Annotated in this window: 53 protein-coding genes, 1 pseudogene and 1 other annotated feature (1 of these 55 cut by a window edge); of the genes and pseudogenes, 3 read left to right on the forward strand and 51 right to left on the reverse strand. The window is 39.1% G+C overall.

Features of this window, described 5'->3' with window-relative positions; translation table 11 throughout:
* Nucleotides 1-226: 226 nt before the first annotated feature.
* Nucleotides 227-742, forward strand: a pseudogene (locus LI951_RS06810) (tyrosine-type recombinase/integrase); the annotation flags it as partial.
* A 159-nt stretch (nt 743-901) separates the two neighbouring features.
* Here the strand turns inward: LI951_RS06810 and LI951_RS06815 are convergent.
* From LI951_RS06815 to LI951_RS06835, 5 genes are all read right to left on the reverse strand, one after another.
* Nucleotides 902-1,906 carry an NADP-dependent oxidoreductase gene (locus tag LI951_RS06815; protein WP_229441665.1) on the reverse strand — a complete coding sequence of 335 codons (1,005 nt, stop codon included), beginning with the start codon at nt 1,904-1,906 and terminating at the stop codon, nt 902-904.
* Between the two features lie 66 nt (nt 1,907-1,972).
* A complete protein-coding gene (locus tag LI951_RS06820; protein ID WP_229441666.1) occupies nt 1,973-2,713 on the reverse strand; it encodes an SDR family NAD(P)-dependent oxidoreductase in 741 nt (246 codons plus the stop codon).
* Between the two features lie 19 nt (nt 2,714-2,732).
* Nucleotides 2,733-3,305, reverse strand: a complete 573-nt coding sequence (locus LI951_RS06825; protein ID WP_229441667.1) for a TetR/AcrR family transcriptional regulator — start codon at nt 3,303-3,305, stop codon at nt 2,733-2,735.
* 581 nt (nt 3,306-3,886) lie between these two features.
* Nucleotides 3,887-4,927 carry an LLM class flavin-dependent oxidoreductase gene (locus LI951_RS06830; protein ID WP_229441668.1) on the reverse strand — a complete coding sequence of 347 codons (1,041 nt, stop codon included), beginning with the start codon at nt 4,925-4,927 and terminating at the stop codon, nt 3,887-3,889.
* Complete coding sequence (locus LI951_RS06835; RefSeq protein ID WP_229441669.1) at nt 4,924-5,496, reverse strand: NAD(P)H-dependent oxidoreductase; 573 nt, start codon at nt 5,494-5,496, stop codon at nt 4,924-4,926. The genes LI951_RS06830 and LI951_RS06835 overlap by 4 nt, the downstream gene beginning before the upstream one ends.
* 115 nt (nt 5,497-5,611) lie before the next feature.
* Here LI951_RS06835 and LI951_RS06840 point away from each other — a divergent pair, with 115 nt between their 5' ends.
* Nucleotides 5,612-6,157 carry a TetR/AcrR family transcriptional regulator gene (locus LI951_RS06840; RefSeq protein ID WP_229441670.1) on the forward strand — a complete coding sequence of 182 codons (546 nt, stop codon included), beginning with the start codon at nt 5,612-5,614 and terminating at the stop codon, nt 6,155-6,157.
* 259 nt (nt 6,158-6,416) lie between these two features.
* Here the strand turns inward: LI951_RS06840 and sufB are convergent, their stop codons facing one another.
* From sufB to LI951_RS06910, 14 genes are all read right to left on the reverse strand, one after another.
* Nucleotides 6,417-7,811 carry a Fe-S cluster assembly protein SufB gene (gene sufB / locus LI951_RS06845; RefSeq protein WP_202064483.1) on the reverse strand — a complete coding sequence of 465 codons (1,395 nt, stop codon included), beginning with the start codon at nt 7,809-7,811 and terminating at the stop codon, nt 6,417-6,419.
* A 169-nt stretch (nt 7,812-7,980) separates the two neighbouring features.
* Complete coding sequence (gene sufU / locus LI951_RS06850) at nt 7,981-8,442, reverse strand: Fe-S cluster assembly sulfur transfer protein SufU (protein ID WP_229441671.1); 462 nt, start codon at nt 8,440-8,442, stop codon at nt 7,981-7,983.
* A complete protein-coding gene (locus LI951_RS06855) occupies nt 8,429-9,664 on the reverse strand; it encodes a cysteine desulfurase (protein WP_229441672.1) in 1,236 nt (411 codons plus the stop codon). Before LI951_RS06855 ends, sufU begins: the two co-directional genes overlap by 14 nt.
* Nucleotides 9,661-10,947 carry a Fe-S cluster assembly protein SufD gene (gene sufD, locus LI951_RS06860; RefSeq protein WP_229441673.1) on the reverse strand — a complete coding sequence of 429 codons (1,287 nt, stop codon included), beginning with the start codon at nt 10,945-10,947 and terminating at the stop codon, nt 9,661-9,663. Before sufD ends, LI951_RS06855 begins: the two co-directional genes overlap by 4 nt.
* 17 nt (nt 10,948-10,964) lie before the next feature.
* Nucleotides 10,965-11,738 (reverse strand): Fe-S cluster assembly ATPase SufC, encoded by a 774-nt coding sequence (gene sufC / locus LI951_RS06865; RefSeq protein WP_229441674.1) that lies wholly within the window; start codon nt 11,736-11,738, stop codon nt 10,965-10,967.
* A 346-nt stretch (nt 11,739-12,084) separates the two neighbouring features.
* Complete coding sequence (locus tag LI951_RS06870) at nt 12,085-13,110, reverse strand: amidase family protein (RefSeq protein ID WP_229441675.1); 1,026 nt, start codon at nt 13,108-13,110, stop codon at nt 12,085-12,087.
* A gap of 837 nt (nt 13,111-13,947) precedes the next feature.
* Complete coding sequence (locus tag LI951_RS06875; protein ID WP_229441676.1) at nt 13,948-15,159, reverse strand: phosphopentomutase; 1,212 nt, start codon at nt 15,157-15,159, stop codon at nt 13,948-13,950.
* Nucleotides 15,160-15,163: 4 nt separating this feature from the next.
* Complete coding sequence (locus LI951_RS06880) at nt 15,164-16,315, reverse strand: YhfX family PLP-dependent enzyme (protein WP_229441677.1); 1,152 nt, start codon at nt 16,313-16,315, stop codon at nt 15,164-15,166.
* 8 nt (nt 16,316-16,323) lie between these two features.
* Nucleotides 16,324-16,674, reverse strand: a complete 351-nt coding sequence (locus LI951_RS06885) for a hypothetical protein (protein WP_229441678.1) — start codon at nt 16,672-16,674, stop codon at nt 16,324-16,326.
* Between the two features lie 11 nt (nt 16,675-16,685).
* Nucleotides 16,686-17,609 (reverse strand): GntR family transcriptional regulator YhfZ, encoded by a 924-nt coding sequence (yhfZ, locus tag LI951_RS06890; protein ID WP_229441679.1) that lies wholly within the window; start codon nt 17,607-17,609, stop codon nt 16,686-16,688.
* A gap of 21 nt (nt 17,610-17,630) precedes the next feature.
* Nucleotides 17,631-18,722 carry an aminotransferase class I/II-fold pyridoxal phosphate-dependent enzyme gene (locus tag LI951_RS06895; RefSeq protein WP_229441719.1) on the reverse strand — a complete coding sequence of 364 codons (1,092 nt, stop codon included), beginning with the start codon at nt 18,720-18,722 and terminating at the stop codon, nt 17,631-17,633.
* 51 nt (nt 18,723-18,773) lie between these two features.
* On the reverse strand, nt 18,774-19,649 hold the full coding sequence (locus tag LI951_RS06900; protein ID WP_229441680.1) for a phosphotriesterase family protein: 876 nt from the start codon (nt 19,647-19,649) through the stop codon (nt 18,774-18,776).
* Between the two features lie 21 nt (nt 19,650-19,670).
* Nucleotides 19,671-20,981: a YhfT family protein gene (locus tag LI951_RS06905; protein WP_229441681.1), complete on the reverse strand. Its 1,311-nt coding sequence runs from the start codon at nt 20,979-20,981 to the stop codon at nt 19,671-19,673.
* A gap of 15 nt (nt 20,982-20,996) precedes the next feature.
* The gene (locus LI951_RS06910; protein WP_202064502.1) at nt 20,997-21,365 is read right to left on the reverse strand and encodes a DUF2620 domain-containing protein; all 369 of its coding nucleotides are present in this window, start codon (nt 21,363-21,365) and stop codon (nt 20,997-20,999) included.
* 287 nt (nt 21,366-21,652) lie between these two features.
* On the opposite strand from LI951_RS06910, the gene LI951_RS06915 reads away from it, so the two are divergent.
* Nucleotides 21,653-21,802: a hypothetical protein gene (locus LI951_RS06915; protein ID WP_229441682.1), complete on the forward strand. Its 150-nt coding sequence runs from the start codon at nt 21,653-21,655 to the stop codon at nt 21,800-21,802.
* 176 nt (nt 21,803-21,978) lie between these two features.
* Here LI951_RS06915 and LI951_RS06920 read toward each other — a convergent pair whose 3' ends face one another.
* The 32 genes from LI951_RS06920 to LI951_RS07070 all read right to left on the reverse strand — a co-directional run.
* A complete protein-coding gene (locus LI951_RS06920) occupies nt 21,979-23,772 on the reverse strand; it encodes an Ig-like domain-containing protein (protein WP_229441683.1) in 1,794 nt (597 codons plus the stop codon).
* An 855-nt stretch (nt 23,773-24,627) separates the two neighbouring features.
* A complete protein-coding gene (locus LI951_RS06925) occupies nt 24,628-25,482 on the reverse strand; it encodes a MetQ/NlpA family ABC transporter substrate-binding protein (protein WP_202064505.1) in 855 nt (284 codons plus the stop codon).
* Between the two features lie 17 nt (nt 25,483-25,499).
* Entirely contained in the window at nt 25,500-26,186 is a 687-nt protein-coding gene (locus LI951_RS06930) for a methionine ABC transporter permease (protein WP_202064506.1), read from the reverse strand.
* Nucleotides 26,179-27,213, reverse strand: coding sequence for a methionine ABC transporter ATP-binding protein (locus LI951_RS06935; protein WP_202065018.1), 1,035 nt, complete (start codon nt 27,211-27,213; stop codon nt 26,179-26,181). The genes LI951_RS06930 and LI951_RS06935 overlap by 8 nt, the downstream gene beginning before the upstream one ends.
* Before the next feature lie 97 nt (nt 27,214-27,310).
* Nucleotides 27,311-27,574 (reverse strand) — a binding site (T-box leader).
* 58 nt (nt 27,575-27,632) lie between these two features.
* Entirely contained in the window at nt 27,633-27,959 is a 327-nt protein-coding gene (locus tag LI951_RS06940) for a glycine cleavage system protein H (protein WP_229441684.1), read from the reverse strand.
* Nucleotides 27,956-28,315, reverse strand: a complete 360-nt coding sequence (locus LI951_RS06945; protein WP_229441685.1) for an arsenate reductase family protein — start codon at nt 28,313-28,315, stop codon at nt 27,956-27,958. Before LI951_RS06945 ends, LI951_RS06940 begins: the two co-directional genes overlap by 4 nt.
* 20 nt (nt 28,316-28,335) lie before the next feature.
* Nucleotides 28,336-29,520: an FtsW/RodA/SpoVE family cell cycle protein gene (locus LI951_RS06950; protein ID WP_202064511.1), complete on the reverse strand. Its 1,185-nt coding sequence runs from the start codon at nt 29,518-29,520 to the stop codon at nt 28,336-28,338.
* 1,121 nt (nt 29,521-30,641) lie between these two features.
* Entirely contained in the window at nt 30,642-31,061 is a 420-nt protein-coding gene (locus tag LI951_RS06955; RefSeq protein WP_229441686.1) for a pyridoxamine 5'-phosphate oxidase family protein, read from the reverse strand.
* A 394-nt stretch (nt 31,062-31,455) separates the two neighbouring features.
* Nucleotides 31,456-31,650 carry an IS3 family transposase gene (locus tag LI951_RS15390; protein WP_420705921.1) on the reverse strand — a complete coding sequence of 65 codons (195 nt, stop codon included), beginning with the start codon at nt 31,648-31,650 and terminating at the stop codon, nt 31,456-31,458.
* A gap of 908 nt (nt 31,651-32,558) precedes the next feature.
* Entirely contained in the window at nt 32,559-33,386 is an 828-nt protein-coding gene (locus LI951_RS06960; protein WP_229441687.1) for a peptidoglycan amidohydrolase family protein, read from the reverse strand.
* Nucleotides 33,373-33,621, reverse strand: a complete 249-nt coding sequence (locus tag LI951_RS06965) for a phage holin (protein ID WP_202064515.1) — start codon at nt 33,619-33,621, stop codon at nt 33,373-33,375. Before LI951_RS06965 ends, LI951_RS06960 begins: the two co-directional genes overlap by 14 nt.
* The gene (locus LI951_RS06970) at nt 33,618-33,956 is read right to left on the reverse strand and encodes a hypothetical protein (RefSeq protein ID WP_202064516.1); all 339 of its coding nucleotides are present in this window, start codon (nt 33,954-33,956) and stop codon (nt 33,618-33,620) included. The genes LI951_RS06965 and LI951_RS06970 overlap by 4 nt, the downstream gene beginning before the upstream one ends.
* A gap of 15 nt (nt 33,957-33,971) precedes the next feature.
* Nucleotides 33,972-35,273: a hypothetical protein gene (locus tag LI951_RS06975; protein ID WP_229441688.1), complete on the reverse strand. Its 1,302-nt coding sequence runs from the start codon at nt 35,271-35,273 to the stop codon at nt 33,972-33,974.
* A 43-nt stretch (nt 35,274-35,316) separates the two neighbouring features.
* Nucleotides 35,317-36,207: a hypothetical protein gene (locus tag LI951_RS06980; RefSeq protein WP_229441689.1), complete on the reverse strand. Its 891-nt coding sequence runs from the start codon at nt 36,205-36,207 to the stop codon at nt 35,317-35,319.
* Nucleotides 36,208-36,399, reverse strand: coding sequence for a hypothetical protein (locus tag LI951_RS06985; RefSeq protein ID WP_202064521.1), 192 nt, complete (start codon nt 36,397-36,399; stop codon nt 36,208-36,210). It lies immediately after the preceding gene.
* A 49-nt stretch (nt 36,400-36,448) separates the two neighbouring features.
* The gene (locus LI951_RS06990) at nt 36,449-36,934 is read right to left on the reverse strand and encodes a hypothetical protein (RefSeq protein ID WP_229441690.1); all 486 of its coding nucleotides are present in this window, start codon (nt 36,932-36,934) and stop codon (nt 36,449-36,451) included.
* Nucleotides 36,924-37,115: a hypothetical protein gene (locus LI951_RS06995; RefSeq protein ID WP_229441691.1), complete on the reverse strand. Its 192-nt coding sequence runs from the start codon at nt 37,113-37,115 to the stop codon at nt 36,924-36,926. Before LI951_RS06995 ends, LI951_RS06990 begins: the two co-directional genes overlap by 11 nt.
* Before the next feature lie 4 nt (nt 37,116-37,119).
* On the reverse strand, nt 37,120-37,782 hold the full coding sequence (locus LI951_RS07000; protein ID WP_229441692.1) for a hypothetical protein: 663 nt from the start codon (nt 37,780-37,782) through the stop codon (nt 37,120-37,122).
* Nucleotides 37,779-40,343, reverse strand: a complete 2,565-nt coding sequence (locus LI951_RS07005) for a phage tail tip lysozyme (protein WP_229441693.1) — start codon at nt 40,341-40,343, stop codon at nt 37,779-37,781. The genes LI951_RS07000 and LI951_RS07005 overlap by 4 nt, the downstream gene beginning before the upstream one ends.
* Nucleotides 40,344-40,365: 22 nt before the next feature.
* The gene (locus LI951_RS07010; protein ID WP_229441694.1) at nt 40,366-41,286 is read right to left on the reverse strand and encodes a hypothetical protein; all 921 of its coding nucleotides are present in this window, start codon (nt 41,284-41,286) and stop codon (nt 40,366-40,368) included.
* A 100-nt stretch (nt 41,287-41,386) separates the two neighbouring features.
* Nucleotides 41,387-42,469, reverse strand: a complete 1,083-nt coding sequence (locus LI951_RS07015) for a hypothetical protein (protein ID WP_229441695.1) — start codon at nt 42,467-42,469, stop codon at nt 41,387-41,389.
* Between the two features lie 519 nt (nt 42,470-42,988).
* A complete protein-coding gene (locus LI951_RS07020) occupies nt 42,989-43,339 on the reverse strand; it encodes a hypothetical protein (RefSeq protein WP_229441696.1) in 351 nt (116 codons plus the stop codon).
* 146 nt (nt 43,340-43,485) lie between these two features.
* Nucleotides 43,486-43,977 (reverse strand): hypothetical protein, encoded by a 492-nt coding sequence (locus tag LI951_RS07025; protein ID WP_229441697.1) that lies wholly within the window; start codon nt 43,975-43,977, stop codon nt 43,486-43,488.
* Nucleotides 43,978-44,227: 250 nt separating this feature from the next.
* Entirely contained in the window at nt 44,228-44,734 is a 507-nt protein-coding gene (locus LI951_RS07030; protein ID WP_202064559.1) for a hypothetical protein, read from the reverse strand.
* Nucleotides 44,735-44,880: 146 nt separating this feature from the next.
* A complete protein-coding gene (locus LI951_RS07035) occupies nt 44,881-47,745 on the reverse strand; it encodes a hypothetical protein (protein ID WP_229441698.1) in 2,865 nt (954 codons plus the stop codon).
* An 82-nt stretch (nt 47,746-47,827) separates the two neighbouring features.
* Nucleotides 47,828-48,328: a hypothetical protein gene (locus LI951_RS07040; RefSeq protein WP_229441699.1), complete on the reverse strand. Its 501-nt coding sequence runs from the start codon at nt 48,326-48,328 to the stop codon at nt 47,828-47,830.
* Nucleotides 48,329-48,602: 274 nt separating this feature from the next.
* Nucleotides 48,603-48,812 (reverse strand): hypothetical protein, encoded by a 210-nt coding sequence (locus LI951_RS07045; protein ID WP_229441700.1) that lies wholly within the window; start codon nt 48,810-48,812, stop codon nt 48,603-48,605.
* A gap of 39 nt (nt 48,813-48,851) precedes the next feature.
* The gene (locus LI951_RS07050; RefSeq protein ID WP_229441701.1) at nt 48,852-49,364 is read right to left on the reverse strand and encodes a hypothetical protein; all 513 of its coding nucleotides are present in this window, start codon (nt 49,362-49,364) and stop codon (nt 48,852-48,854) included.
* Between the two features lie 116 nt (nt 49,365-49,480).
* On the reverse strand, nt 49,481-54,997 hold the full coding sequence (locus LI951_RS07055) for a hypothetical protein (protein WP_229441702.1): 5,517 nt from the start codon (nt 54,995-54,997) through the stop codon (nt 49,481-49,483).
* A gap of 196 nt (nt 54,998-55,193) precedes the next feature.
* A complete protein-coding gene (locus LI951_RS07060) occupies nt 55,194-55,415 on the reverse strand; it encodes a hypothetical protein (protein ID WP_202064578.1) in 222 nt (73 codons plus the stop codon).
* A gap of 83 nt (nt 55,416-55,498) precedes the next feature.
* On the reverse strand, nt 55,499-56,056 hold the full coding sequence (locus LI951_RS07065) for a hypothetical protein (protein WP_202064580.1): 558 nt from the start codon (nt 56,054-56,056) through the stop codon (nt 55,499-55,501).
* A 422-nt stretch (nt 56,057-56,478) separates the two neighbouring features.
* On the reverse strand, nt 56,479-57,671 hold the 3' portion of the coding sequence (locus tag LI951_RS07070; protein WP_229441703.1) for a hypothetical protein. The gene runs 130 nt beyond the window's last position; only the last 1,193 of its 1,323 coding nucleotides appear in the window; its start codon lies off the right edge, out of view; its stop codon occupies nt 56,479-56,481.

Genomic DNA, 57,671 nt, shown 5'->3' on the forward strand with positions numbered 1-57,671 from the left:
CTTATAAGCTTCCACTAATGGGTGTAGCTTCTTAGCATCCTTATACCGATCCCCTATACTTAAAATAACCACCTCACAAACGGCTTACTAGTTTCAAACTGGGTACATCGCCGAAATAAACCGCTTCTATACCATACCTCAGAATATACTGGATTCTTTTCAGTTCCTCGGCCATTGCCTTCATGATGTTCAGTATAGCCAATCTCAGCCACTTCAATTATTTCAATTTGAAAGCAATAAGCTAACAATTAGTAAAATCCTTGCAGAAGTAGAGCTTAACCCACAAACTAAGAAAACAAAGGTTGCTAGCCAAAGTGCTAAAACCAATGCAGGAAAAAGAACCATCTCTATTGATACAGAAACCATGAGCCTTCTGAAAAAATATAAGGAACAACAAACCATCCACCATTTCATTCAATGGTTCGACCCTTCACTTCCACACCAATTAGTTTTCCCAAACAAATCAAATGAATTTTGCCGACCAGGTCAACCAAACGATTGGTATGACATGATTGTTAATAAATACAATTTAAAGAAACGTATTACACTTCATGAGTTTCGTAAAACTCATGTCTCTTTATGTGCAATGGCTGACATGAAGCTTGAAGATATTATGTATAGAGTTGATCATAAGGACTCAAAAATGACGAAGCAGGTTTACAACTATTTCTACCCTGAGCGAGAAGAACGCAGCGCGGATAAATTCGCACAATTCATCGAAACAGAAAAAGATTTGTTCTAAAAATGCCCATTGGTGCTAGAATTGGTTCTACTTTTATTTTTTAGCATTAGAAAAAGCTAGGAATACCTATATAACAGCGTTCTTAGCTTTTAGTTTATTTGGTTCCAATCATCTTTCAGTCGTATTTTATATTTGGATAAATCACTTTTTCACAGATATTCAATCAAACTTAATCAGCACTTTCCCTTTGGGATGTCCTGATGCAACCAGAGCTAAAGCCTTATTAATATCTTCTAGCTTAAATTCAGTTGGATCAATCGCAGGTACAATATTATTTTTTTCAACAAGATCCGTAATCTGATTTAACTGTTTTCCATCTGCACGTACAAATATAAACCGATATTCAATTCCTTTTTCTTTCGCTTGCTTATCATATTTTGAGCCCGCTAAGCCAAATAAAATTTGTTTCCACTTTGCCAGCTTTTTATCTACTGCAAATTGCTTATTTGGACTTGTCCGCAAGCTCAATAAGCGTCCACCTGACTTAATGACTGACAATTCATGCTCAAATTCATCCGGACCTAACGTATCAATGACAAAGTCTACCGGCTCAAGTGCTTCCCAATAGTTCTCTTCTTTATAATTAATATAACGATCCGCACCTGCTGCCAAGGTCCTCTCTTTCGCTTCTGGGCTCCCCGAAACAATCACCTTCAACCCTATCGATTTTGCAATCGGAATCGCCATTTGCCCAAAGCTACCTGAGCCTCCGGGGATAAAAACTGTTTGACATGCTTTTGCCTCTAACTCTTCATGTAAGGCTTGATAAGCGGTTAAGCCCGTTAACGGAACAGCCGCTCCCGTTGTAAAATCCAAATTCTTAGGTAAATACCCTATAGCATCAGCATCAACAGCAGCATATTCTGCAAAAGCACCGATACTATTCACTGGCAATCTACAATATACTGCTTCTCCTACTTTAAAGCCTTGAACATTTTCCCCAACTTTTTCGATGATTCCAGTTAGTTCATTTCCCAAAGTTAATGGCATTTTATAATCTTGGATCAGCTTTACAGCTCCTGTAATATTCAAAATCTCAAGAGGATTCACCGCAGCAACTTTCACTTTGATTAATACCTGATCAGCCGATATCTCTAGGATAGGAATATCTACTATTTTTGCCATCAATTCTTTGGAATACTTTTCTATTTGTGCAGCCTTCATGTTTATAGTCTCCTTAATTTATTAATTCCTTTTTAGAACGTTCATTCTAGTTTTGTTCAAAAAAATTTATAGTGAAAACGTTGGAAAAATTGAGTCCTTTAGTAAAAATTCGTTGTGTTCATTTACAAGTCCAACTGTCTTCTCACTTTCATACAATCTTATCAGGAAATTAGCCACTTCTGTTGGCGTACGCAACTGTAGCTTTTGATTGTTCATGCCAGCGTTACTAGCTTGTTTAATAAAATCTGTGGCTGTGAGTGCAGGAGCTAATACTTTTGCGTTTAATTCAGCGTCTTTTAACTCCCCCGCAAGACCTTCAGTTAAAACACTAACAAAAAATTTTGAAGCTGAATAAGCCACATTTCCTAAAGCAATAACATACCCCATTGCAGAAGATACATTGATGAGCTGTGTTCCTTTTACATTCGCATAATCTTTTATATAGAGGGTCGATAGGATTGTTGTTGCTTCTACATTTACATGGATAAGTTGTTCAATTTTTTCTAAATCTGCATTCATCAACACTCCCGATGTCCCTAAACCAGCATTGTTAATCCATGTTTCAATGTTGTAATTGGTCAAGGAGTGATACAATTCATAAACTGCTTTTCGATCTGACAAATCACTTTTTCTTAATACAATATCTAAATCAGGATACTCCTTTTGAATCCTTTTTTTCAAGGAATTCAACCGATCTTCTCTTCTTGCAACTAAAATAAGATTTTTTTCTTTCTTAGCAAAAGCAAGCGCTGTTTCATAGCCGATACCAGAACTGGCTCCTGTAATTACTGTATATTTTTTCTTCATTTCTATTCCTACTCTCTTTTTATAAAATGGACAACGTTACTTTAACAATTGAACGCAGCTTTTTCTGATCATTGGTCGTTTTCGCTAAAACTCTGATCCCTACCCACGCATTATGTAGGTAACTAGCTAATTCGTGTAAATTTTGCTCTTTTAAAGCTATATCGTTCTTTTGTGCTTCAGATAGTAACTGAAAAATATAATTCTCACTCTTAGAAAATGCCCCCTGAACCTTTTCTGTCACTTCCAAATCCAGTAAGGCTAGCTCAGTAGCTGTATTAACAATCAAACAACCTTTTGGATGATCAGAATTTTCTTGTATAACAATTGAAAATAATTCCTCAAGCTTTTCTTTTGTTGACATTGTCGGCTTTAAACGTTGGGAAATTTCTTGCTCTAACTCAATTTCGTATTGGTCAAGAGCTTTCATGAAAAGTACATGTTTATCCCCAAATGTATCATAAATACTACGGCGATGAATCCCCATGTTATCGACTAAATCCTGCATAGACGTCTTTTCGTACCCTTGTTCCCAGAAGGTCAGCATTGCTTTATCCAACACAACTGATTCATTGAATTCTTTTGTTCTTGCCATTGACCCAGTCCCCCCTTTTTCATTCTAGAATGATCATTCTTATATTAACAAAAAATGGAACTAAAGTAAATACGTCCCTCTCCCTTTTTAAAGGATACTTAGCCATATGCAAAACTCAAATCTGAGCATGCATACGTATAACATATAGATGTAATTTAAACCTTGATATCAATATATCGTATGTCAGGTACTTTAAAAAATAGTTTTGCACATTCCTAAACGGATACTAGAAAATATATCTCGCTTCAATAAATTATGATCGCAACACTAGATTAAACTAACTATTTAGTGTTAATGCTAATCTAACTTTTGAAACAAGTTCTTGTAAAGAAATACACACCTCAATTATGAATTTATTGAGATATAATATTTCTAACTTTAGTGAGATACGAAACGATTCGGTGCAAGCATTATCCAAGGGTTCTTTTACAGGATCGATAATATGTATAGGACAACCTTTAGTCACCATGCAAAAAGCACCTCCTGTTAAATTCATTTTATACCCGGATTCAACAAAAGATGCTTTTATTTTAACTCATTTTTCTAAGTCAGTTCCATTTTCCACATCGTATTCCAATCTTTTAAAATTTCTCATTAATGACTTCTGATAATAATTGATATGATTTTATTTGATCTCCTTGATCATAGATAAAACTATTAACAATAATCTCATCAAACTGCACCTTGTCTTGTAGCTCTTTTAATTGTTTTGTGACAGTATCTTTATTTCCAATTAACGATAAGCCTGTCATCCGTTCAACAACCTCACGCTCACGATTTACAATCCCTTCAATTTCAAAGGCAACTGGACCATAATGAGGAACTTTCGTTGCAGCAATATAATCATTCCATAACTTCTCTTCATCTTTTGGTGGCAAAATACCTATGGGATTACCTGTTACTAATGACAACACACCTTGTATTTGAGAAGTTGCTAGTCGCTTTGCTTCTTCATCCGTATCTGATACAAAAGCATTCACACCAACAATCACATATGGTTCTTTTAAATAATCACTTGGTTTAAATTCTCTATAATAAATAGCCACGGCCTCTTCTAAATGGGTTGGTGCAAAATGGGAAGCAAATGCATATGGTAAACCTAATTTTGCCGCAATATGTGCGCTGTCTGGACTAGAACCTAAAATATATTTAGGAATCTCTAAGTCTTGTGCTGGATAGGCATGTACTGATGCTGTCCCTTTAAAATAACTTTCTAACTCGGCAATTTCTTCTTCAAAATCTGAATTCAATGTTTTCGAACGTCTTAAAGCTTTTGCTGTTTCAATATCCGTTCCAGGAGCTCTTCCCAATCCCAAATCCACTCTGCCTGGATATAAGGTTTCAATCGTTCCATATTGTTCGGCTACTAAATATGGACTATGGTTAGGCAACATGACTCCGCCTGATCCCACACGAATTTTTTCTGTATTCGCTAGTGCATGTTGAATTAAAATTTGGGTGGCACTGCTACCGATTGGTCTACTATTGTGATGCTCTGCAATCCAATAACGCTCATAACCAAATTCTTCGGATTTTTTGGCTAATTGAACTAAATCACGATAAGCTTCACGATAGGTTTGACCTTCTCTTAAATACGCTAAATCTAACACTGAAAATTTCATTTTTCTTCTCCTTCAGCTAATTCACTCACTAAATTTGCGACTTTTCTAGCTGTATTACGCGCTTTCTCAGCGTACTCTTGCGAAATTTCTTCATTGATGCGTGTTCCATAACTCACACCGTATAAAATTTCGTAACCTGCTAATTTCATCTCAGTAGCTTCCACAATCCCTTTAATTGGTATTAATAAATCTTGTTCATAAACAGCCTTCTCTCCTTTATAGTAAGATTCTGGTGCTCCAGCAGTCATTAATAATACTAACTTTTTACCAACTAATGCATTTCCTTCTGGGCCATGTGAGAAACCATTTAAGAAAACATCCTCCACCCACTTTTGCATTAAAGCAGGCATGTGGTACCAAAACACAGGGAATTGTAAGACGACAATATCCGATTCAACCAATTTCTTTTGCTCCTTTTGTACATCAATCTTATAGTCTGGATATAATAAATCCAATCTATCAATTTCTGCACTTGGTAAAAGTTCTGTTAATTCCTTAAAAGCAGCTTTATTGGCTACTGATTCTTTCTCAAAATCTGGATGTCCTGTTACAATTAATACTTTTTTCATTTTTATGCCTCCTTCAATTAAACTTGACAGTGTCAATGTTCATCTGTATTATATTCATTAACATTGACAGTGTCAATGTTATTAGCTAAACTTAGACAGAAAGGAGTGTTTGTAAATGTATCAAGGGAATAATCCTACCGCCCTAATTTCACAACAATTATTATTAGAAGCTTTTACTCAGCTTTTGAATAAAAAGAGTTTCAAAGAAATTACAATTAGTGAATTATGTACCCAATCTGGAGTCTCACGTCAAACTTTCTATAGTCTATACAAAACAAAGGAAAATCTATTACTCCACCATTTACAAATCATTTCAAAAGGAACAAGTTCTTATAAACATGGTTCTAACATCACACTCATAGAAACTTGTAGAAATTTTAGCAAGTTTGTTATTAAGCGAAAAAAAGATTTAGAAATAATCATTGAAAATGATTTAATGGATATCTTAAAGTTATTAATTTATCAAGAAACAGCCACTTGCAGGGATAGTTTTATTACCGTTGATGAAGATGAGGCATTTTTAGCTTTAGAATTTATGGCTTCAGGTTTAGCACAGCTTACCAAGTCTTATCTGATAAATAATAAGAACCCTAAGGAAGAAGAATTAACACAAATAGCCTATAAGATAATGTCTGGAAGTATTTATCGTGCAATTCAATAACTATTTTTTATAGATCCAAAAGAAACAAGATGATTTTTCCATATCTGTTTGATAAGACAAAATGAAAGCTATAAATGTTGTTTTAACAGCATTTACAGTTTTTTTATTCTCTATCCCTTCTAGCAGAAATTCAGGATTTCCTTAGGGTGAGAACATGTCTAAATATTATTGGTGCTAATATTGGTGCTACTTTTATTTTTGAGCATTAGAAAAAGCTAGGAATGCCTATATAACAGCATTCCTAGCTCATATTTTGTTATTATCCCACTGACCCTTCCATCTCATACGAGATCAGTCTGTTCAATTCCACCGCATATTCCATCGGCAGTTCTTTTGTAAATGGTTCGACGAAGCCCATGACGATCATTTCTGTGGCTTCGACTTCGGTTAATCCGCGGCTCATCAGGTAGTACAGCTGTTCTTCCGAGATTTTTGAAACCTTGGCTTCGTGTTCCAAAGCGACTTGGCTGTTATGAATCTCGTTGAACGGAATTGTATCCGATTTTGATTGATCATCCATGATAATCGTATCACATTCGATGTGAGAGATAGAGCCGGCACTTTCTTTGCCGAAAGTTACCTGTCCGCGATAGTTCACTTCACCGCCATCTTTGGCAATTGATTTTGATACAATCGAGCTAGATGTATTTGGTGCATTGTGAATCATTTTCGCTCCTGTGTCCTGAATTTGGTTGGCTCCGGCGAAGGCAATTGAAAGCATCGTCCCGCGCGCACCTTTTCCATCCAGATACACACTTGGATATTTCATCGTTGCTTTGGCTCCGAGGTTGCCGTCAATCCATTCAACGGTTGCTCCTTCGTAAGCTTTGGCACGTTTTGTTACCAGATTATACACGTTATCTGACCAGTTTTGGATCGTTGTGTAACGCGTGTATGCATCTTTTCTGGTAAAGATTTCAACAATCGCCGCATGCAGACTGTTACTTGAATAGGTTGGTGCGGTACAGCCTTCCACGTAGTGAACACTGGCACCTTCATCAACAATAATCAGTGTCCGTTCAAATTGACCAGTATTTTCTGCGTTAATACGGAAATAGGTTTGCAACGGCACATCTACACGTACCCCTTTTGGTACATAGATAAATGTTCCGCCAGACCAAACTGCTGAATTCAATGCCGCCAGCTTGTTGTCTGTCGGTGGTACAAGTTTGCCAAAGTATTCTTTGAACAGCTCTGGATACTCTTTCAATGCAGAATCTGTATCTGTAAAGATGATTCCCAGTTTTTGGAATTCTTCTTTCATGTTATGGTAAACCACTTCTGATTCATATTGCGCGGAAGCACCGGCTAAATACGCACGCTCTGCTTCCGGAATCCCGATTCGCTCAAAGGTTTCTTTAATTTTTTCAGGTACATCGTCCCAGTCTCTTGCCGGACGATCACTTGGTTTCTGGTAATATTTTATTTTGCTAAAATCAATATCGGACAAATCCGGTCCCCACGTCTGCATTGGCATTTTATTAAACTGTTCCAATGATTTCAGACGGAATTCCAGCATCCAGTCCGGTTCGCCTTTAACACGTGAAATTTCTCTGACTACATCTTCTGTCAGTCCATTTCCTGTACTAAAGACCGGTTCCACATCATCGTGAAACCCAAATTTATATTCTTCTAACTCTGGTACACCGCTCATTGTTTCACGCTCCCTTTATTCTAATGTTGGAAAATTGAATAATACCAGTACTTTCAAAATTAAAAGTGCTCTTTTATCACTAGAAAGACTCTCTTCATTTTCCATCTCTGACTATTTCTTTATTTGAACTTATTCTACTTCGTTCTGCTTCATTACCAATAAAAGCGAATCAGCAGTGCAACTGTCCAGCAGTTCCTTCGCCATCATTTTCAATGGCCTGTTCCAATGCTTTCCATGCTAATGTGGCACATTTGATTCGTGCCGGGAATTTACTGACATTTTTTAAAATCAGTGCATCGCCTAGCTTATCTGCTTCAGGAAGTTCATTCCCCTGAACCAGCTGTGAAAAGTATTCTGCCATTTCTTCTGCCTCTGCCACAGTTTTTCCAATCACTGCATCAGTCATCATACTGGCACTGGCTGTGCTGATTGAACAGCCGCTGCCGGTAAATGCGATATCTTTGATCACATTATCCTGAATGTCTACTTGAAGCTCAATGACATCTCCGCAGGTGGGATTGTTCATTTCAATTTTTTTGCTTGAATCTGCCAGCGTGCCGTGATGATGAGGATGACTGGAATGATCCAGAATTACCTGGCGATATAAATTTTCTAATTTAGATAGAGCCATATTGGAAAAACTCCTTCGTTGCAAGAATTGCTTCAACTAAACGATCGGCATCTGCTTTCGTATTGTATAGATAGAAGCTTGCACGTACTGTTGCTGGAACATCCAAATATTTCAACAGCGGCTGTGCACAATGATGCCCTGCACGTACAGCCACTCCTTCCATATCCAGCGCAGTCGCCGCATCATGGGGATGCAGCCCGTCCAGATTAAAAGCAATCACACCTGTATGCTCTTCTGGGCTTTGCGGTCCGTAAACCGTCAACCCTTCAATTGCCTGCAGCTTCGGCAGTACATAAGCGACTATTTCCGCTTCATGCTGATGAATGTTTTCCAGACCAATTTCTGTCAGGTAATCCACCGCTGTACCTAAAGCAATCGCTCCGCCAATATTTGGTGTTCCTGCTTCAAACTTCCAAGGAAGCTCTTTCCAGGTGCTGTCGTAGAGATTAACGAAATCGATCATTTCGCCGCCAAACTCAACAGGCTCCATTTGCTCCAGCAAAGCTCGTTTTCCATATAATACACCTATTCCAGTTGGTCCGCACATTTTATGTCCGCTGAATGCATAAAAATCTGCATCCAGTTCCTGTACATCAACCGGCATATGAGGAACAGCCTGTGCACCATCAACGACCATAACAGCCCCATTCTTATGGGCAAGCTCTGCCAATTCTTTTACCGGATTGATCACGCCCAAAACATTGGATACATGTGCAACAGAAACAACTTTTGTCTTCTCTGTAATTTGTCGTTCAGCACTTTCCATGTCTAGAAAACCATCCGGCGTAATGTCAATATATTTAAGTGTTGCGCCTTTTCGTTCGGCCAGCTGCTGCCAGGGAATAATATTGGAATGGTGCTCCATGTAGGAAATAACAATTTCATCTCCGACATTGACAGCCAGATCTCCATAACTTTTTGCAATCCAGTTCAGAGCGGTTGTTGTTCCACGAGTGAACAAAATTTCAGCTGTTTCTTTTGCATGAATCAGCTCTCTGACTTTTTCTCTTGAGGCTTCATATTCTTTAGTTGCCCGTTCTGCTAGTGTATGAACCCCCCGGTGAACGTTGGCATTATCATGTTCATAATAGTACGTCAGCTGCTCTAAAACAGCTTTTGGTTTTTGCGTTGTTGCTGCATTATCCAGATAAACAAGGGGCTCGTCATTGACTTCTTGAAACAATATGGGAAACTGCTGACGAATCTTCTCCACGTTTATCATGCGTTCAACTTCCTTTCAATCACTTCGATAAATTCTTTTTGGACTTCCTTCACAGGAATAGCTGTAATCACTGAGCCAAGGAATCCGCGGATAACCAGACGTTCTGCTTCTGCTTTAGGCAGCCCGCGACTCATCAGATAATACATTTCTTCTGGATCGACACGTCCCACACTTGCTGCGTGACCGGCCGTTACTTCATTTTCATCAATCAGTAAAATCGGATTAGCATCGCCCCGTGCTTTATCAGACAGCATAAGCACACGACTTTCCTGCTGTGCATCGGCACCCTTCGCTCCTTTAAGGATATGACCGATCCCGTTAAAGGTCAGAATGCCTCGTTCACGGATAACCCCATGCTGTAAAATGTGTCCTACAGAGTGAGAGGCTTTATTGGTTACACGAGTGTCAATTCCCTGCGTTTGTCTGCCGGCACTGATTGCCACCACTTTTACTTCTGAATGAGAGGCTTCACCCACCAGATCAGAATCAAAGTCTGCCACCACATCGCCATCATTCAGCACACCCAACGCCCAGTCAACAGACGCATCACGCATGATGTGTCCACGGCGGTTCATGTAGGTCGTCAGATTTTCACCCAGCTGATCCATTGCTGAATATTTTACTTTTGCCCCTGCTTTGGCAATTACTTCAACCACAATATTGGCTGATACCTTTTCTTTACCTTCGCCTGTCGTCATGAAGCGTTCCAGATAATTAATTTCACTGTGTTCATCTGCCACAATCAGTACATGCTTAAAGAATGACTGCTTGCTTGTAGAATCCTGAATGAAAATTGATTCGATCGGTTCTTTAATAACAACATTTTTTGGTACATATAAAAAGACACCGCTGTTCATAAAGGCTGCGTGGAATGCAGTGAGCTTGTCTTCATCCACTAAAACAGCTTTCGTCATATAATATTCCTTTACAAGTTCCGGATAGTCCTTCATAGCTGTAAACAGGTCTGTAAAAATAACGCCTTTTTCTGCCAGCTCTGTTGAAAGCTGTTCAAAAATTGTCACAGTATTTTGTTGAACCAGTACAGGATTGTCTTTCATTTCTGTAAATTGAACGGCAAAGCCTGCATCAGGCATGTAGTCTTCCAGCTGAACATCAAGTAATGGCCAGCGATGAAACTTCACCCGCTCAATCTTTGGCAGTTCAAGTACATCTGTTTGCTCTAAAGCAGACTGACGGATTTCATTCATCCATGATGGTTCTTCCATTTGAGCTGAAAAAGCATTGATGTCGTCAAGATAAGTTTTTACATTTGTGTCTTTCATTTATCTTGTCCTCCTCCCTAAGCTTCCTCTTCTTTGTATTCAATACCTAATTCTTTACTGATTCCAGCATAGCCTTCTGCTTCGAGACGTTTTGCCAGTTCTGCATCGCCGGTTTTAACCACTTTCCCATCCATCATAATATGAACTACATCCGGAGTGATATAGTTCAACAGACGCTGATAGTGCGTAATAATCAATGAGCCGAAATTTTCTCCGCGCATTTCATTTATACCTTTGGCAACGACCTTCAATGCATCAATATCCAGACCAGAATCAATTTCATCTAAAATGGCAAATGTTGGCTCAAGCATCAAAAGCTGCAGAATTTCATTCCGTTTCTTTTCGCCACCTGAGAATCCTTCATTTAGATATCTCTCAGCCATTTCTTCCGGCATATTTAACAAGTCCATTTTCTGATCCAATTTTTTCAGAAAATCCATCACAGAAATTTTATCATCTTCATCGCGCTTGGCATTAATCGCTGCACGCATAAATTCAGCATTTGTAATTCCAGGAATTTCGCTTGGATACTGCATTGCTAAAAACAGACCCAGACGCGCACGCTCATCTACTTCCAGCTCAAGAATATTTTCTCCATCTAAAAGAACTTCACCCTCAGTAACTTCATAGTTTGGATTTCCCATAATCGCAGCTGATAAGGTTGATTTACCCGTTCCATTCGGTCCCATGATTGCGTGAATCTCACCTGTTTTCATCGTCAAGTCTACGCCTTTTAAAATCTCTTTATCTTCAATAGATACGTGTAAATTTTTAATTTCCAAAATTGACATGCATTGTTCCCTCCGCTTTCAAAATAAATATTTAATCGTTCTCAGTCATTTTATCCTAATTGATAATGAATCGCAATGTCTTTGCAACTAAGATTCCTGATTTTTCCATACTTTCTTAATATAAGGAAGCACTTAATTATACTATTTATAACTTAATAAGAACTTCGGATAACAAACAATAACTTAACAGAAAATGATAATTATTTGATTGCCATAGGTGACAGCACTTTTTTGAAAAAAATCATAAACTTTTCGCTAAAAAGCTCTCTTCAAAAAATTACCACAAAAAAAATACGATCAACCATAGCAAAAATACTTCCATGATTGATCGTGTACGACTCAACTATTATCCAAACTCTTTTGGATAATATTCCCTACAGTCAGAAAAGTAACGAGTGTAAGGATTTTTCACCTGTGACCATTCCTCAGAAAGTTGCAGCATTTTGCTGATTTTCTTTGGTGTTGACTCACAAATCAACAGATATCCTACAGCAAATTCTTCTGCCGGCAAAGTGATCGCTGTTGCACCAAGCATATTGACGACACGTAAATTGCCTTTTTTTCCTTGACGCTGCTGTTCTTGCGTCCGTTGATCAAAATGTCCCAGTACCGTATCTCCTAGCCCATCTGTATCTATCGGCCCCTCTTTACTAATCAGTACATCGCAATTGGCCAGTAATTCTTTTAGCTTTGGCATCACACATTCTCGTGCATCAAATTTGAAAGATAGATCCTTGACGGAGGTCTGCCCTTCCCAAGCGTCTATTTCCTTCTTTGAAAAGTCTACAGGATCATAAATAATTTCAATATTCATTTCACTTACCTCCTCAACAGGCAGCATGACGTTCACTACCTTCTTCAGCAAATCAAACTCTTCTGTGATAAACCCTAAAGAAGGCTGGAAGACGATCCCATCGGTCGACATTTCACTTGTAAGCCTTTTCCTATTTTCCTGATCCAACAACGGACTGATAAAACCAATCAGGTTAACTGCCATTGCCGGAGCAAGGACTGAGCCACCCCCATCTGTACCAATGCCAATATCATTGATTCCCAAAAGAACATTGATTGCCGTCCCGCTAGACGATCCTGTCATCGGTCGTCCAGTGTAAGGATTTTTTAAGTGAATGTCTATTGCTCGCCCTGCTGTTGCTGCACGATCCAACGTATGCAAATAGATACCAATTTCTTCTAAGGATTGAACAAAAGCTGATGATATTTGACTACGATTTTTGACACCTGCATAATAGATTGACCCATTCTCTTTAAATTGGTCGATGATCATTGGATATACTTTTTCTACAGAATCATATGGATTTTTTAGAGCAATAAAGCTTTTTTTTGCGCCTTCTATTGCATTTAATGTTTTCATCTATAAATTCTCCATTCTTTTGTTGTCAAAACTGCACGTCAACAATAAAAAGAGACCGAAAGATAGATACTCCTCCGGTCTCCTTCATGGTATTCCAGAAGAGGCAGCTTCTGTGTCTACGGCTCTCACTACACTACACTACACTTCGTTTCGATCTCATCAATTTCTAAACGGCAAAGCCATTAAGAATTGAAGGACTTCGTTTCGATCTCATCACTTTCTAAATAGCAGAGCCATTAAGAATTGAAGAACTTCGTTTTGATCCTCGAAGAATGGAGGGGCTTTGCTCCTACGCTTCTACGAATGCTCGTCCCATGTCTGGGAGGCATATATGAACTTGCTCCTACGCTTCTTCGAATGCTCGTCGAATATCTGAGTGTCATGTAAGAACTTGCTCCTACGCTTCTTCGAATGCTCGTCCCATGTCTGGGGGGCATGTAGGAACTTGCTCCTACTGTTTCTTCGCATGCTCGTCGCATATTTGAGTGTCATGTAAGAACTTGCTCCTACGCTTCTTCGAATGCTCGTCGCATGTCTGGGAGGCATATATGAACTTGCTCCTACGGTTTCTACGAATGCTCGTCGCATGTCTGGGAGGCATACATGAACTTGCTCCTACGCTTCTTCGAATGCTCGAATCATACAAAGACTGGAACACCATTTATTCGGTTTTAGGGGGGCTCAGACATACTTATATCACAGCTCTTTTCTAAGTCTAAATCAAATAAATGCTGTTCCGAAAGCAGCTCTCTATCCACACTATTTTTGTACTTTCTATTTGAGCATGTCTGAAAACTTCAGATTCTGCTGTGATTTTCAGACACAATCTAGTTTCAACTAAAAAATCTTATTTAAAAACGATACACCATGTTGTGGTGCAGCAACATCAAAATAGTCTGCGACAGTTGCACCAACATCTGCAAGTGTTGTTCTTTCTCCAATCTGTTTTTTCTTAACGCCTTTACTGTAAACCAATAGCGGTACTCGTTCTCTCGTATGGTTGCTGTGACCAATAGTAGGATCATTCCCATGATCAGCCATAACAACTAATACATCCCCTTCCTCTAACTGAGAAAGCAGTTCCTTGATTCGACAATCACTGAGCTCTAATCGGTCTGAGTAACGCATCACATCTTCCGCGTGCCCTGCCAGATCGGTTTCCTGAATATTCAAACAGATGAAGCCCTGCTGTATTTTCTGCACTTCCCCAAGCAACAAATCAAACAGCGTATCACTGTCCACACCTGGAAATAGATGAGCACTCTCTGTTTGAACAATATCGGCTACTTTACCAAGTAAGGAAACCATCACACCAGCTTTATCTAAAATTGTCGGCACCTGTACATTAGGATCGATGCCATACCCTAGGTGTACCACTTGATAACCATGATTATACACACCAGATTCAGGAGCATCCACTCCTGCAATCTCATTGTTTTTCACTTTTCTGGCTGCCAACAGGGCATTTAGGTCTACCTGTTCTCCGCCAAACGTAATCACTCGAGATACTTGAACGACTCCGCGAACGCATCGACCGATTTCTTTCAATGCATCATACGAGATCAGGTCAAGACATCCAGTCACATTGTACACCTGACCGTAATCTGTTTCCAAGTTATCTCCTACAGTGACACAGTCATTGACAACAAGTATTTTGGGGTCAGCTTCTGCTCCAACACGCCGAACAGAATAGCCTTGAGCCGCCAGCGCTTCCTCCACTACATCAATTTTCGCATTAAATGGCTGGATCAAAGGGATTTTAGGTGTTGTTCCCATAATTTCCTGATGCCCAAGAAATGAGTCGGCACCATGATGCGCTAAGTTCGCGGTTCCCCAATTTGCTGTCTCAGAAAATTGATGCTGTTTATATTCTTCACCGATAGCATTCATCAAGCCCAATGCTTCTAACGTTGGGAGGCGAATGTCCGGATTTTTCTCAATAATATGCAGTGCTGTGTTACTGCCTAGATCCCTTGGGCGAACTTCCTTTACGTCAGCCATAGCGCCTACACCATAGCTGTCCAATACGATCACTATAAAACGTCCCATGGTCTCACCTTCTTATTCTATTTCCTTGACTGTCAAAGATTCCTTCAAGTTTGGGACTGCCGCTTTGAATACCTGAAACAACTGCTACATCACTTCGAGTAACAAATATCTGTGTTCGAAACGCAGCAATAACTGTCGCACCGACTTCATGTTCTTGCTCCGCTTGTAAATAGTAGTCAATATTTTCTGCTGAGAATGGGAGCATCCGATCCAATCGTTCCTCTTTTCCGCTAACTAAAATATTTTCTAAGTGTCCTCGGCGATAATAGCCGCCGCCATAAAAATAACTGTGCTGATCTAAGGTATGAGAAATCTCACTGACATAGACCATTGCCGGCACCTCCGGTAAATCCAGTTTGGCATGTAACGGTGTTGTACCTGTCAATGCGTGACCAGGTTCTCCTTGTGTACCGCCTAGCGCCTTGATAAACGGAATCGTTCGAACACATGTCGCTGAAGGAATATTCAGCTCCAGTTCTTCAATGCCATGCTCTGCAAATATCTCTCTGGCTTTTCTGATACTTTCAACATTATGAGTAGGTATCAGCTCCTCGACTCCATCAAATAAGAAACAAGGAAACGAAGTCAGACCGGCAAGCTCGATATGCTTCATCTTGCAACTTGCTTTGATCAGCTCTGGCAGATCAGCCAGATGAAAGCCTCCATACTGCCCTTCATAGATTTGATCGTCAGCCTCAGATATCTTCACTAAAATACGCTGTTTGATGTCTAACTCCTGACAAATAGGATCAATTTTTTTTAGCATTTCTAAGGAGTGTATGGTCATATAATCCGGTTGATGAGCAAGGATTCTTTTCAAGAAATAAACTGGTACCTGTACCAGATGCCCGATATTTCCAATAGGTATATCATTATCTATCATCACCAGTGCTTCTTTAAAATCAACGACTACTGCTCGATCAATTCCAGCTTTTCTGATTGCCTTTGCAACTAACGGATTACGTCCCAGCTGTTTTGTCATATAAAATAAATTGATGCCAGATTCCTCAGCCTGTTTCTTCATGACAGAAGCATTCGCTATGATACTGTCTAAATCCAGAATATAGGTATCCGGTAAAATTTGTCCTGTTTGATGAAGCTGTTTTGCTGTATTGATCAGCTTTGGATTTCTTCTGCGTACTACTTCTAAAAACATCCAACCCCCTACCCTTCATTCAACATATTGCAAATATGCAGGTAGAAGTAGTCAAGCTCTGGTTCATCAAAGTCAATAGCTGCCATCTCTGAAAGCTCCTGCCATAATGACTGCGAATCCAGATATTGGGGATCACTAATGATTTGATCTTTGATAAATGGATCAAGAGCATTGACCTTTTCTTCGTTCTTCTGACGGGCTGCTGCCATCGCTAAATGAGTCAGGAACACATCTGCTTCCAGCTCTTCTTTGATCACCTGTTTTTCTTTTAGATAATCACATACTGCTAATACATAGTTATGGATCTCCGTGTCAATGATGCCGGATTCCTCTAATACGATCAATTTTTGCCTAATCATAATACCTCCTGCTAGTAGCGGGGAACCATTTCTCCTGCAGTCACCTGTTTTTGAATCAACACGATTTCTTCCTTTAGTAAATTGTTCTTCAAAATGGCCTGCATTGCCTGATCATCCTTATGACATATGATCACAGCTGCACTCATATCCGATTGGGTTTGGGATGTCTCTAAAAATTTATAATTCATATTCTGATAATTTTTATCAACGATTTCATCATAGTTCCAGACTCCGGCATCAATTTTTTTCTGGTTCAATCCATGAATCAGCTGATGTCCCGGCATCTCTATAAGCTCAATCTCAAATCCCTCTGTCAGCGTCTGTGTCAGAAGCTGTTGGTCATATGAACTGTAATCAATCCCGACTTTCATCCCATTCTCTATCTGACTTTTCGAAACATCGACAAATAAAAGGATATGCTGTGAGAGATAGGTATGTTCCCCGAAATCACTTACGATTTGAATTGGTTCTTTCTGGACAATTGCTTCCTTTGCTGCAAAGCGTGAAACAACTGCAAAACGATACATTTCTGTACAGATCGAACGAATTCTTTCCTTTGACCCTCGAATATAGGCCATATTTAGTTTGATATTTTGCTGTTCAAAGGAAGAGTATAATCCTGTCGCGAAGCCTTCATAAAGCCTTGAATATGGTAGAGGCATCGTTCCCAGAACAGACTCGGAAACAGCGTATTCTTGTAGAATGGAGTAGTTGATATCAACTAGAAATGTTCCTAAATGTCCTCGGCTCTCACAAACAATGGCCTGCTTTTCCTTTAAGAAATTCAGGGCATTCTGAATCGTTCCTCTCGAAACATTGAATTTCTTTTGATATTCACTGACGATAGGCAATTTATCTCCTTTTTTCAGCTGAATCAAATCAGAAGCCAAATAATTGGTTACAATCCCCTTTTTCTTTAGAAACATCTCATTCATTTTTCCATTCACCCTTTTCTTTTATTTCTCTGCCATCGCCTGCTGTAAAATACGGAGGATCGTATCTGCTCCCGCACGCATCGGATTGATTCGCATCATCTGCTCCTCCGCCTGCGGATCGGCTGCTCGAAACGTACCGGAAATACGGTAGAACATCGGGACAAATTCATACTTCGATTCTGCCCCAACCGGATTTGGCGCTGCCCCCAGCTTCTCAGCGGCTGCAAGAACAGCCTTTGCTATCGGCTGCTTCAGCTTGACGATAACAACCTTTGATTGTGCGTTGACAATAAAAGCTTTATCTACTCCGGATATTTCCCCATTATTTAACCGTTGACAGACTTCTTCACTGACTTTTGCTGATAGAGCCAGAGCGACAGGTGCGTAAATCATCCCTTGCAGAACAGCAATACTTTCATGTCCTTGAACCTGACTGCCACCGGAATAGTTTTCTTTACGCAATCCATCAATATACTGCTTTTCACCAACAATACAGCCAATACCTTCTGGTCCCAACAGCTTGAAAGTTGAAAAACAAGCCAGTGTCCCACCAATTTGTGCACCGATTGCTGATGTTTTCAATGTTGAATAATTATCATCTGTTATGATCGGAATTTCCTTGTCAACTGCACGTATCACAGTGATCAGCTCCTTCAAATCATAAGAATCATCTGGTTTTTGCCTTGTTACCTGTATTAGGATACCATCCAGACCACCAGCAGAAACAGCACTCTTAACTGTATCAGAATCATTGAAATCAACTGCTTTTGTCTGTATCCCCATCATCTCGATCGATGTTTTTGTCGTTGGATAAATTGGTGCTTTGTGCACCAGCATAGTTCCGCCAGTTCCTATTGTAGCATGTAATGCCTGTCGAATGGCACTTGTTCCGGCACCTCTGACCAGCATAGCTGCTTCACAATTAAAAAAGTTCGCTAGAACCTGCTCGACTTTTTTTGTCGTAATCGGTTGGTTCAATCCTTGTATAACACCCAGATCTCCACGGGTCAAAATCTCAGTTCCAGTAAAAACCTTCGTCACTTCATCTACTAAACGAAACTGTAGCTGTGCCGATTCTTCAACAGTCAAACTGGTTAATGGATATACATTCATCACTCTCTTATCTCCTTCATTCGATACTTTTTCACTGAAATTATATCCGCTTCAAGAAAAGAATCGTTGCGGATTTGCTACCAGCATGTTTTGAATGAACGCTTCGGATATACCATTTTCCTTCATCAATGGAACAAATACATCCAGCAAATAAGAATAGCCGATACCATTTTTATATTCCAAATTCGATTTTCTGGTAATATCCATCGAAAGAAAAACTTTATCCGTAAAACCTGCCGCTTCAATCTGTTGGAGCATCTTCACTCGCTCAATATCCGGCAAATAGTTTTCTTTACCAACTGTATCAAATTCGACATATACACCCTGCTCCAGCATATGGAGGACATAGTCGCTGCTGCCGCTCAAATCAACATGTCCGATCACAACTTTCGACAGCTCCACTTCGTTTTCTTTAAAAAATGCTGTCTGCTCATGACCGAAGGTTCCCAGTGTTGTATGTGTAGTGATCGGCACACCCGTTTTCTTGTGTGCAATGACTGCTGCGTGAAACACCTTTTTCTCCCGTTCTGTCCAGCCATCCTTACTTGAACCGATTTCACCGATTATCTGCGCTTTGATCGTCGTATCTGCAATTCCTTCTTTGATTTCTTTGACCATCAGCTCTGCCAATTGCTGCGTCGAATAGTTATCAACAATTTTAGGTAAAAAACGCTCTGTGTAAAAGCCGGTTGCCTGAACAATATTGATTCCTGATGCCTCTGCTGCTTTTTGCACATACAATGGATTTCTCTTCATATCCATAACTGTGACATCTACAATATTTCTTACACCCTTAGTATACAATTTTTTGTATTCTTTGACAGTCTCTTCAAAACAATTTAAATTTGTATCATCAATATTTTTGATCCGAGACAGATCAATCGTCGTATGCTCGTGCATATACGTGAGCCCTTCTACTAATACCATCTGCTTCATCCCTTTCGCTACTTAACCTGCCGGTGTGAACAGCCCCAATAAATAAAGAATATTTACTATAATACCAAGGCTGATTGCTGCTACAGGTCCTACTGCTAAATCAACGACTGGTTTTTTCGCAGTTTTATTCAATAAAGAAAGACCGATCACCCAGAAATAACCGATACCAGGTGCAATTGATTCCGATGCCATTGCTCCGCCAATCAACAAAGCAACTTCTAATACCTTGTTCATAGATGTTCGAATATATTCTCCCATTTCACGTACTCCCGGGAAACGATCCAACCCTTTCGCCATTCCATTAAGGAGCATAATTTCTATAAACATTACTGCAGCCCCTGCTGCAAAGGCAACAATTGGATTACCTCTTAATAAAATACCGACAACAAATACAAAAGTTGTTCCAGCAGGACTATAGACACCAGTAACGATTGCTGTAGAAAAAACCAATGGAATAAATCCAATTCCTCGCGCAAATGCTGCTAGTGCTGCTTCACTAAATTTGCCTTCACTTAAAAGATTCAAAGAGATAGGATCTCCGGCAATCATCAACAAGCTTGTTGCCGCACTGACCAAACCACCAGTCAAAGACAGCAATATCCAATTTTTCTTGATGCGTTCAACACGTTCAAGGAAGATACTCATCAGGCTCTGATTTGAAGAATTCCCATCCCCTTTTACTTGAATTGCAAATACAATCATGAAAACCATACCGACCAGCAGAGACATCCCTTCAGCACTCAACGTAAAGCTAGTGCCATTACCGATATTAAATGTACCAAACTTCTTCACTGTGAATAATGTCAGCATTGTTGCCAAAAAAGCGATTGCTCCTTTTTTGAAATTATGCTGATGTGCGATCGCAACTGCGGGAAAAATAGAAAAAGTAATAACGACTGGTGAGCCTACCATTGATAAGGAATCAAGAAAATTAATCGGCAGTTTTGCGAACAAATCAACGACTGCCTGTAAGCCCAAGACAATCCCCACGCCATAAGCTGCACCTACAGCCCCCGAAATAATCATTCCTTTTACTCCCTCAGGTGACCACGAACCGATAATATCTGTTGCTAGTAAAATACTATGCACCAAAATGATTGATGCTCCGATCGAAACTGGAATACCAAAACCGATAACCAATCCGAAGCTTAATGCAAAGCTTGTTGCTGCAATTTCTTTTTTCCCGATTTTTCCTTCAAGAAATTCAGGAACGATCGGCCGCAGCCCATCATTGAATACTGCGATTCCACGATTTGTCAGAATCGAACACATGCCTCCCAGTAAAGCAATAACAATCAATTCCATTACCTTAGATCCATCCATTTCATTTCCTCCCTTTTATTCTCCTAATTTTATCAGCTCATCCATCAGGATCGGTACAACGATCTCTTTGTGCTGAGCAGTAAAACCAAAAGCTTTTTTGCCATTACGAATACTTTGACGAATATCTTCTTCATCCATGATTTTTCCTGGCATAGAGACAGTTTCACAATTTTCTCTTCCCAATAAAGCTAATGCCATAGCCAAAGCCCCGCCTCCGCCTGTATTACATGCTCCAAGATAAAAATCTGCCTGACCTGATTTGATTGCCATTGCAGCATCCAGATCACTTTTCACTTCAGAAGTGAATTTTCCAGCTGCATATTTCTCGACCAGTGTCTGTACTTCGGCTTTGTCGATCTGTCCGCCAACTACAATTTTCTTCATAAACCATTCCTCCTATTTGACTATTCTTAAAATACATTTTTTTGTATATTGAGATATAAAACCACCACCCATTTATTGCATCCTACGAACGGTTCAAAATACATTTTTTTGTATATTGAGATATAAAAATAAAGCATTTATATAATACAACCGAAGTATAAAACATCTGCATTTGAAATGCAACCCTTTTCATGAAAATAAACTTGCAATGTAAATTTTTATTTGATACTATTACATCCATAAAAAATACTTTTTCAAACAAAAAGAAAACTAAGGAGCGAATCAACATGAATAACAGCTTAACGAAATTTCTTGATTACGATGAAAGTGAAATCATTACAGATAATCTAGTCATCAAGAATAACTTACTAAAATTCGACAATATCACTTTACAGCTAAGTAATATTTCCCGTCTATATGCTGGAGAAAAAAGTTGAAAATTCCTGGTATTTTAATTATTTTTTTAATTATGTGGTATTTAAAAATATCCATTAAGAGTATACGAAAAGCGGACACACAAGAATCCAGCTGTTACACTGTTCCTGTATGTCCATTTCACCTGTCTATTAATTCAACTACTCCTCATAGGCTCACTCTATAATTTGGTCTTTAATCAAAATAGTTGTTTATACCCTACTCTGTACTTGTAGGATTCTCTTAACTCCGGTGTCTCATTGATAAGTTTCAAGTAAAACTTTTGGCCTTCTGAAACTTCAAAACTTCCTTTATGTGTCCCATTTTCTATAGTAGTCACAGCAATTTTTTCCTTCTTTTCATTATACACTTCCACCAGCACAGTCATCTTGCTTATTTCGTCCTTAGCCCAACTCTCCACACGGACTAAGCCCGCAGATGGCGCTTGATACAAATTATATTTTACAGCTGGAATCATCTTATCCTTAGAAAAACTTGTTGCGGAACCCATCCATGTAATAGTACTTTTCGGTACATTAGTTGGAAAAGTCTGAACATGTGGATCATCAAAGGGATCTTCAATCCTGTAACTATAAGCACCTGTTTGCCCAGTTACAGAATTACTGATCTCGAAGAAATACGTTTTGTTATCTTCCAAATAGAAACAAGCTCCAGCCCATGGTCCAGTATAATAAAATGGTTTATTTCCACTTTCATCCTTGATATATGGCTCTACAAGAGTCTCTTGTGGAGTTCTAAACCGATAAGTTCCAGAATGTTTTGGTTTGTACATAAAATAATCAACGTCTTTATTGCTTTGTATCACTCCATCTATTTTATCTGTAGAGCTGATATCCGTAGCAAATTCTTTATTATTCGAGTGATCATCAATTGTAATCGTACACGCAGCTGTATATTGATTATCTTCTGTAGTCACTGTCACAGTTACTATGCCGGCAGACTTCGCTAGTACCTTGCCGGTATCTGTTACAGTAGCAAGGTTATCATCTGAACTTTGCCAGATAACTTTTTTATTAGTCGCAGTTTCTGGACTGATGGATGTAGTAAGCTGGAGTGTCTCGCCCTTTTCCATCAACATTGTTTCTGGTGTCAATACAATGCCTGTTACTGCTGTTTTCTGCGGAAAAGCAATATCATAGATAGCCACTACACGCTTTCTTGTCAATCGTGTAGCAAAATTGGTTGTACTATTGCTACCTGAATGAACAGCTACAATGCGTTTGTTAGCAGTTTCGTAAAGTGGTGCTCCACTTTGTCCGCTATAGGCATCGTGACTATGATGTACATAGAATTCAGTAGTCCAGTCGCTACTTGGAATCAATCGTTCTTCTGTATACATATAATACTTGCCAAGATCTCCCGGGTATCCAGTTAGCGTATAATTATTTTCATTCAGAGACTCAGAACTCATTCCTAGCCACCCAGTCTTCTCACCAATATCTTCTTTCAATTTAATCAGACCAATATCTGAGTTCAACCCATTCCCCGGCTGAAGATAACTACTTAACACATAGAACTCATCAGCAGTATATCGTCCAAAAGGCAATGTCCATTCCTGTCTGCCAGGCATAACTATCACGCTGGACGCCCATCCTCCTCTCGATTCATTGTATAGGCAATGGGCAGCAGTCAGTACTGTATCCCCACTTATCATACTTCCTGTCCCCAACACAGATACCCCATCTGGAAATATGACTGACAACTGCACTATTGCAGAGTATGGATACACTTCAGTATTCCCAACCAGATCCCTGTTATCTTCCCCGATAATTCCTCTGGTACGTACAGATGTATACCCATCTATCGCATTCAGAAGAGTCCCTTCTAACGTTTCCGGATACTCTTTTTCAGTCATCTCATTTGAAATAAATACTCCGTTGTCAACAGAGGCAAACACACTAATTGGCAAAGAAAAAAACCATAAAACTAACCCAAACATCAAAGCAAGAAACATTTTTCTTCTGTAACTCATTTTCATCCCCCCTAGATAATAGTAATTAAATTGATTAAATAACACACGTAATCATTATATCATTTTCTCGTCCCTTGAGACAATATTACTTTCAAAAATAGAAGAATGATCAAAATACAGCAAAGTATCTTTTTCAGAAATATCATAGCTGTTTAAATATAGAACCTATAATACATTATTTGGGATAAAATCGTGTATTTTATCTTCTCGAGAATCCCGTTAAACCAGCATTTCTATTTTGACGTTTTCCAATATACACGATCACGTTGGAATACTGTCAAAACTATGTGTTTTAAAGCGCACTCTTTCATGAATAGGACACAAATCGCATTAAAAAGCAGCTGCAAGATCTTTAACAATCCTACAGCTGCTTTGTTAATTATGGAATAATTTTAATCCCTATACTCAGTCCTCCTCCTTCAGTTCTGATCGTTTTTGAGATGTTTTCTATTTTTTATAATGGTACTTTGGATATAGGATAGAAGTTGAGACAGCTTGAAGATTCCAGTCAAGAGTAGCATTTTATTTAATAGAAATATGAGTAATGAACATTTTCAAAGGTACACAGGACTTGCTGAAAAAGATAGTTTAAGATGTTAAATAAAAGAAGGGATTCCTCGCCTGAAAGTACAGCTTTCAGAAAGAAGAATTCCTTTTTTTTATGCGTTTATTTCCCACAATTTTATTCTTATACCAGCAAACGACGGTCAAAACCTCAAAGCTGTCTTCCAGGCTCTGACCGCCATTTGAGTATCGCTTTTCTTTCATATTTATTTACACTACGCAGAAAAAAGGCAACAAATCGCTGTTCAACGCGGATTTGCTGCCTTTTTATATTAATATATTAACTTTATATTATTCATTTACCGGTTTCACTGAGCCGTCCCATTTCTCAAGAATCCAGTCTTGGATTTCTTTACTGTGCAACGCATCAACCAGTTTTTGGATGGCTTCATTGTCTTTGTCTTCAGAACGGACTGCGATAATGTTCACATATGGTGAGTTGTCTGATTCAAGCAAGACAGAATCATTCACTGGATTCAGTCCGGCATTGTAAGCAAAGTTTGCATTGATTGCCACTAAATCCGCTTCATCATTTTGGTAAGTGGTTGCCAATAATTCAGGATTGACATCATAAACAAATTTCAGATTTTTAGGATTTTTGTCAATATCATCAAATGTCGCTGTTTCCAAGTCCACACCATCTTTAACTGTTACTAAATCAGCATCCTGTAAAATAGTGATCACACGACCCCAGTCAGATTCAGAATTTGAAGCAATTACAGTTGCACCCTCTTCTAAATCTTTGATATCATTGATTCGTTGAGAGTATAAACCCATTGGCTCAAGATGAATACCGCCTGCATTCGCAAAATCATAACCATTTTCTTCTACAGAAAGATTGAAGTAAGGAATATGCTGGAAGTAGTTCGCATCAATTTCCCCATCAGCCAATGCTTTGTTCGGTAAAATATAGTCATCAAATTGTTTGATCTGCAGATCAATGCCTTCTTTTTCCAAAAGCGGCTTCACCTGTTCCAAAATTTCAGCGTGCGGTGTTGGTGATGCCCCTACCGTTAAAACTGTTTTTTCTGCTTCACTATTGGCTGTGTTTGAGCCGTCTGTACTACCGCTGCCATTGCTGCCGCATGCAGCCAAGCCAAAACTTAAGGTGATAATTGCCGCTAATCCTGCTAATTTTTTCTTCATAATTAATTCCCCCATTTTTATCGTTTGTCTGTTCGTTTTGCCAGAAAATCTCCGACACCCTGAACAATAAATACTATCAATAAGATAATAACTGTCGCCACAAAAGTAACGGTCAGATTATTTCGTTGATATCCTTCCTGCCATGCCAAACCACCAAGACCTCCGGCACCAATCGCTCCGGCCATTGCCGTAAACCCAATCATTGAAACAGTTGTTACTGTTAAACCTGAAATCAGAGCCGGAATACTTTCCGGAATAATCACTTTTCTGACAATCTGCCAGTAGCTGGCACCCATTGCTTCCGCTGCCTCAACGACACCGGAATCCACTTCACGAAAAGCAATTTCAACAAGTCGAGCGTAAAATGGTGCGGCTGATAATACCAGCGCCGGAATCGCTGCTTTTGCACCAAGCATTGAGCCTACCAGTATTTTTGTAAATGGTATCAGCAAAACCATCAAAATCATAAATGGTGTTGAACGGAAAATATTGCTGATAATAGAAACTGCGGTATATAAGAACTTGGCATAGGACTTTTCATTTTTCCCTGCCGTATAAAGCAGCAACCCCAAAACCAAACCAATCACCAGTACACAAATCATAGAAAGGACTGTCATATAGATGGTATCAACAAATGCCTGCTGCAGCGTTTCTGTATTCACCCTGCTGAAATCAAAATACGTTTCCACGAATCCCTTATCCATGATGAATCACCTCCACGCCAACTTCTTTCTCCTTGAAAAAGTCCAGAGCATTTTCAACTTCTTTATCCACTCCGGTAATCATCACCGTCAACGAACCAAAAGCACCTTCTTTGGTCTGCTGAACCTTTCCATGAACCACATTGATATCAATATCAAACAGGCGAATGGCCTGAGAAATTATCGGCTCATTGGCATTTTCTCCTTTAAAGTGGAGGGTCGTTACAAAGCCTTCCGGATTTTCACTAATCAGTTCAGAAAGCAATTCCTCCAAATTATCTTCCGGGTCCAGTTCTCTCTGAACAAAACGTTTCGTCACTTCCTGCTTAGGATTCCGGAAAACATTTAATACTTCGCCTTCTTCAACAATTTTCCCAAGCTCCATCACAGCAACCCTGTTACAGATTTTTCTGATAACATGCATTTCATGAGTAATCAGCACTATGGTTAAGTTCAGTTCTCTGTTAATCTCCAGCAGCAAATCCAGCACTTCATCCGTGGTCTGAGGATCTAACGCACTCGTTGCTTCATCACAAAGAAGAATTTCCGGATTGTTTGCCAACGCTCTGGCAATCCCGACTCTCTGCTTCTGTCCGCCTGACAGCTGACTTGGATAAGCATTTCCCCGTCCTTCAAGTCCGACTAATGTCAACAGCTCCTCTGCTCTTTTCAGCCGCTGTGCTTTAGGAATTCCTGTCAGCTCTAAAGGCAGCATGATATTTTCAACAATCGTTCGTGACCACAGCAAGTTAAAATGCTGGAAGATCATCCCGATTTTCTTTCTGAAACGTCTTAAATCTGCCGAACTCAATGAAGTGATTTCCATATCCTGAACCACAACTTCTCCTTGGGACGGAAGCTCCAGCCCATTCAGCAAACGAACCAGCGTACTTTTCCCTGCTCCGGAGTAACCGACAATTCCGTAGATATCCCCTTTGTCAATGGACAACGAAACATCATCTACTGCTGTTACTTTCCCTGCTTTCCCGGAAAATTCCTTTTTTACATGACGCAGCTCAATCAAAGCCATGCTTTTCACTCAACTTTCTCTCTTTGTAATCAATCTTTCCTGCTTAATCAGAAGCACTAAAAAAGCTCTCATCCTTCTACTGATATTTATTTATCAATACAAGGACGAAAGCTGATTCTTTCGTGTTACCACCTTTATTCGCAGTTACCTCACAGTAACCGCCTTATACAGTACTTGCCGAAACCTATCGTTTCTCATCGCATACTGCGGTGCTGTAACGGGCACTCCCGTAATAAGTTCACATCTGCTCACTCATTCTGCTCTAAGACCATCTTCCATTCCAAATCTGTTACCTCTTTCCAGCAAATCAAGGCTCTCTATAAACATTTTTGACATGTACTCTTCTTTTCAGTGCTTTCTTTTTATTAAACAACGATTGATGAAATTATAGCAACATCACTCTCACGTGTCAACGATTTTTACCGGAAATCTTCATTCACATCAGAAAATATAGCCAACCAGGCATTACTTTCTTCCACGTCATCCAGTACCGCAGGATCCTTGTCAGCCCCTTCATTAATATGAACTATAGTTCCAGTGAGCGGACTTGAAAATTCACTGACAGATTTCTCCGCTTCCAGTTCAACAAATGCATCGCCCTTGGTCAACCGCTGTCCTACTTTTGGCAGTGTAACAAAACTGATACTGCCCAAGTCATCCTGTGCCTGATTTGTCAGACCCACTTTATATCCCTCGGGTGTTTTTTCAATCCAGAGATTGTCAATGACTGTTCTTTCCGTACTCATGCCTTGAAAGCTCCTTCGTAATCGGATTCCTTAAACCCGTTCGTTATAAATTCACCATCTTTAACTAAAATAGGTCTCTTATTTAACATCCCGTCTTTTGACAGGCGTTTGCTTGCTTCTTCCACAGAGAAATCGTTGACGATATCCTTCAAGCCCTGCTCTCTATAGTGACCGCCGCTAGTGTTGAAAAATCGTCTCACAGGCAACGGACTTTTATTCATCCACTCTGTCAGTTGTTTTTCTGTTGGCGGTGTTTCAATCATATTAACCGTTTTATACTCTACTCCTGAGGCATCCAGCCAAGCCTTGGCTTTTTTACATGTTGAGCATTTTGGGTACCAGTAAAAAGTATACATTTTATTCCCTACTTTCAGATTTAATATTCTAGACCTGTTGACGCTTCCTTTTGGTATTTCATCGAAAGTATTAGTCCCACACCGATCATATTTCCCAGTATTGAGGAACCGCCCTGACTGATAAAAGGCAGAGGAATCCCTGTTAAAGGAAGCAGACCAATGTTGGCGCCAACATTCTCAAATACGTGGAAAAGAAGCATCATAATAATTCCTGTTGCCACATACGCATAAAATTCATTATTTGTTTCGAAGCAGACACGAATCATTCGATAAATCAATATAAAGTATAACAAAATGATGAAACAACTTCCAATAAAACCGAAATTCTCACCAATTACTGTAAAAATCATATCTGATTCCCGTACAGGAACATAAACGTTGCTGACGTTGAAGCCTTTACCAAACAATCCGCCTGACCCGATCGCAATAATGGCACTGGCCGGCTGGTAGGAGCGGGTAGGATCACTGTGGAAAGGATTCAGCCACAAGTCAATTCGCTCAAACTGATACGATTTAACCCCTACCTTATACAATAAATCTCTTCCCATTTCTGTAGTTACGAGATAAATGACACCTCCGCCAACTATAATTCCGACCAAAAAGAACGGTAGAATAATCTTCCATGATATACCGGACATTAAGAAAACACCGGCAAAAATTGCAACGAAAACCAGCATTGTCCCAAAGTCTTTTTGCAAAAGGATCAAGACAATCACAGGGAGTGTCACCATCATCAGTTTGGCAATCAGCCAGCCGTCCGTTTGCAGCGTGCGGTCTTTATAACGCACATTGTGCATAGTCACCACATAGGCAAGCATCAGCGCAAAAGCGATTTTCATCAGCTCCGAAGGCTGAAAAGTCATCCCGCCGATACTGATCCAGTTTTTTGATCCGGTCAGTTCATCCAGATTTTTGTCATAAAACTTCAGCAGCAGAAGCATCATCAAAAGTCCAATCCCATAAGCAAATGGTGTCATTCGCCACAGAAGTTTAGAATTGAAATGCATGATAACAACTATTGAAACGGCTCCGATTAGATACCAGATTCCCTGCCGCATCAGCATCGGAAAAATTTCCGGTCGATTTGGGTCATGTGTCAGCGCTACATATAAAGATAAAATTCCGATCAATGATAGTAAAAAGACCGGTAGTATAAGTCCATAATCAATGCGATTATCCAGATTTAATTTTCTTGTTTTGTCCATTTGTCATCTCTTTTCTTTAAATCATACGCTCTTTATTATATCGCCCTTACCCCTGAAAAGAAAGTACAGACTTGGAGATTTGAAAAAAACTTTAATTCCTTATTTTCGGATTTTCGAAAAGTCTACTACTTTTTTTTACCCGGCACTTTCTCGGCAAATTTTACAGGTTCGCCTATTTTAATCCTCATCACATCGGTGTAAACAAAAAGCGGAAAATAGTGCACCTCAGAAGCAAGAAGCTGAATTGAAAAAATGCTCGATCCCTGAATTATTTGAAATGGCTCTATCATTTTGAAGAGGGGAATCCTGCATTGGTACTGGCAATTCTGGGAAGTTGCCAAAAGAAGATGACGGCTTTTGGCATGCACTGAAAGTAGATCTTTGGAATCCATATTCCTCACAGATGTAAACGTGGAAAGCTGTAGAAATAATCTATGCGTTGGGCATTGAAAACTGAAATTATCCTACGATTCAGGGAATTTTATACTCTTTGGAAAGTGAAAAAATTTTTTCTACAACAAATAAGTTTACAGTATCCCACCCAAACAAGAATTATCACCCGGTTCCTTGAAGGCATGACTCTGTTTATCTGCCTGAGAATAGCCAAATACCATATATTCCGACTACCTGTTCTGCTGGGGGTGTGGATTATGCTAAAAAGGTATGGATTATGCTGAAAAAAGGTCAGACCTTTACAGCGAATGTGAGCTGATTATTCAGGAAGCTGTTGTTTATTATCTGGAGCACCGCTGCTTTTAGACATTTATGTCATAACGAGTTATATCCGCATGACAGATTATTTGTGAAAGAATAAGCGAACTGATTTTAATCACGACGATGACATTGAAAAGAAGCTGGAGCTGGACATCCAGACAAGGCTTAAGAATAAAGCAGAGAACTAGGCAGATGAATGACTAATTAAATGTACTCTTTCTGCCTAACTTTTCATAATTATCCAAACAAGGATTATTTCAATTAATAACCTGCTTAGCCTTTTTCAGTTCTTTTTGCTGAATGATTTTTTCTATATCCTTTGTTATTACTGGGGTTGTTTAACCCAAAATTTTATAGTCCCGTTAACATTAAAAAAAGACCTCGAAATGAGGTCTTGGTTTTCTATTCTATTCATCAAGTTCTGCGGCTCTTGTTTGTCTCCCGCTGTGGATTTTTACCGCCAGCGTTTCAAATGAGATAATAACTGGATACTTATGGTTCAGTTCCTTTTGATATTCGGCCAGCTTATCTTCAATTACTTTATAATCCTCAATTTCATGAATCGTAAAGCGTCCTTTCAGCAGCAGACTTTCTTTCGCTTCTTCTTTAAAACAGCAGACACTCCCCATTGAGTTATTCTCCACATTTTGGGCTGTTTCACCCTCACCGTCAATATAAAATTTCAGACTGTACATCCCATGTCGGATAATCGGTGCCGAAACGACAATCATACCCGGAAATCCGTTTCTGTCAATAGTACTTAAAAGAAATGAACTGCCTTCAGATAACATGCATTGCGCTTTTTCACTTAATTCCTGAATATCCATATACTATCTCCCTTTTATAAAAATCCAGTTTATAATTCTTATTATATATTTTTTTTTACCAATAAAAAACACTTTTCTTAAAATTCAAAATAAAACAAGTATCTTTTATCACAATCATACCAAAAATAAAACACATCATTTGTTTAAGAATATTTCATTTGAAAGATATATCCTATCATTTGATAAGAAGAAACCTGCTTGTCAAAGTAATTTTTGTGAGCTACCCGTCAATAGGACAGTGAAATAATTAAATATTTTGAAAGCTACTCTTTAATTTGTGAAGAGTAGTTTTTTGCTTTATTTGAAGAAATAACTGTCGCACTATCGTTTGGCTGTCGTATAAGTTTTATCTGATAAATTGAACTTATTTATCAGATAAAACTTATACAAGAACTTAAGCTGCTTTGTAGTACTGGTTGTGGTATTCCATTGGTGTCAACACTTGTAATTTTCGCTGGTAACGACCATTGTTGTAGTAATCAATATAGGGGTTGAGCATTGTTACTAACTCGTTACGATTCGTAAATTTCTTACCGTAATATTTTTCTCGTTTAAGTATCCCCCAAAAACCTTCTATCGGACCATTCAATACATTCTTTTTTTAGAAAATCTATTTGATTTTAATCGTTCAAATGTCCAAATTGGTTATTTTCAATTAGTTCTTGAATTGAAAAAATTTGAGCCTTTTTAGAATTTTTCTTTTTAATATACTTTTCTTTCATTCTATGATATTGGCCAAAAAATTTCTATGTATCTGTTTGGTGAGACAAACTCCTATTACCAGTACAAAATACTCCAACAGAAAAACGAGGTTGTGACAAACACTCATGAGGGCTATCGTCTACACCAAACAGAATGAAAAAAAACGATCGACCTACACGCTATTTCCTGTCATACTAAAGAGGACAGAAGGGCTTGTAGGGCGATCACTTATTGAGGTTCTTTTCCAAGTTGACCTTGAGGGACAAACTAGATCGTTCTACTTTATCTGCTCCTGCGATTACTCGTCGCACAAAAAGCTTGCTCCTGCGGTTACTCGGTGCACAAAAAGATCTGTACCAATCATTGGGTCATAGAACCTGCGTAATAAGAAGTGTTCTGCCTCAAGAACCAGGTAGGTATCATGCATCATCTACTCTGACGAGTCAATCGTAGTGATTTATGACAATAAGGCGGAATATACGAAAATTGTCAAGGAACACTAGTCATAAAATGACTAGCTGTGAATTGATACCTTCCTGGAGCTACTCATATTTTCAGTATAGTTCGACTTATTTCCAGAACTGCTGTCTCTACGAGTCTAACGATTCTCGAGACAAAACATTACGCTGTATCCGTTTTTCTGCGTCTACGGTTCTCACTTCGTTCCGATCCTCGAAGCATGGAGGGGCTTTGCTCCTACGCTTCTTCGAATGCTCGAATCATACAAAGACTGGAACACCGTTTATTCGGCTTTAGGGATCTCAGACATACTTATGTCACAGTCTCGTTCATTCATTATCTGTATACCAAATGCTTTTTATCCCAGGTACTTAACCAAACCTGACCGCCGTTTTTGAATTGAATAGAGCTCCAGTAATAGTTGCCGCTGCCTTTTTGCGCCTGACTCACACTGCTCACATTACTTTTAGGGATAATAAAATAACTTCCCTTTTTTGTAACCTGATCAGCAAGTATTTTCCCATTTTCATCAGTTAATATAATATCTGCACAGGCTATGCCGTTCTGGGTCCAGTTAAATTCAACTGGACATAAATAATCACAACGAATCTGCCAAATGCCGTTGACGTGTGCCAATTCATTCACCTGATACACTTTATTCTCGTTTTTTTGCACAATTTTTGACGTAGTTGTATTTTTTGAGTCAGAAGTATTCGTACTTTCAACACTTCTTGGGTATCGGTAGATCGTAACAGCCGGTTTGCCATTATAGCTCCAGATTGTATCGTGATCATTGACTGTGATGCCGTTATAACCAAAATTGCAGTGGATCATCTGATCATTTGAATCAACAAAAATCCCTGTGTGACCATTTGCTCCGCCGCTGGCTCCACGACTTCCCCAGATAAAAATATCTCCGCGTTTTACATCGTAGCTTCCTTTTGAATTCAGTCCAAGCTGTTTCCAGCCGTTTGATTCCAAATGTCCAAATAATGAATCTGTATTTCCCATTGTGCTGGATGGTAAAAAACTGCCCGCTGCTAAAGCGAAGTAAACCGCCGAACTACAGTCATAACTATCCGGACCTAAACGTCTGTTCATGGAATACGTTGCTTTCCCTTTCCGGTCATCCATCCATTTAATCATTGTCTCAAGATTCGCCATCTTTTTTCAGCTCCTTAAGCAGTCCATCTGCTTCAATGGCAGGTTTAGTAAAGCTGTTGTTCTTCCACCATGCTGCAGTAGTTGAACCAATTGTAAAAAGTAAAGACACGATCTGATACACATCATCTTCGATGATATCAAGCGCGCCTTTCCCTGTAATTGCCAAGATTTGATTAAATAATGCTAAAACTAAAACGACCGTTCGTGCGATCGTATCTTTTGTTACCTGTTTCATTTGCATCGCTCCTTTTTAAATAATGTTTTGATTCGTTCATCATGCTTAATCACAGTGTCTTCAATCTCACCTATTTTTCCATCATGGCTATCCAGGCGTTCAACTACCTCAGAATGACGTTCATGAATCCAATGCGACTCCTCTGCTACATTTTCCGATAAACGTGTGATAGCTTCAGATAAACCGTCAAGATTTCGCCTGATTGGATCAGTTATATTATCTTTGATTGAAGCATAGGCTTTTCTGGTAAGCCATACCAGCCAAGCTCCGACAGATCCTGCAACTGCAACAACTGCAGCAATTTCTGCAATTGTCAGACCAAAAAATTTCATCACACACCAACTTTCCTGTTAAATAATTTTTTCAATATAGGCAATGATTCCTGTTCCGGCTGATTTATTCATCATTGACGTCATCTCATACAACGTCTGCCTATCACCGCGAATTACTGCAATAAAATGTGTATACGTACTGAGCATCGCCGATCCGTAGCCCAAATATATGGAATCCGTATCCAGTGCCTTGCTTGTTTCTTCAAATTTCAATACAATCGGGGCGTTTCGACTGTTTCCCCCTGTCTGCTCACGACTGCCATAATCATAGAAATGATTGTAGTAGTAGGCAACTGTAATATCCTCTACACCATTGTTGCTGACAAAGACACCCCACTGTTCATTTGCCTGTTTTACGAGTGAAAATTTTACCTCGTCTAATGTAGCACTGTATTCAGTGTCGGCATCGGTGTCAAGTGAATTAGCCAACGTGATTCTGTTGGAAGAGCCTGTCGCTGTAATGTCTCCTGTCCCAATAAGCGACTGCCCATTTACCGTTTTAAAGCTTGGCTTATTTCGAATATAGCAAGGCGACTTCTCATTTTCTTCCTTATAATCCGACTGAATCAGCTGATACGAATAATAACGCTTCGAAGCTGAATCCTTACTGATTAGAACTGCACTGTATTCTTCAAGCACATCAATATCAGCTAACTCCAAACTAAATTGAGTGTAATCCTCCTGTTCCAGATAGATTCCTTCATACCGCTTATCGGTCAGCACCTCACTGGAACGATGCCAAAAAGCTGCTGCAATAGCTGTCTCATGATTACCTGCTACTGCAATTTGTACACTCTCTTCAGTAAAGAGCGTTTCTATCACTGTCAGCGGCAGTTCAGCAGAGATGACATTATTTTCAATGGTGATGTGCTCACCAGCAGTCAGCCCCTCTTGTTTATTGTTCCAGATCATTTTTTCTTCTGTAGTCACATGGATCGCCTGATCCTCTATATGCTCAATGAACGTTTCCAATTCATCCTTTATTTCTTTCATTCCCAAATTAGTCGCCAACGTATTCATATCCAAATCCGCCTGAACATTATATGTGCCGCTCCCGATTATTTTGATGTTTCCATCCTTGTTTATGATCTGCGTGGGCTGAGCATCCCCACTACTCCCCCCAGCATTTATCTGAACCATTCCTGTCCCTTCATGATTTAAAACCCAGACAGATTCGTCTGGCAAAATATATGCATGATCTCGGTTTGCTTCCTTAATATCGGACAGTTTGTTGACTGGTACTTCCCAATAGCCTTCGTCACAAAACTCCGGTAACACGGGGCTTTGCTTCGTTGAATCACATATTACTGGTCTCTTCATTCTTTTTTCTTCCTTTCTAAACTTGTTTGCTGAGCTTCAGCTCTTACGCCGTTACATACGTCATACTGATAAAGTGCGTATTGCCGACTCTAAAATTGTAGGTCGGACCAGTCGACACATCAGAAGTGTTTACCAACATGATCTCTCCATTTGTTTCAATAATAACCGCTGTATTGGCATAAATTACCGTACTTAGATTTTCAGTTACTATATTTACAGCCATTCTTACTACTGGAAAAAGTTCAGGGTTCGAAATTTCACTGATTTTAAAGCGGGCATTTCTGCTAAAGGAGAAGGCCTGCTGACTAACTAAATTCACATAAAAAAATACTGTTCGTCCCTGCTTAATAATATTTTTATCCTGTGTTGAAAAGTAGGTAGTACTTTCAAAGGTAACTGTCTCTGACTTATCCAGATATTCCGAACCCCTGCCTCCTATCGTTAGATTCCTGCTGCCCAACAGGCGTTGACCGTTAATTGAGCCAGAAACTAGCTGATCCTGTTTGGAGGAAAGATTAGCGGATATCGTATCATCGACAATAATAATATAGTCGCCAGCAGTTAAAACCTCCTGTTTTCCATTACAGGCTGCTTTATCCGCTGCAGTTACATGGCTTTCTTCATTATTCATGTGAGTAGTTACTTTCTGACTGTCGGCAGCTGAAATAATATTTCCTGAAATGATATTATTTTCTCCTGCATTCAATTTTTCCTGCTTAAGATCCCATTCTGCTTTTTTCTCATCTGTTATATGCACACTAGAATCACTAAGATGCTCATCAAATTCAGCTTTCAATTCTTCGATGCCTAAATCTACTTGCAGTTCCGTCCGATCAAGATTTACCTGAACATTATGTGTGCCGCTTCCTGAAATCTTAATATACCCGTCATTGTTTCGGATGAGTGTTGGCTGACCGCTTCCACCTCCATTCAACTAAATCATTCCGTTTCCTTCATGATTTAGAACCCAGATAGATTCGTCCGGTGAAATATATGCGTGGTCACGGTTGACTTCTTTAACTTCTGCCAAACTGGTTACAGGTACCTCCCAGTAACCATCCTCACAATATTCAGGCAGCACCGGATTTTTCGAATTTAAATCACATATTACTGGTTTTACCATCATTAACTTCTTCCTTCTACTCATTCAAGAACTTTCGGCTTCTTCTTATTTTTTACGCTAAAATCAATGGTCGTTCCTTCAGAATATCCGCAAAACAAGCAGCACACTCCGTCACTTCCACACCTAAAAATTTGGTGACTGAACGGATAAACAAATTATTCTTAGTTAAATAACCAGATAGCAGCGATTCATCCTCATCACTCGCCTGCCAAGCTTCAAACGCCGTCATCATAGCAATTCCCAAATGCTTCATTGTGCACCACTGCTCTTTATCGCCAACCGCCCCATACAGATTAAATAAATACAACATGTCCTCACGGCGAAGTGTCGCAAGTACCTGAATTTCTTCTTTCAATTCACTGATTTTGACAAACTGCTGCTCCAGAATTTCTTCCTTCTCAAGCGCAATAAGTCCATTTTCCAATTCCGAAATCCGTTTTTCCAGTAATGTCTTCGTGTGCATCTCCGCACTGGCAATCTGCACAAAGCTGCGGATAATATCTTCTGCAATCCCATCTGTGCTGTGCTTATTTTCCATTGGTTTCACCAGCCTTCCTGTATCTGGCAATTTCACGCTGCATTAACAGCTGTTTCTGCCTTTGTTCATATGCAATTGCTTCGCTTTCCACCTTAAACAGCTGGATAACCGTCTGATAATCTTTCGGATGAGCGGTCAAGTGGACCTTCATCTTTCCGGCTTTTTCCTTGTACCTGTTCATTCCATTACCTGTTTACATGGGAGTATTTTAAATAATTGACAAGTGTCGCATTAAATACCCCCTGTCCTTTCAATTCTACTTTTTTGTAGCCGGTCGCAAGAATTTTTCCCCTCTGCCAGGCAGGTAAATAACCGGCTATTTTAAGAAGATCAAAATTCGCCAGTCCATCACTTGGATAAACACCTTCCCCATCAATCCATGATTCGGGATAGACTGCCTGAAAATAAGGAGTTAAATTAATTCCCTCAACCCAAATTTCAAAATCAGAGACACTGCTTGTAAACATTGAAATACCTGCATCCAGCGAATGATTATGCGGAACAGTTGAATGACTGTGCGGGTTAGGTGAAATGGTGTTTTGATTCACCGTTAAGCCCGTATCTTCCACTTGTACAACGGTTGAACCAGTCGCCCCCCCACCGCCAATCGGCATTGCAAAAGGCTGAATAATAATTTTGAACTCAAATCGTTCGTAATAAATCAGATCCGGACTGACAGAGATATAAAAAGAAGCAGGATGATTGGTATCACCCTGCCGCGTAAATTCCATGCCGTAAACATCCACCACCTGATTTCTCCGCTGAAACTGATTTTGTCTGCTTTCAGCTGTTCGATCACCCACACGTTCAGCTAGCTGATTAAGGGCTCTATCATACGTCATATTCATTGCTGATCACTCTCCCTGTCAATTTTCAGGTATTTCTCCAGCGTCACTGTGTTGGTTTCCATGCCGCTTTGATCCATCTGATAACTGATTCCTGTCAGATAATACCAATCATCCATTTTCAATATCTTCTTCATATAACTTGAGCATTCTTCAAGAATCAGCTGCTGATTATCATAAAACAGCCGGACTCTATCCCCAACGTTTAAATCAGCGGGCAATTCCTCCACTTCAAGTTCAATTTTATAAGAACGGCGGGATTGCTTCAGTTTATTCACTGCCGCATCATACGCCATTTTTGCAGCTTTAGCACGATCTTCATCAGTAATTTCTTCGCCATCAGTATTAAATGGAGCCAGATCATTAAACCCAAATGAGCCCTCAATCACTTTTCCAGATTCCAATGCGATACTCTCGGTATCAATCACTGTATATTCGATCTCATCATTAGGCGCCAGCTTGGTAAACTTGATATAGTCATACCCTCGCTCATTATTAATGGTGTTTCTCAAAATATACACTGGAAAATTCGGGTCCTGAGCGCCTTCTTCCTCATAAATTTCCCGAAGACTCATACTGGACATACCGGAATCCGATTTTTCTCCATAGACAGTCACAACATTAATCACATTTCCAAAATCATGGGTAATCGAAGGTTCAGTAAGAATGCGGATGTTCTGTCTGCCTGTTGGCTTTGTGGAAAAAATATACGGCTTCTGTTCTCCAAATGTCCCAATCTCCAATGCTCTGCCAAATTGAAACCCTACCCGCCAAAACAAATCAGGCGTCAGCTCACACGTTTTTGTGAGCCCCGCCAGTTTATCCTGCCGACTGTAGACATAATCAATGACACGAGTCGCAGTGTTCTGCAGATAATTCATATTCCAGCCAGGATAACGAAAATCCAACGTACTGTAGATATCATTGACGGTTCTGTTTTTAGCCGCCAAATTCGTGGAAACCTGTCTGTATTCCCATTCAGAAATCACATGAGTAAGATCCACATCCAGCGTTTCATTGATTTTATCCAGACTATATCCTGTAACGATACCATGAAACACTTTATTGTTAATATACAGCTTCATTTCTTCACGTCCATTGATCCATTCGATATATTCAATAGGCAACGTAATCTGAGTGGAAGGAACATACATCAGCTCATTGCTCCAGCTTAGGGTATTTAAAATCTTTGTTCCCCGCTTAATCACCTTGCCGCCTTCCAGTATTTCAAAAAAGAACGTTGTATTCCCGCGTGCAAAGGGATCAATTTCTATGTCAAATGCCTGCTCATAAATAATAATCTTGTCAAAAATCAGTTCATCTGTTGCCGAGCCATTTGTCCGTATTCCTTTAATGTACACAGCTGTTTCATTCGGTACTTCAAAGGTCACACTAAAGCCTGATTTTTCCACTCCAATGACATTTGGATAGGCTTCTTTCACATCCGGACGATCAATCGCCGGTGCTTCCACCCTGTCCAGCTCCTCATCTGTTTCTGCATTGATACACGCAATATATTCAGTTCCCTTGTCCGAACTGAAATGCCAGCCGGACGCATAAATTTTTCCTGCCTTAATCCCCAGAAAGTCCAAAGAGCCAACATTAGTCATTGTTTCAAAGCTTTCCAATTCATCAAAATCAGAAGGCAAATCCATTAAAAAGCTGTACCAGCGATTGCCCGCTTCGATTCTTCTTTGCTGATGCTCGGTCCCTGCACGTTCAAAATTTTTCAGAAAAGCAAATGCAGCCTGTTCCACATCTCCGACATTTTTAAACCCTTCGACTGATTTTGGTTCTACCGCACCAATCCACTGACCATTAAACATGCACCAGTCAATTAGCCGAGTTTGAACCTCAGCATTTCGGTAATCCCCTGCGATTCCGGCATGACTGAGCAGGCGCTGAACGTATTCACGACCATTCCAGGTTGCTCCACCTACAAGAGGATATGCTGAACCGTCCCATTGCACCAGACCATACGCTGGTCCGCCGGCCATTTGATCAGTATCCGGATTCATGCTGGACGCTGTTTCAACATCAATATTTCCAAGGATACCGGCAATCGCCATTTTATTATAGCCCGCTTTATTTAGGATTTGTGCGATTGACCAGGCCCGCCGTTCTTCATCTGTTGTTAAATTAGGCGTTCCGCTTGATCCTGATGCATTCCTGTAAATAACCGCCGGCGGGTTATGATTGTAGCTCAGGCTGCCAGAATAATTGTTCGCCGTAATCCCATCTGTATTACAGTGAATGATGGTACTGCTATCTATAAAAATCCCTGTATGCCCTGCCGATCCACCAGAGGCCCCGCGAATTCCCCAGATAAAAATATCTCCTCGCTGCGGTGTATTCGTACTTTGCCAACCGGCATTTTCCAGATGACCAAACAGAGAATCTGTATTTCCCATTGTACCGGCAGCAAGAAAACCGCCGGCAATCAATGCAAAATAAACAGCAGAGCTGCAGTCATAGCTGTTTGGTCCCAATCTGGCTGCCATACTGTAGGAAACTTTCCCTTTTCGCTGATCCATCCAGTTAATCATTGTTTCAATACTTGCCATTTTTTTCACCTGCTTTCCAGTTTTAGATATACGGTGGTACAGATGTCTGATTTGCATTGACAAATTGGATCTGTACATTAGCAAGGTCATCCATAGTCGTTGCTACGTTGTCATTGAATACTTCAAAAAATTGTATCCAGCCACTATCCTGACCAGGAACTAAAGCGCCGTTCAATCCAAGTGGAACTGTTTTGTTGATAGTATCAGTAAAGGTAGTCATAGCTCTATGTGTGCGCTGATAAATCAGCTGTTCTCCACTGTTTTTCACAAATAAGTTAATGACAAACGTATTCACGTCACTTATTCCATCTGAAGTATAACTGCAAGTATTGATAGTAACACTTCTAATCTGCCACTTCGCGTTCAAACCGTTTTCCTGTCCCATCCCAAAGTTAACAGTTCCAGTAACAGAACCTCTTCCAAGACGTTGTGTGAAAGCTCCGTCCAACCAGTCAGACCAATTAAACACGAAATTTCCAGTACTTCTGTCAATTGAAACATTCATCCCCGGTGTTGAATATTCTATATTATATCGAGCATTCACTTCCCAATTTTGAGCTGCCAAACCATCAAGTGCAGACTCAACTTGAGCCATTTTTTTCCATAATTTTTCAATTGAATCCTCTAATTCATGAATTTTTACCCACTGCCCGCATTCGCTGCAGATCATTGCCTTATTAACCAGCAGTAAATTTGTCATAAGCTGCTCCATAAACTCTTTCCAGTCGCAGACGTCATAAGAAGCTAAAGTATCTCCTAGTGCCCCAATCAGACAGTCGTTCAAATCATTTAAATCCTCACAATTTGTATGAAGAACAGATAAATCTGGATTCAATCCTGTATCTTTTTGCAGGCTACTGCATTCTTTTCCTGTTATTCCATTTATAATAAAATTTGCTGCATACTCCTTTAAATTCTCACAAGCTAAACAATAATCAGCCATTTATTCCAACTCCTTCTAATTTTTTCACTAAATTAATTTCATCCTAATACTACAAAGAAGAGCATAAACCAATTCGCAGTTTATGCCCTTCTTCTCTCATTTAAATTGTTACATTATCCTCTTTTACATAAATACAAGTCATATCGCAGCAATTGTTTGTTTCCACGATGATTCCGTTTGTTCCCTGATGAACAATAAAACCAAAGGTTGAACCTTCCGGAATTATCAAGTTATTAATATCAATCACCATTTCTTTGCAGCATTCATCTTCCAAATAGTAGATTTCTCCGCTGGCTGTCAATGTTAATTTGCCAGTGTACTCGCCTAAAATCTGCATCGTATTTCCATTTAATGTAATTAACGGGTCCTTCATTGAACCAATTAACGTAATGATGATATTTTCGGTATCTACGAGTGTATGACTGTAAAACTGCCCGGCAATAATATTTTTGCAGTTGTCTAACTTACAGATTTTATGCCCCAGCATTTTTTCTTCACCCCAGATTTTCTTTCCAGCTTCACAATTGTAGATTATTTTGTAGCTGTCTCCGCACTGACTGTAAAAGTGTTGGGTAAGTTCCTTCTTTAAACCACAGAGAGAAAACTCCTCTGACAGAAAATCACACTCACAAAGACATTTTGCACAGGGCTGCTTCATTGGCTTCACGCAAGAAACACAGCAATCTGTACACTCATCCTCTTCTCTGAAATCCAGACATTCCGCAAAATTACAGGCCTGATACGGCTGCAAAAATACTTTTCTCGGATCAGCTTTGTGCCATATTCCCTCATAAAGAACCAGATCAATATCAATGGTGACACTATACTTTTCCATTGCATATGTCTCACTAAAATCTTTGACGAAAGCATTTGTCCATAAAAGCTGCTCTCCTTCAATGGCCCAAAGCTTGCCCGGCTTCAGTATATTCAGAAAGATATAGTCCTTATAAAACTTCTGTTGTTCACAGCTTATTTTTCTTGTATCCAGCTTCAATGACATACTTAATGACTGCTCTGCAGAAAGATGCTGGCGTGCTTTAAACACAGCATAGCTTCCATGCCCATGACTGTAATCAGCCGTGGTCGCTTTAAAACTGCCGCTCAAATCCGCCGACTGCAGCATATCATAATTATCAATCACCAGATCATTGAACTGAATATATTTCCTCGTTAGTATTGTCATAATCGCCCTCCTTGTATATTATATTTAAGGTTTTAATCTTCCGATTGTTGGAGGAGAACCTTATGAACCTGTGTTATTTTTATTGGTATTTCCTCAAATTTTTTGAGAAAATATACAGGATAGATTGAGCGGTTGGATCATCACCTCCTTGTATCCTTAAAACTCGTACTTGAACGACTGATCCCTCTTTCTTAAAAAAGCAGCTATTTTATTTATTGAAAAATCAGGAAAATTTACCAAATTTAACCATTTATCAGCCTTTTGCTCCTATGGTAAAAATTGGAAGCTACCCAATTTTAGCCGACAAAAAAACAAGAGCTTGGATGGGCTCTTGTTCTGATTTTACATATTCTTTTCGTAGTACCATTGAGCAAATCCCAACATTTTGAACAACCTATCTGTTTTGAATATTCAATAAATATTATCATATTTCAGATGAATTTCCTGATTTCATCTCAAATACCGACTTGCTCGTTTCATCATATAATCTGGATTTCCCCCGACTACATTTTGTGTTACTCAGTTTGTATTATTTGTGGTGTGATTAATATTATTTACAATGCTTGAAACAGCAGGCGTTAGCATTCCTGAGGTATTAAATCTGCCTGTCAGCGCATTGAATGCGCCACGGACATCAAGACTATTCACACGCTTCATAAAATCAAGCCCAAAGGTATTTACTGCTGCTTTCCGTTGTACAAACTCGCCCGGTGTCAGCATAGCAGGTACTGTATCAGTTCCTCTTTTCTTGAAAATACTCGCCAACCCGCCGGAAGCCAAATAGCTTGGAACAAGTCCACCAGTTGCAAAACCAACACTGTTTATAATATCAGACCCACTTCCATTAGTAGCACTTACCCTAACATACAAACTTTTTATCGCCAACTTGAACACAGCAACCAAGGCATTTCCAAGGGAGGCATCTACAGCTTTAAAGTTTGATATAGAGAATATATATTTTTTTAGTTAAACTAAAAGAACAAGAGTTGAATTCTCTCCTGTTCTTCATAGAATACCTATTTGTTGTTTTCGTAGTACCATTTGGCGAATTCTAATAGTTCTTTATCTGAATAGTCTATGCTTTCAAGAACCTCAGCTACATTTGATATATCCGAATCGGAAATTACAGAAGATTCCACTATTCTACCACTACTAATATCATAATATTGAGTATCTTTTTCTTTTCCATCAATATTCCCTTTTTGTACAAGTTCCACTTCGTATACTTCATCGGTGTCATTGTTAAATACAAATCTCATCTCAAAGTAGTCATAATCTAAACTTTTTTCTCTATTAAAGTAAAGATATCCATATGAACTGCTTAAACTAAATTCAACTCCCTTATCTTCTAAATCTTTTTGCATGGCTTCCATCTTTTTTGTTTCGTTAGCAGTTTTATCTTCAGTACTTTGTTTCGTTGATACTGCTGCTCCATCTTCTGACGAACCACAACCTGCGAAACTTAATACAGTGACCACTGCCAATAAAAATAATCCTATTTTTTTCATTTTGTTCTCCTCCAACCATTATAAAACGTAACTATTTGTAGTTTATCATAGTTTATTTGGTCGGAGGAAACTATTTTTTGATGAAAATGAATAGAAGTAATAGTTATAAGCTTATACATTTCAAAAAAACACACAGATAGTCTATATTAGCATTAGCTAGTGCCTGTAAACAATAGATTTAAAAATACAATTTTGGAAAGAATAAAGAACAAGAATCAAAAATAGACTCTTGTTCTCAAAAAAATATTTTCTAATTATTTCCATGATACCATTGGGCAAACTCTAACATTTCTTGATCTGAGTAATCCAAACTTTCCAATACTTCTGCTAATGCATTGATATCTGTATTGAGATGTGGATCCTCAACAATTCTTCCCATACTTAATTCATAATATAAAGTATCCTTTTTTTCACCATCTATATTGCCTTTCAAATAAAGTCTGATATCAAAAATTTCATTACTTTCAATGTCAAACACTAAATCCAATTCAAAGTAATCATAGTCTATACTTTTTTCTCTACTAAAAGTTATATGGTGGACAGAACCATAATCTTCTAAATTAACAAAGACAATTTCAACTCCCTTATCTTCTAAATCTTTTTGCATGGCTTCCATCTTTTTTGTTTCGTTAGCAGCTTTATCTTCAGTACTTTGTTTCGTTGATACTGCTGCTCCATCTTTATCTTCTGACGAACCACAACCTGCGAAACTTAACACAGTGACCATTGCCAATATAAATAATCCTATTTTTTTCATTTTATTCTCCTCCAACCATTATAAAACGTAACTATTTGTAGTTTATCACAATTTAAAGATTTGAGGAATTGAATTTTCAACAAGTATTTTTTATTCTTCTATTTGTACTTCACTTAATAATTTTCTTTACTGATGTGTCTATCTTTTTATCTCAAATAACGACTTGCTCGCTTCATCATATAATCAGGATTCCCTCCCACAACATTTTGCGTTACCCGATTCGCATTGTTTGTTGTGTGATTGACATTATTCACAATACTTGAAACAGCAGGTGTTAGCATTCCTGAGGTATTAAATCTGCCTGTCAGCGCATTGAATGCGCCACGGACATCAAGACTATTCACACGCTTCATAAAATCAAGCCCAAAGGTATTTACCGCTGCTTTCCGTTGTACAAACTCGCCCGGTGTCAGCATAGCAGGTACTGTATCAGTTCCTCTTTTCTTGAAAATACTCGCCAACCCGCCGGAAGCCAAATAGCTTGGAACTAGTCCGCCAGTTGCAAAACCTACATCATTTATAATATTAGACCCACTTCCATTAGTAGCACTAACTTTAACATATAACCCTTCTATCACTGATTTAAATCCAGCTACTAATGCATTTCCAAGTGAGGTCCCCACTGACTTAAAGCTTGCGATAGCAGAAGAACCAGTTACATTTGTTTCAATAGTACTGGCAACTTCATTTAGTTTTGAAGAAATTCTATTAAGTGCACTACTGAAACCTTCCTGAAGTTTATTGCCATAGAATTTTCCAACTTCATAGAATTGTGTCGAAACAGATCCGCCTCTAAGAAATAGTGCTAAAGCAATCAGTTTAACTGTAAGTACTGCTGGTATACCGACACTGTCAAATCCTTGAAGCAGGGTTGTGGCATAAGATACGCCCACTTCTTTAAACTGTTCTGAAACTATCACAATTGCTTCAGCTATAGCATTAATTTTCTCCAAACTTTGTGCAACTAAGTCAATATCTCCAATTTCGGGTATACTTGTAACAAAATTTTGAACTGCAACTAAATTATTTTGTAGATTCGTTAAAGCGGTCTGTAATTCATCTTCTGTTACTTGCCCATCAACTAACGTTTCAAAGGCAGATTTAAGTTCGCTTATTTTATCTATTTGTGTTATTGTGTCATTAACTTTTTTTTCAAAAACTTTTGCGTTAGGAATGTTATTTGCAGAATTATTATCACTCGATTGCGAATTATTTCCACCAGTAAAAATACCTCCACTTATATATTGATCTTGGTACTCTGCACCATCAGTTGTTTGACCAGATTGATTATCTATCATTTGGAAATCCAAATCAAATGTAGTAATTGCTTGATACGCAGCCTTTAGTTGCTTCAATGTTTCTTTAAACTGTTTAATTTTTTCACCATCAAAATCAAAGTTCAAATTTTCATCTAATTGTTTACCTAGGTTATTCAACTCTGTCAATTTATCGATTGCATCTAAAATAGGCTGCTTAATCTCTTCCCAATTGTCAAACTCAAGTTTATTTCCATCTGAATCTTCTGGAGAAAAATTTGTTGTCAGTACTTCACGTATAACATCTTTCATTAGTTTTATAGTAGTTTGAAAAGCAGTTAAATTGTCAGCGTTAAATTTAAATTGAAGTGCATTTGAAATTTGTGTTCCCAATAGATTCAGCTCTGTAAGTTTTTCAATTGCTTCATCTACTTTAGCCTTCATTGCTTTCCAACTAGGAATTTTAATTTCTTTTCCATTATTTTCTTTAGGAACAAAATCCGCAGTCAATATTTCTTTAATGGCTATAGCTACATTTTTCATTGTTTCCTTGAATTTATCCAATGCTCCTGTATCAAATGTAAAGTTCAATGCCGTTTCAAGATGATTGATTAGATCATTTACAAGTCCAGCTTTCGTAACTGTATCATTGAGTGAGTTGCTGTCTAGATCCATTTTAAGATCAATTTTTGCAAATTCTTTTACAATATCCTGAATGTTTTGAAGCTTTGTTTTAACATCGCCAAAAATAAGTTCCGCATCTTGAATTTTCGCCAATTCTCCCGCAATCGCCGCCAGATTAGTCACATATTCTTTGGCTGTTTTTACAAGCCCAGTGTCTATACTGTTTTCACCTGTAAATAACGACTTGAATCGATCTACAATATTCCCTTTTTCCAAAAATAAGTCAAAAACGCTTTGAATACCTTCAATTTTTGTTTTTACAGTATTTATATCAAATTCCGCATTCTCTAATTTTTCGAATGACGTTGCGATATCTGTTATTGATTTGACATAATTCTTCGCATCTTTGGCAACACCAGTACCAATGTCTCCACCCTCAAAAAACTCTTTGAAATTAGTTTTCAAGCCTTTAGTCTTTTCAAACATACCAAAGAGACCTTGAACTCCCTGAATTGTTCCATCAACATTTTCCAGTTCATCCATATTCACTCCAGCAAGCTTCTTGGCTGCTTCCGCTACATCGACGAGGTTACTGATTGCCTGAGAAGCTTTGTCTCCGATCTTAGTATCAATTCCTCCACCATTGAAAAATTGATTCAGTTCGCCAATCAGACCGACACCCTTTTTCAGATAGCCAAAAACATCCTGAATTGCATTAATTTTCGCTTCTACATCTTCTGGTATAGTGATTCCATCAAGCTTCTCTAATTCCAGTCCAACTTCTACCAGCTTCTTGATTCCTTCAGCTGCTACTGCGGTATTTAAAGCTCCGACTGCATTTTCTAATAAGTCCAGAACCCCGCCAAGATCGGCTGCTGTGAAATAGCCTACAGCTTCGGCAATGCCTTCAATCTTTTCTTTTACTCCAGTCATCTCTTCTGGTACATTTTGATCCATCTCTTTAATTGCCTCTGACATGTGAATTAATTCTTCAGCTACCAGATAAATTGTTGCCAGCCCTGCTCCAGCAATTAATGCGCCTATTCCAGAAGCCACTAATGCTCCAACGACTCCGACTAAAACACTCATGCCGCCAATCGCAATGCCAATATTTGCCAACTTAGATGCCATAGTTCCTAGATTGGATGGAATTTTCTTATTGCAAGATAACAATAAAAAAACAAGAGACTGGCTATCTCCTGTTCTTCATCCATTATTTATTATTTTCGTAATACCACAATGCAAACTCTACAAGCTCCTGATCTGAATAGCCCAAACTTTCAAGTACTTCAGCCATAGCTGTAATATCTGTATTTGAATAAGGAGCTTCCACAATCCTATTTTGACTTACTCTATAATATAGACCGTCTTTTTCCTCGCCATCTATATTTCCTTTAAGAATGAGAATAATTTCAAAAATTTCATTTTTTTTACTGCTAATAACGAAATTCATATTGAAATAATTATAATCAATTCCTTTTTCTCTAGACAACTTTAAAAAGCCATTATATCTGGCGACAACAACCCCTCTTGCTTCAAGCCCTTCTTCTACTTCCTTCATTTTTTTTTCCTCTTCAGCAGCAGAATCAATCGTACTTGATTCATCCAACTGTTTTACAGATGATGACGTATTTGTTTTTTCTTCGCTTGAACTACAGGCTGCAAGACTTATCATTACTCCCAAAGTCAAAATTCCCAGAATTATTTTTTTCATTTCATTTCCTCCAAACACAATAATTACAACTATTTGTATTTTATCATAAATTATTCTTTAGAAAAACTAACTTCTGAATCTTATAGACTGGTTCATAATCTTTTTTCAATACCCGACTACCTCAAATATCGGCTTGCTCGTTTCATCATATAATCTGGATTACCCCCAACTACATTTTGAGTCACTCGGTTCGCATTGTTTGTTGTATGATTGATGTTGTTCACGATACTAGAAACTGCTGGAATCAACATTGCCTGAGTATTGAACCTTCCAGTTAATGCAGCAACCCCCCACGTACATCAAGATTATTTATACGATTCATAAAATCAAGACCAAATGTTTTCACTGCGACTTTATATTGGACAAACTCACCCGGTGTCAACATCGCTGGCACGGTATCAGTTCCCTTTTTCTTGAAAATACTTGCCCGTCCTCCTGAAGCAAAATAGCTAGGAACTAATAGAAGGTATATAATTCGGGTCATTGAAAAAGAACAAGAGAATTATCTCCTGCTCTTCATCCATTATTTGTTATTTTCGTAGTACCACAATGCAAACTCTACAAATTCCTGATCTGAATATCCTAGACTTTCAAGTACTTTAGCCATAGCTGTAATATCTGTATTTGAATAAGGGGCTTCCACAATTCTATTTTGGCTTATTCTATAATACAAACTATCCTTTTCTTTTCCATCTATATTTCCTTTAAGAGTAAGAGTAATTTCTAGTATTTCTTTATTCTTAGAATCAATAATGATAGTCATATCAAAATAATCATAATCAATTCCTTTTTCTCTAGTGAATTTTAGAAAATCACTGTATCTAGCTACTTTGACCCCTTTTTCTTCTAAATCAGCCGCCATGTCTTCCATTTTCTTATCCTCTATAGAAGAAGAATCTTCTGTACTCTCAATAGTACTCGTTATAGCTGTTTCATTCGTAGAAGATGAGATATCAGTTTTATCTTCACTTGAATTACACGCTGCAAGACTAACTACTGCCCCAAATACTAAAAAGCTCAGTATTATTTTTTTCATTTCATTTCCTCCAAACACAATAATTACAACTATTTGTATTTTATCATACATTATTCTTTAGAGAAACTAACTTCTGAATCTTACAGACTGGTTCATAATCTTTTTTCAATACCCAACTACCTCAAATATCGGCTTGCTCGTTTCATCATATAATCTGGATTACCCCCAACTACATTTTGAGTCACCCGATTTGCATTATTCGTTGTGTGATTGATATTGTTCACAATACTAGAAACTGCTGGAATCAGCATAGCCTGAGTATTGAACCTTCCTGTTAATGCAGCAAAAGCCCCTTGCACATCAAGATTATTAATCCGTTTCATAAAATCAACACCAAATGTGCTAACGGCTGACCGTCTTTGAACAAACTCTCCCGGAGTCAACAATGCCGGAACGCTGTCAGTCCCTACCCGCTTAACAATATTTGCAAATCCCGGATCTGGATGTGGAACAAGTCCACCTGCGGCCATCAGTTCTCGACCACCAGCATATGACGAATTGCTAGTCGTTTGTGCAATCGCTGTTCCAGTTGTACTCGTAGTACTAGTTGTCATACTTAATTTAATTGATAGTCCTTCAACAGCTGATTTGATTCCATTAACTAAAGAATTTCCTAAAGAAGTCCCTAGACTACTGAAAGCCATCATAGTTATAGAATCGCCTTTTTTAAGATCATTAACTACAATATCTATTTCAGTAGAAATACTCCTAATCGCTTTAATCAGACCTTCTGTTAAATTAGACGTGTACTTCGATCCGATTGATTTGAACGTTTCTTTGTGACCTTGAAGCGTAGTAATCAGAGTTCCAAAATCCGTCTCAATCTGTTGTGTTGGATTATCAGTATTATATTTAGCCATGATATTTGTGGCAAAACCATTCCCAAATTCCGTAAATCTTGGCAATAGTTTTTCCAGCTCAGCTGCTAAAGTTGTAAATGCTTCAGCACTGCTGGTAATCGTTTCAGCATTTTTATTAGCTTCTTCATTTGTAATAAATTCACTAATATATTGAAGACATGTCTTAACGGCAGCAATTTTCTCTTCAAATTCATCAGGATTTAGAAGAGGGACATTTTGAATAGTAGTTATCAACCCATTAATAGATTCAAGTTTTAATTTCGCCTCTTCAATTCCTGCCATTACTCCATCATCTGTTTCCGGTATGGCCTGTGATTCAGAGTAATTATATCCTACTTCCTGATCTCCACTTTGCTTCCTCACTACAGGAGACTTCGTACCACTGCTTGAACCAAAATTCACCGAGTTCACAATACCAACAGCTGATACGATTTTATTCATCGTTTCCTGAAAGTCTTCAACAGCGGTATCTTCAAACTCAAATCTCAAGGCAGTATCAAGCTGTTTCCCCATATCATTCAAACTTATCAGCTTATTCACCGCATCCACAATAGGTGAGGTTAATTCATCCCAAGTTTCAAACTTCACTTTTTCACCATTTTCCATTGGTGAAAAATCCGTTGTTAATACTTTGTAAATTGTATCTTTCATCAGCTGAACTCTTGCTTCAAAAGTACTGAAGCTTGTTTCATCAAACTCAAAATTCAACGCGTTATCAAGCTGGGTGGCCATACTGTTTAACTTCTCAAGCTTCTCCGTTGCCTGTCTGATATCGCTTTCCATTGTATAAGTCCAGTCAGGCATCTCCAGTCTTTGTCCATCTTCTCCTCTAGGGGTGAAATCAGTACTGAGAATCTCTTTGATGGCTTCTTTTATCCCTTGAATTGTCTGCTTGAATTTCCCTATTTCTGCAGTATCAAATGTAAATCCTAATGCTTTTTTAAGACTTTCAATCAAGTCATTAATCAAGCCGGCCTTAGTTACCGCATCAGTCAAGGAATCATTGTCCAGTTCAATGTTAAGATCAACACGTCCAAGCTCCTCCAAAATATCCTGAAGACTCTGAAGTTTTGAACGTACGGTACTAAAATTAAGATCCGTGTTCTGTATTTTCTGTAATTCAGCAGCGACTGTTGCCAAATTCGTGACATATGTCTTAGCTGAACTAACCGTGGTGTTATCAATACTTTTTTCACCAGTAAACATCGAAGCGAACCGCTCTGCCAGATTCCCTTTTCCAAGGAAGGAATCAAAGACTTCCTGAATGTTTTCAATCATTGAGGAAATTTTTTTAGTTTTTAGATCTTTGGTCTGCAGTTTTTCAAATGTTTCGGCAATGTCCCTTATTGATTCAATATACGTCTTTGCATCTTTTGCAACGCCTGTATCAATATTGTTCCCGCCAAATGCTCTTTTAATGTCATCAAACCAGCCTTTTGTTTTAGTTAAATAGCCGAAGACTGCTTGGATATTATCAATTTTTGTTTTTACAACACTTGGTTCCTTCAACTCATATTTATCTAAAGCAGTAATTGATTTTACTACGGATACAAGGTTCTCAATAGCTTGTGAAGCTTTTCCGCCTGTTTTAGTATCAATCCCTCCACCATTAAAGAACTGATCAATTTCACCAAGGAGGCCAACGCCTTTTTTCAAATACTCAAAAACAGCTTGGATATCATTGATCTTTTGTTCTACACCTTCTGGTATAGTGATTCCATCAAGCTTCTCTAATTCCAGTCCAACTTCTACCAGCTTCTTGATTCCTTCAGCTGCTACTGCGGTATTTAAAGCTCCGACTGCATTTTCTAATAAGTCCAGAACCCCGCCAAGATCGGCTGCTGTGAAATAGCCTACAGCTTCGGCAATGCCTTCAATCTTTTCTTTTACTCCAGTCATATCTTCTGGTACATTTTGATCCATCTCTTTAATTGCCTCTGATATGTGAATTAATTCTTCAGCTACCAGATAAATTGTTGCCAGCCCTGCTCCGGCAATTAATGCACCTATTCCAGAAGCCACTAAAGCTCCAACGACTCCGACTAAAACACTCATGCCTCCAATCGCAATCCCAATATTTGCCAGCTTTTCAGCCACTTTATCGATATTCCCAGGGACTTTTTTGTCAATCTGTTTCATTGCTTCTGCTGATTCCATTAGCAGCCCAATTACTTCGTCAACAACAAATAAACCAGCAACTGCTGCTGCAGGATTACTCTCAGAAAACTTACCGACAATTAGCACCAGAGCACTCATACCTCCAATGGCTATACCCATGCTTGCCAGTTTAGATGCCATGGTTTCCAGATTGGATGGGACTTTTTTATTGATTTCCCCCAGTGCATTCGCAGCATCCAACAGTAAAACATTAACCTCACTAATCATTGCCAGACCGGCTTTTGTTTCTTTAGAAAATTTCTTATTCACAGCTCCGGCAATAACTACTAGGGCTCCCATCCCCAGAATTGCTATACCCATGCTTGCCAATCTGGAGCTCATCGCTCCTAAATCTGACGGGATTTTCTGGGCGATTTGACCCATTGTTTCTGCTGTCTCTTGCAACAAAATATTGATATCAAGAATCATATCCAAGCCGGCTTTTGCTTCTTCCGGCGCTTTCTTTGCAAAAGCTCCTGCAATTCCTACTAAAACTCCCATACCCAGAATTGCTATACCCATGCTTGCCAATCTGGAACTCATCGCTCCTAAATCTGACGGGATTTTCTGGGCGATTTGACCCATTGTTTCTGCTGTCTCTTGCAACAAAATATTGATATCAAGAATCATATCCAAGCCAGCTTTTGCTTCTTCCGGTGCTTTCTTTGCAAAGGCTCCAGCGATGCCTACTAAAATACCCATTCCCAGAATTGCTATACCCATACTTGCCAATCTGGAACTCATCGCTCCTAAATCTGACGGGATTTTCTGTGCTATTTGTCCCATTGTTTCAGCAGTTTCCTGTAAAACAATGTTGATATCTAGGATTTTACTAAGTCCTTCTTTGGCTTCTTCCGGGAACTCTGTCGCTAATTTTCCAGCTATACCTACTAATGCGCCCATCCCTAAAATCGCAATTCCCATACTTGCCAATCTGGAACTCATTTCACCTAGATCAGATGGAATTTTCTGGGCTATTTGTTCCATTGTTTCAGCCGTTTCCTGTAAAACAATGTTGATATCTAGGATTTTACCAAGTCCTTCTTTGGCTTCTTCCGGGAACTCTGTCGCTAATTTTCCAGCTATACCTACTAATGCGCCCATCCCTAAAATCGCAATTCCCATGCTTGCCAATCTGGAACTCATTTCACCTAGATTAGACGGAATCTTTTGTGCTATTTGTTCCATTGTTTCTGCTGTTTCCTGTAAAACAATGTTGATATCTAAAATCTTACTAAATCCTTCTTTAGCTTCTTTCGGGAATTCAATTGCTGCTTTTCCAGCAATTCCTACTAACAACCCCATACCACCGATAGCAATACCCATACTTGCCATTTTTGACGCCACTTCACCAAAGTTTGATGGTACCTTAGTTGCCACTTCACCAAGAGCTTCTGCAGATTCGATCATCACTTTACTGATTTCACTTATTGTTTTAAAGCCTGCTTTCGCTTCTTTCGGAAACTTCGTTGCAGCGGCTCCAGCAATTCCTGCTAACAACCCCATACCACCAATCGCAATGCCCATGCTTGTCATTTTAGCTGCAACATCACCGAAATCTGATGGTAGTCTCCCTGAGATTTCTTCTATTACCTCAGCAGATTCAACCAAGGCTTTACCGATTTCTCGGATCATTTTAAATCCAGTTTTTGCTTCCTTAGGAAACTCAGTTGCAGCGGCTCCAGCAATTCCTGCTAACAACCCCATACCGCCAATCGCAATGCCCATGCTTGTCATTTTAGCTGCGACTTCACCGAAATCTGATGGTAGTTTCCCTGAGATTTCTTCTATTACCTCAGCAGATTCAACTAAGACTTTACCGATTTCTCGAATCATTTTAAATCCAGTTTTTGCCTCTTTTGGAAACTCGGTCGCTGCTGCTCCTGCCGCTGCAACCAACACACTCATAGCTGCAATAGCCAAATTCATTCCATCCAGTTTCGAACCAAAATCACCAAAGTCTGACGGTAATTTCCCGGATATTTCGTCCATTACCTCAGCAGATTCAATTAAAAGCTTGCCTATTTCACGAATCATTTTAAATCCAGTTTTTGCTTCTTTAGGAAACTCAGTCGCTGCCGCACCTGCTGCTCCAACCAACACGCCCATTCCTACGATAGCTGCCCCCATGGCTGTCAACTTAGGGATAATTGAATCTATATCTGCCGGCAGCTTATCGCTGGCAGTTTGTAGAGCTGCAGCACCTTCTTCAATAACTGCAGTAATATTTTTAATCAGCTTAAGCCCCTGATCCTGCAATTCACTACCAATATTCTCCATATTTAAATCAACATCACTTAAACGAATCGAGATATCTGTCTGAATTTGAATACTGCTTAGTTGTTGGATATTATTGTGCAGTCTACCCAGTGCATTTACAGCTTCATTAATGTCTCCAGTATCGACTTCAATAATTGCTTTTTGTACGGATAGTCCGCTTAGCTTTGTATTCAACTTGTCTAATTTCTTTTCTGCAGCATCCAATTTCTTTGTATCTAATCGGATATTTATTTTTTCTTTTTCCAGCTTTTTGATTTGAGAATTGATTTTGGCGAGTTCTTTTTCCACTTCTTTTGCGTTGCTTCTTATATCTATTGATATTTTTTCAATTGCCACTCTGCCGCCTCCTTTCTTTCTTTGTAATCAATGTGCAGCTATTTTCCTGCACTCCGCTGTTTCAGATAACAAAAAAAGCATGAGTGGAAACTCATACTTTTATCTATACTTATTTAGATAGAGGAAATACATATTTAATTGATTTGTCTCACAAAAAAATAGAAAAAGCAGCTTTTGCCTAATATTTCAGCAAAAACTACTCCTTCAAATCCTCATTCGTATAGAACAGCACCGCATATTCTTTCGGCTTTTTCACTTTGTTCTTCGTGCTGTTGCTCAGTGATTTCCACTCGAGAAAGTTTTTATAGCTTTCCTCATTGGCATACTGACCATAGGCAACCAGTAATTCTGCAACGCCCCAATAATCCAAGATAGCATTCGGGCGCTGCTTTAATACTTTGGCTACATAATGAGCCATGTAGTTATAAAGATTCAGACTGGCGAAAAACGTTTCGCTTTCCTGTGCTACCGATGTGTCATTTTCACAGGCTTTTCGATAGATTAACCGAAAAAAACATCAGCTTCATTAAAGACTTCCGGATGACTGTCCATGATCTTATTCAAGTTTTCGATGACAGAAAATGGCAGCATATACTCGCCTAACTGATCATCGATCCCCAGGAATGTGGCAACCAGGTTATAGATTGCCAGGTGAACATCATCGCCTGCATTCACAAAGATAGAAAGAAGCTCTTCCTTGTCAAAAGCTTCCACCTCTCCGTTTTCTCTCAGCTTGTTGAAAAACGGAATGATTTTCATAATCGCATCAACAATTTTCAAGTCTGAACGAGGAGTAATCGTTACACCCTCAAAGTCAACGTTAAATACGTAGAAAGAACCAACTTCTTTGGCCCCCTCCGGAGCTTCCTCAAAAAATGTTTTGGGTACTCTGAAGCGTACGCTGTAATTCGCCTGTTTGATTTCCGTCTTGTTGGCATCGCCAATCACTGAAACTTCCTGATCTTTGACAATTGCAAAAGGAGTGTCATCCTCATTTGTCTTTTTCAATTTATCGCTGATTGCTAAAAAGTCAGCGGCTTTCATGCCTTTTTCTTCCATTTCTGTTCCTCCTAATTTGTGATCAGCTGGTCCGGAACAGTAAGAGCTCCGGACCCGACAGTCACTTTATTTCTGAATGAATCATTTTTGAAGCTGTTTTAATAAAATCAGCTCCTATTGAATAATACCGTTGAATAGTGTACATTTTAGATTTCGTTACACCTATTAACGCAGCTTTTCTTCAGCTAGATTGAAGAGGTTGTGACAGCCTTGCTTGTCTCAAGTTGACAGTCCTATTGTGGAAAAATCATGTATCTACGAGTCTCACTACAACTACACTACACTTCGTTTCGATCTCATCACTTTCTAAATGGCAGAGCCATTTAGAATTGAAGGCCCTTGTTTGATTCTCGATACAAACGCGTCTACTTGAAAAACCGGCTAGAATATACTACCGTCACTTCTCCTCTTCTTTTTAAATCTTATTCTGCTACACGATACATTTCAAAGAAGTTGCCGTTTTTATCACGCTGCACAGAAATCGTGAAGCTGAATGTTGTTTCTTCTTTGTTGACAGTTCCAGGGAATGATGTGATCAGTACGTTATTGTACACGTAGTTTTGTTTCACACCATCTGTCTGTTCCTGAGTGAAGGACATGCGTACTCTGCGGGAATCCAGAGAATCTTCGTTGCCGACAAAATGCTCCACATCCACTTTCTTCGGATAGCTGACAACCAATTCTTTTCCAATCAGAGAAGAATGGAATAGAATTTTTCCTGCTTCCAAAACGATAAATTGTTTTTCGTTAATATCCACAACAACCGGTGTATTTACACGGCTCAGCAATGCGTCTGTAATGTTGCAGCTGTCTGCCATTGCCGCTGTAGTGAAGGCACATTCTTCCATATTCATATCAGGAAGCTGAATTGATCCGTAGCTTACGCCGTCGATCACTGTTTCAGCCACTGTTTTTTCTGTTGTCTGGATTAACCAGCCGGTTGTTTGGCTGCCTTTAGACATTAATGGATTTAATTTCCAGTAGTTCGCTGACACGCTCTTACCAGTCAAGGTGCGCTCGATCGCAATACTTGTTGCATCGTAGCCGCCGCCGAAACAGCTTGCTTCCACAGGATCAACTGTTAAATCACCCGTAAATTCATCCAGACATCCGATTTTAACGACATCGTTGACTTCAAAATCTTCGATACTGTTGTACACATAAATTGACGAGAAGCCAATAGTGCTCAGAACCGTTTCTTCTGGAGTTGCTTCAATATGAACGATAATACCGCTCTCAGTTGCAGACCAGCCTGTTCCTTTTTGTTCTTCAGGAAGCTTAGACAAATCAACAACTACTGGATAGAAGCCTTCAGCAGCCGCAATGATTGTTTTTTGGTAAACATCTGCATTTGTTTGTCCCTTGTCTGCTATATCGGAAACAGTCAGTGCCAGTTCATAGGTTCCAGCAGCAGGTACATGCACGTAATGAGTGATGACCCCCGCAACAAATTCTGTTGCATCTGCAGCAACCGCAAATGATGCACCAGAAACAGCACCTACTCCGTTTGTAACGGTCAGCGTTCCAGAGTTTTTGCATCCTTCCGCCAGACAGTTGAACATATCTTCCGGAACATTGTACGTATTGAACGTTGCACTTGTCCCAGTATAGTCAA

Source organism: Enterococcus sp. BWT-B8, assembly GCF_020567625.1.
Lineage (GTDB): Bacteria > Bacillota > Bacilli > Lactobacillales > Enterococcaceae > Enterococcus_L.

Excerpts from the sequence above, each read along its gene's own strand:
- LI951_RS06825 (WP_229441667.1), bottom strand. The coding sequence starts at position 3,305 with ATGGCAAGAACAAAAGAATTCAATGAATCAGTTGTGTTGGATAAAGCA.
- LI951_RS06835 (WP_229441669.1), bottom strand. The coding sequence starts at position 5,496 with ATGAAAAAAGTATTAATTGTAACAGGACATCCAGATTTTGAGAAAGAA.
- LI951_RS06930 (WP_202064506.1), bottom strand. The coding sequence starts at position 26,186 with ATGGATAAGGGATTCGTGGAAACGTATTTTGATTTCAGCAGGGTGAAT.
- LI951_RS07040 (WP_229441699.1), bottom strand. The coding sequence starts at position 48,328 with ATGAAAAAAATAATTCTGGGAATTTTGACTTTGGGAGTAATGATAAGT.
- LI951_RS07050 (WP_229441701.1), bottom strand. The coding sequence starts at position 49,364 with ATGAAAAAAATAATACTGAGCTTTTTAGTATTTGGGGCAGTAGTTAGT.
- LI951_RS06985 (WP_202064521.1), bottom strand. The coding sequence starts at position 36,399 with ATGATGGTAAAACCAGTAATATGTGATTTAAATTCGAAAAATCCGGTG.
- LI951_RS06875 (WP_229441676.1), bottom strand. The coding sequence starts at position 15,159 with ATGGGACGTTTTATAGTGATCGTATTGGACAGCTATGGTGTAGGCGCT.
- LI951_RS07000 (WP_229441692.1), bottom strand. The coding sequence starts at position 37,782 with ATGAATATGACGTATGATAGAGCCCTTAATCAGCTAGCTGAACGTGTG.
- sufB (WP_202064483.1), bottom strand. The coding sequence starts at position 7,811 with ATGAGCGGTGTACCAGAGTTAGAAGAATATAAATTTGGGTTTCACGAT.
- sufC (WP_229441674.1), bottom strand. The coding sequence starts at position 11,738 with ATGTCAATTTTGGAAATTAAAAATTTACACGTATCTATTGAAGATAAA.
- LI951_RS06905 (WP_229441681.1), bottom strand. The coding sequence starts at position 20,981 with ATGGATGGATCTAAGGTAATGGAATTGATTGTTATTGCTTTACTGGGA.
- LI951_RS06815 (WP_229441665.1), bottom strand. The coding sequence starts at position 1,906 with ATGAAGGCTGCACAAATAGAAAAGTATTCCAAAGAATTGATGGCAAAA.
- LI951_RS06870 (WP_229441675.1), bottom strand. The coding sequence starts at position 13,110 with ATGAAAACATTAAATGCAATAGAAGGCGCAAAAAAAAGCTTTATTGCT.
- LI951_RS06975 (WP_229441688.1), bottom strand. The coding sequence starts at position 35,273 with ATGAAGAGACCAGTAATATGTGATTCAACGAAGCAAAGCCCCGTGTTA.
- LI951_RS06880 (WP_229441677.1), bottom strand. The coding sequence starts at position 16,315 with ATGTTTTTAGAAGTAGTACGCAGAAGAAATCCAAAGCTGATCAATACA.
- LI951_RS06940 (WP_229441684.1), bottom strand. The coding sequence starts at position 27,959 with ATGAGTACGGAAAGAACAGTCATTGACAATCTCTGGATTGAAAAAACA.
- LI951_RS07060 (WP_202064578.1), bottom strand. The coding sequence starts at position 55,415 with ATGGCTCATTATGTAGCCAAAGTATTAAAGCAGCGCCCGAATGCTATC.
- LI951_RS06910 (WP_202064502.1), bottom strand. The coding sequence starts at position 21,365 with ATGAAGAAAATTGTAGTTGGCGGACAGATCGACAAAGCCGAAGTACAG.
- LI951_RS06820 (WP_229441666.1), bottom strand. The coding sequence starts at position 2,713 with ATGAAGAAAAAATATACAGTAATTACAGGAGCCAGTTCTGGTATCGGC.
- LI951_RS06900 (WP_229441680.1), bottom strand. The coding sequence starts at position 19,649 with ATGGTATTAGTAGAAGGGCTCACGTATATGCACGAGCATACGACGATT.
- LI951_RS07065 (WP_202064580.1), bottom strand. The coding sequence starts at position 56,056 with ATGGAAGAAAAAGGCATGAAAGCCGCTGACTTTTTAGCAATCAGCGAT.
- LI951_RS06960 (WP_229441687.1), bottom strand. The coding sequence starts at position 33,386 with ATGGCGAATCTTGAGACAATGATTAAATGGATGGATGACCGGAAAGGG.
- LI951_RS06965 (WP_202064515.1), bottom strand. The coding sequence starts at position 33,621 with ATGAAACAGGTAACAAAAGATACGATCGCACGAACGGTCGTTTTAGTT.
- sufD (WP_229441673.1), bottom strand. The coding sequence starts at position 10,947 with ATGAAAGACACAAATGTAAAAACTTATCTTGACGACATCAATGCTTTT.
- LI951_RS07030 (WP_202064559.1), bottom strand. The coding sequence starts at position 44,734 with ATGAAAAAAATAGGATTATTTATATTGGCAATGGTCACTGTGTTAAGT.
- LI951_RS06935 (WP_202065018.1), bottom strand. The coding sequence starts at position 27,213 with ATGGCTTTGATTGAGCTGCGTCATGTAAAAAAGGAATTTTCCGGGAAA.
- LI951_RS07045 (WP_229441700.1), bottom strand. The coding sequence starts at position 48,812 with ATGACCCGAATTATATACCTTCTATTAGTTCCTAGCTATTTTGCTTCA.
- sufU (WP_229441671.1), bottom strand. The coding sequence starts at position 8,442 with ATGGCTCTATCTAAATTAGAAAATTTATATCGCCAGGTAATTCTGGAT.
- LI951_RS06915 (WP_229441682.1), top strand. The coding sequence starts at position 21,653 with ATGAATAACAGCTTAACGAAATTTCTTGATTACGATGAAAGTGAAATC.
- yhfZ (WP_229441679.1), bottom strand. The coding sequence starts at position 17,609 with ATGAATGAGATGTTTCTAAAGAAAAAGGGGATTGTAACCAATTATTTG.
- LI951_RS06895 (WP_229441719.1), bottom strand. The coding sequence starts at position 18,722 with ATGAATGTATATCCATTAACCAGTTTGACTGTTGAAGAATCGGCACAG.
- LI951_RS07010 (WP_229441694.1), bottom strand. The coding sequence starts at position 41,286 with ATGGCTGATTATTGTTTAGCTTGTGAGAATTTAAAGGAGTATGCAGCA.
- LI951_RS06945 (WP_229441685.1), bottom strand. The coding sequence starts at position 28,315 with ATGTATACTTTTTACTGGTACCCAAAATGCTCAACATGTAAAAAAGCC.
- LI951_RS06830 (WP_229441668.1), bottom strand. The coding sequence starts at position 4,927 with ATGAAATTTTCAGTGTTAGATTTAGCGTATTTAAGAGAAGGTCAAACC.
- LI951_RS07005 (WP_229441693.1), bottom strand. The coding sequence starts at position 40,343 with ATGGCAAGTATTGAAACAATGATTAACTGGATGGATCAGCGAAAAGGG.
- LI951_RS06885 (WP_229441678.1), bottom strand. The coding sequence starts at position 16,674 with ATGATTAGGCAAAAATTGATCGTATTAGAGGAATCCGGCATCATTGAC.
- LI951_RS06840 (WP_229441670.1), top strand. The coding sequence starts at position 5,612 with ATGTATCAAGGGAATAATCCTACCGCCCTAATTTCACAACAATTATTA.
- LI951_RS07025 (WP_229441697.1), bottom strand. The coding sequence starts at position 43,977 with ATGAAAAAAATAGGATTATTTTTATTGGCAGTGGTCACTGTATTAAGT.
- LI951_RS06955 (WP_229441686.1), bottom strand. The coding sequence starts at position 31,061 with ATGGATATTCAGGAATTAAGTGAAAAAGCGCAATGCATGTTATCTGAA.
- LI951_RS07035 (WP_229441698.1), bottom strand. The coding sequence starts at position 47,745 with ATGGCATCTAAGTTGGCAAATATTGGCATTGCGATTGGCGGCATGAGT.
- LI951_RS06995 (WP_229441691.1), bottom strand. The coding sequence starts at position 37,115 with ATGAACAGGTACAAGGAAAAAGCCGGAAAGATGAAGGTCCACTTGACC.
- LI951_RS06920 (WP_229441683.1), bottom strand. The coding sequence starts at position 23,772 with ATGAGTTACAGAAGAAAAATGTTTCTTGCTTTGATGTTTGGGTTAGTT.
- LI951_RS06855 (WP_229441672.1), bottom strand. The coding sequence starts at position 9,664 with ATGATAAACGTGGAGAAGATTCGTCAGCAGTTTCCCATATTGTTTCAA.
- LI951_RS06950 (WP_202064511.1), bottom strand. The coding sequence starts at position 29,520 with ATGGACAAAACAAGAAAATTAAATCTGGATAATCGCATTGATTATGGA.
- LI951_RS06990 (WP_229441690.1), bottom strand. The coding sequence starts at position 36,934 with ATGGAAAATAAGCACAGCACAGATGGGATTGCAGAAGATATTATCCGC.
- LI951_RS07015 (WP_229441695.1), bottom strand. The coding sequence starts at position 42,469 with ATGACAATACTAACGAGGAAATATATTCAGTTCAATGATCTGGTGATT.
- LI951_RS06925 (WP_202064505.1), bottom strand. The coding sequence starts at position 25,482 with ATGAAGAAAAAATTAGCAGGATTAGCGGCAATTATCACCTTAAGTTTT.